Genomic DNA, 57,671 nt, shown 5'->3' with positions numbered 1-57,671 from the left:
AAAATATGAACAAGACTCGGATTACTCAGTGCCTTTGTGACAATGTCTGCCGTAACTGTCGAATCTTTGCCCCCTGAAAATGACAATACTATATTCTCTGCAGGATATTTAGAAGCTTCCTCTCTGATAAACTGATGAGCCTCGTCGATGATAGCCTGCAGATGATGACGATTGACTGTCAAAAAGTCTTGGATATGACGCTTAAAGGCTCCAGAATATTTTTCCTGAGCATGTTCCTGCAGAATTTTCCTTACCTGCTCAATATCGGCTGCTTCATAGTTCTTGGCTGTAATTACTTTGGAATGACCGTCAATGTAATAGCGGTTCTTATTCGCCCAGATAGATTTTTCAGCCAAGCTCAAGGGCTCAAATTTCAAGAGCAATTCCAACAGCAGTCGCTCTTCTGGAAAAACTGGGCGCAGGTCAGATGCCATATACTTCGTCTTTTGTCCGCAAATCGGGCATTCTGACTGACCGGACTGATTGACTCGACGGATAATCGGTACCTGGCAATGCTCGCACCAATAAATTTCTGTAGGAACATCCGTTTCTGTTTTTTGCCCGCAAATCGGGCATTCTTTTTCGTTTGTCTCTATCTCACAGTGTTTGCACCACATTTTATATGTTACCTTTTATTCTATACACAACAAAATTCGTTAATTACCTGTAAAAAAGGGCAAAAAGCCACATATTTTAAGCTTAACTCAAGATATACACTCTCATTATATAACGAATTACGTTATTTTGCAATAAAACGGCAATTATATTCTCATATATCGTCAGTTTTGTAACATTTAACGTTAGATTCTGTATAATGAAAAGCATGGAGGTGTGCAGGCTCATGTCTATCGACGACAACATCAGGAAAAGAAGAAAAGAACTAAAACTCACCCAAACCAAACTCGGTCAGCTGGTGCATAAGTCTTCGCAGGTAATTTCGAATTGGGAGAGAGGTTATACCACAGGCATTACAATTGAAGATTTAATCGCTTTAGCAGATCATTAAAAATATCCATTCTTTCCCTGATACCTCATGTAAAAGATGATAGCAATTCGTATCGAGAGGAACAGGCTTCCTTCGAAACGGATTATATAAATACAACCAAGGTTGCTGAAAACATCACGAATAAACGTTTGTTACAACTCATCAACGAATATCCTCATCTAGATGAAAAGTCAAAGCCATCATCGATGCCATCATTAATTTATCTAAAGATGATGCTCATTCACATATTTAAACAAAAAAGAAGCTCTATCCCTCGCATAAAGAATAGCGCTTCTTTTTATATACTATTATTATGTATTATTTTATTACTTGAATTCGACGAACTCATCGATGCGAGCGCCGCCCTTGATCATGGGTTCGACGAAGCTGCGCCAGACGTTGAGAACGATGACGCGCGGATGGTCGCGGTCTTCGAGGGCTTTCTTGAGGGCTTCGGCAAATTCATCCTGTGTGGAGACGGACTCCGCCTGGATGCCGAAACACTCGGCGTACTTGACGTAATCCATCGGGTAGTCGAGCTCGCAGGCAATGTAGCGCTCTTTGTACATGACCTTCTGGAGCTGGCGGATCATGCCGAGACTCCTGTTGTTGACGATCAGGGAGACGACGGGCAGATTCAGGCGAGCGATCGTGTAGAACTCATTGCCCGTCATCTTGATGCCGCCGTCACCGGCTACATGGATGACACGCCTGTCTTTGCCGTAGTAGAGCTGAGCGCCCATCGCGGCCGGCAGGCCGAATCCCATCGTGCCGAGGCCGCCGGAGGTCAGCCACGTCCGCGGCTCTTCGATGCGCAGGTGGAGCGCAGCCCACATCTGATGCTGCCCGACATCCGTCACAAAGGCGTACGGCTTGCCCTTCGTGCGCTGCATGACCTGATGCATCGCCCAAGGGACAGTCAGGCGGTTCTGGTGATAGTCGTAGGCATAGGAATCCTCCCACTTCTCGATCTGCTGCCACCAGTCCGTCAGGGCGGAATTCGGCTCATGCCGCATGAGCAGGGCAAGTATGGTCTTCATATCGCCGGCGAGGCCGAGCGAGTTGCCGACGTTCTTGTCGATCTCGGCCGGGTCGATGTCGATGTGGATGAACTTCGTGTTCTCCGTGTACTTGTCGAGATTGCCCGTCTGGCGGTCGCCGAAGCGGCTGCCGATAGCGATGACAAGGTCCGCCGCGGCAATCGCGTGATTGGCGGCCTTCTCGCCGTGCATGCCGGCAAAACCGAGTGACTGCGGGTGCGAGCGCGGTATCGCACCGAGGCCCATGAGCGTGTGCACGACGGGTAGATGATACTTCTCGACAAAGGCGATGACTTCTTTCGTCGCTCCGGCAGAGATGACGCCGCCGCCGACGATGGCCACGGGTTTCTTGGCCCGGACGATCTCGTCGGCCGCTTCTGCCGCGCAGATCAGGAAGTCAGCATCCGGCTTTCCATGATGCTCGGACTCCACGCCCTGCGGCGCGTAGTCGACATCCATCTGGAAGAGATCGCGCGGCACATCGACGAGCACAGGGCCGGGACGACCATGACGCGCGAGCGCGAATGCCTTGCGCACCGTCGGCACGAGCTGATCGGCCTTCTTGACCTTGAAGTTGTGCTTCGTGACAGGCATCGTAACGTCGAGGATGTCCGTCTCCTGGAACGCATCGCGCCCCAGGAGAGATGTGTCGACCTGCCCCGTGATGGCGACGACCGGAACGGAGTCCATGAAGGCCGTCGCGAGCCCCGTGACGAGATTCGTCGCACCAGGGCCCGATGTCGCGATGCAGACGCCGACCTTGCCCGATGCACGCGCGTAGCCGTCGGCCGCATGCGCGGCATTCTGCTCATGTGTCACGAGGATTTCCCGGATGTCCGGGTTCTCATAGAATGCGTCATAAAGCGGCAGGATCATGCCGCCCGGATAACCGAAAACCGTGTCGACTCCCTGCTCCTTGAGACAGAGAGCGACTGCCTGTGCTCCCTTCATCTGCCTTCCCCTTTCTGCTGATCATGCGGCCTACAATGAGATTTCTCCACTATGGCAAAAATCAGATGCGCTCACAGATGACGTTCGTAATCTCCTCGGTATTGGCCTTCTTGAAGCCTTCCTTCCAGAGGTCTGGCGTGCGGTAGCCATCAGCGAGAGCCTTGTCGACAGCTGCTTCGATGGCCTTGGCCGCCTCTTCTTCGTGCAGCGAGTAGCGCAGCAGCATGGCAGCCGAGAGGATTGTACCCATCGGGTTGGCAATGCCCTTGCCTGCGATGTCCGGTGCGCTGCCGTGGATTGGCTCATAGAGACTCGTGCTCGTGCCAATGGAGGCCGACGGCATCATGCCGATTGAGCCGCCGACGACGGCCGCCTCGTCGGAGAGGATGTCGCCGAAGAGGTTGCCCGTGACGATGACATCGAACTGTGTCGGACGGATGGCCAGCTGCATCGCGCAGTTGTCGACGTAGAGGTTGTTGAGCTCGACATCGGGGTACGACTCGGCGAGCTTGGCCACCGTGCGGCGCCAGAGGCGCGACGTCGCGAGGACATTGGCCTTGTCGACTGACGTGACCTTGCCGCGGCGCAGCTTGGCCGTCTCGAAGGCGAGCTTCGCGATACGGTCGACCTCGGGGACCGAGTAGTTCTCAAGGTCCCAGGCGCGCTCTGCACCATTGTGCTGCTCAGACTCGCATTTATCGCCAAAGTAGATGCCGCCGATGAGCTCGCGCACGATGACGAGGTCGACGCCCTTGACGAGTTCCGGCTTCAGCGGAGAGTACTCGACGAGCGCATCGGCCACCTTGACCGGGCGCAGGTTGGCATAGAGGCCGAGGTTCTTGCGCAGGCCGAGGATGGCCTTCTCGGGGCGCAAGGCCGGGTCGACATTGTCCCACTTGTCGCCGCCGACAGCGCCGAAGAGGACGCCGTCCGATGCCTTGCACGCCTCGATCGTATCCTCCGGCAGCGGCGTGCCGAACTTGTCGTAGGCCGTGCCGCCGGCATCCTTATAGGTGTAGGAAAGCCCAAGGCCAAACTTCTCGTCGACCTTCTTGAGGACTTCTACCGCAGAATCCGTGATTTCCTTGCCGATACCATCGCCCGGTATCACTGTGATCTTGTATGACATATGCTATTCCCTCTCTGCTCTATCCAAACGTCGTTGACTCTGTGCTCAGTCCTTCTGGCCCTTGATATAGTTGATGAGGCCGCCGGCCTGGGCAATATCCTGCACGAAGCCCGGAAGCGGGTGCGCATGGAAGACGTCGCCCGTCGTCAGGTCCTCGATCGTGCCGGTCGCCGTGTCGACGCGCAGCTGATCGCCGGCCTTGATCTTCTCGACGTCCTCGCCGATCTCCAGGAGCGGCAGGCCGATGTTGATGCCATTGCGGTAGAAGATGCGCGCGAAGCTCGCGGCGATAACGACCGGGACGCCCGATGCCTTGATGGCAACCGGCGCATGCTCGCGCGAGGAGCCGCAGCCAAAGTTGCGGCCGCCGACCATGATGTCGCCTTCCTTGACATTCGGTGCGAAGCTCTCATCGATGTCGACCATGCAGTGCTTGGCAAGCTCTTTCGGGTCAAACGTGTTGAGGTAACGGGCCGGGATGATGACATCTGTATCGATATTGTCGCCGTAGCGCCATACTTTGCCTTCTAATTTCATGTTATTTTACCTCCTCCGGTGTTGCGATGCGTCCTAAGATTGCACTCGCGGCTGCGACTTGCGGGCCGGCGAGGTAGACTTCACTGTCGACATGGCCCATGCGGCCACGGAAATTGCGGTTCGTCGTCGAGACGCAGCGCTCGCCGGCAGCCATGATGCCCATGTAGCCGCCGAGGCACGGGCCACAGGTCGGCGTCGAGACGGCACAGCCGGCATCGATGAAGGCATCGATGTAGCCGCGCTTCATCGACTCCTTGTAGATGGCAGGGCTGCCCGGGATGACGATGCAGCGCACGCGGTCTGCGACCTTGCGGCCCTTGAGGATGGACGCTGCGATCTCCATGTCCTCGAGGCGGCCATTCGTGCAGGAACCGATGATGACCTGGTCGATCTCGATGGGCTCCTCGATGTCCTCGACGCGCTTCGTATTGCCCGGCAGATGCGGGAAGGCAACGACCGGCTTGAGCTCGGAGAGGTTGATGTCGACTTCGCGGCAGTACTCGGCGTCCTCATCGGCTGCGACCGGCTCATACGGCTTCTTGACGCGGCCGTCGACATAGGCCTTCGTGATCTCGTCGAACGGGAAGATGCCGGCCTTGCCGCCTGCCTCGATGGCCATGTTGGAGATAGTCAGGCGGTCCGTCATCGTCAGCGCCTTGACGCCCGGGCCGGCGAATTCCAGGGACTTGTAGAGCGCGCCGTCAACGCCGATCATGCCGATAAGCGTCAGGATGACGTCCTTGCCGGTGATGTCAGCCGGCTTCTCGCCCGTCAGGTTGACCTTGATGGCCTCCGGCACCTTGAACCACGCCTTGCCCGTCGCCATGGCCGCGCCGAGGTCGGTCGAGCCGACGCCCGTCGAGAAGCCGTTGACAGCACCGTACGTGCACGTATGCGAATCGGCGCCGATCGTCAGCATGCCCGGTGCGACGATGCCCTTCTCCGGCAGGATGACGTGCTCGATGCCGACGCGGCCCTGCTCGAAGTAATTGACGATCTTGTACTTGCGCGCAAAGTCACGGACAATCTTCGCGAGCTCTGCCGACTTGATGTCCTTGGCCGGCTGGAAGTGATCCGGGACGAGCGCGATCTTCGTGTTGTCAAAGACAGGACGTCCGATCTCCTCGAACTTGGCGATGGACGGCGGTGCCGTAATATCGTTGGCGAGTACCATATCGAGCTCGCAGGTCACGAGCTGACCGGCTTTCACAGAATCGAGGCCGGCGTGTTTCGCGAGGATTTTCTCGCTCATAGTCATACCCATAGTATGCCCTCCTAATCTCTTACTATGCATAACGAGTATAGTCCTGTTATTTGGAAAAAACTTCCCCGACGCATGATTCGCCGGGGAAGCGTTAAATTCCTGTTCAGTTAACGGAGTGATCAGTCCTTGGAGAGATCTGCACCGTCTTTGAGCCACGGCATCATAGCGCGCAGTTCCTTGCCGACCTTCTCGATCGGATGCTCAGCATGCAGGCGGCGCTCCATGAGGAAGTTGACGCGGCCAGCAGCCTTGTTCTCAAGCAGCCAGTTGCGAGCGAACGTGCCGTCCTGGATCTCTTTGAGGACTTTCTTCATTTCCTTCTTCGTGTCTTCCGTGATGATGCGCGGGCCTACCATGTAGTCGCCGTACTCAGCCGTATCGGAGCAGGACTGACGCATCTTCGTGAAGCCGCCCTCGTAGCAGAGGTCAACGATGAGCTTCATCTCATGGAAGCACTCGAAGTATGCCATCTCCGGCGGATAACCTGCCTCAACGAGTACTTCGAAGCCCGTCTGCATCAGCTGGCAAACGCCGCCCATGAGGACAGCCTGCTCGCCGAAGAGGTCTTCCTCAGTCTCATCGCGGAACGTCGTCTGCAGTGCGCCGGCACGCAGAGCGCCGAGGCCCTTTGCATAAGCAAGAGCGAGGTCGAAGCACTTGCCCGTTGCATCCTGATGAACAGCGAAGACAACCGGTACGCCGGAACCTTCCGTGTACGTGCGGCGAACGAGATGGCCCGGGCCTTTCGGAGCGACCATGAATACATCAACATCTGCCGGCGGAACGATCTGCTGGTAATGGATGTTGAAGCCATGTGCGAAGACGAGAGCACTGCCCGGCTTGAGGTTCGGAGCGATTTCCGTCTTGTAGACGTCGGCCTGCTTCTCATCCGGAATCAGGACCGTCGTGATGTCAGCCTGCTTGACTGCTTCAGCGACCGTGTAGACCTTCAGGCCGTGCTCTTCAGCGACCTTCTTGGACTTGGAACCCTCATAGAGGCCGACGATGACGTTTGCACCGCTGTCCTTGAGGTTCAGGGCATGAGCATGGCCCTGGCTGCCATAGCCGATGATGGCAATCGTCTTGCCGTTCATGAGTTCCCAATTTGCATCCTGATCATAGTAAGTTTTTGCCATAATACTCTCTCTCCTCACAATGTTCATAGATTGTATGCTCTCCGCGCTCTAGCGCGATGAGGCCGGTGCGTATGACTTCTGCGATCCCATAAGGCTTCACGAGTCTCAGGAAAGCCGTGACTTTGTCGTCACTGCCCGTGATCTCGAAGACCAGCGTGTTGGATTCGACATCCACCACATGAGCCCGGAAGAGCTCTGCCATCTTCAAGACATCGAGCCGGTTGTCGTCATCCGCCTTGACCTTTATCAGCGTCATCCCGCGGCACACAGCATTCTTCTCGTCCAGGCGCTGCACCGCACGGACTACCGGCATCTTCTCGAGCTGCTTGATCATCTGCTCGATGAGGTTCTCATCACCGTGCACGACGACTGTGATGCGCGAGAAATCCGGTGTTTCCGTGACGCCCACCGACAGGCTGTCGATGTTGAACTCGCGTCTGGAAAACATGCTCACAACACGCACGAGGACACCAGTCTGATTCTCGACGAATACCGACAAGACGTGTTTCATGGACCCATCTCCTCTTAGAATTGCTGATACCATGCATATTATACCACGGCGCTCCAACAGATTCAAACTGTAATGCTGTAAACATGTATACATTATTACTCGATGTACACGATTTGTCAACACGTTCCTGTAACTTTTTTTCATTTCACTGAGATTTTTTTATATGATAATCCCCTTACAGCAGACATATTTCTGGTTTTATATTGTTCGATAATTATTTATATCCATTCTAAACGGATTTTCAATAAAAACATAAAGCAAAGGTCGGACAATCCAGCAGGAATGTCCACGTTCCTGTTGCAGACTGGTAGGGCATAGCCCTCCCTGTCAGTCTATGCTACAATGAAATGCACCAGGAATTAGCCCACCAGAAAGGACAGATGCCACGATGAGAAAACAACACACGCCGCTCCAGCTGCCGCACACCGATATCCTGCCCGAAATTGTCGAGCCGCTGCTGACTTGGTATCGCGGCCAGTCCACGCTGCGCTGCCTGCCATGGCGCGAAGAGGTCACGCCGTACCACACCTGGATTTCCGAGATCATGCTGCAACAGACGCGCGCCTCGGCCGTCATCCCGTACTACACGCGTTTCCTCGAAGTGCTGCCTGACATCGCGAGCCTCGCGCGCTGCGACGACGAGCTCCTCATGAAACTCTGGCAAGGGCTCGGCTACTACAGCCGCGCGCGCAATCTCAAGAAGGCTGCCTGCCAGATTGTTGAAGACTTCGGCGGACAGATGCCTGCCGACTTTGCAGCGCTCCTGGCGCTACCGGGCATCGGGCGCTACACCGCCAGCGCCATCGGCTCGATTGCCTTCGGCCTGCCGCTGCCAGCCGTCGACGGCAACATCCTGCGCGTTACCATGCGCGTCCTGCAGTGTGGTGAGGACATCGCGCAGCTGTCCGTCCGCCGTGCCGTCGAGGATTCGCTCGCCCCGCATTATCCGAGCGGAGACGATGCCGGCGCCCTCAATCAGGCCTTCATGGACCTCGGCGCGACCGTCTGCCTGCCGCACGGGGCTCCGCACTGCGCCCACTGCCCTCTCGGCCGCCTCTGCCTCGCACACGCGGCAGGCTCGGCGGAGCAGCTGCCCGTCAAGGTCAAGAAATCGAAGCGACGCGTCGAGCAAAAGACCGTGCTCGTCCTGCGCCAGGGCAGAGCGCTAGCCCTCATGAAACGCCCGGAGAAGGGGCTGCTTGCCGGCCTCTGGGAGCTGCCGAACCTTGCGGGGCACCTCACAGGAGAAGAGCTGCGCGAGTGGTTAGCGGCGCGTGGGCTATGCGCCTGCACGATCACGCGCCTGCCCGACGCCCGCCACATCTTCTCCCATGTCGAGTGGCGGATGCAGGGCTGGGAGATTGAGCTCTCGCCCTGCAGCAGCCGGGTCGCCGAGGAGAGCACCCCATTCATCTGGGCCTCGCCCAAAGAGCTCGCCGACACCTACAGCATCCCGTCTGCCTTCCAGTATTTCCTGCACCAGAAGTCCTGAATCACAAAAAAAGACGCCCGGAAAGGCGTCTTTTTTATTGGCATATCGCGCTTCGAGATTACGGCAAGATCTGCAGTGCAATGAAGATGAGAAGGCCGATACCCGAGCCGACGATGGAACCGTTCATGCGTATCCAGAGCAGGTCAGGCTCTACCTTATCGTAGACGAGGTGGTTGAGCTGCTCGTCCGTCAGGCGCTCGAGGACACTCTCGACGACGACGCCGACGAGCGTCTGCGCGTGGAGCGCCGAGCGCGCGATGAGATCGTAGAGGAAGCGGCCGACGGTATGGCGCAGCTCATCGTCCTGCTGCAGCAGTTGAAGGCCGCGGTCGTACTCTTCTTCAATGATGGTGGCCAGACGGCTGCGCAAGAGAGGCAGATGCTCTTCAACGGCATCCACCTGGCGCGCTGCATCGGCGTCGAGGTGCTCGCGCATGTGCGCTGCTGCCCGGCGCACGACCTCCTCGATGGGAAGGTCTGCCACCAGGCTGTCGCGCAGCTCATGGACGAGCTGATGGAAACCCGGCTCCGCATTGAGCACGACTGCTTTCTCGTAGAAGAGCTCCAGCATATCCCGTTGCAGCTGGGAGTCGCGCGTGCCAAGCTCGCGTAGCATCGCCACGAGCTGCTTCTGCATGATGCTTGCCGCTTCCTCCAGATTGACGAGGTCCATGGCCTCGGCCAGCCCTGTGAGGAAGAGCGCCAGCGTGCCCTTGGCCTTCTCCTTCTCGTACTGCTCGAGCATTGCTTCGATGGCCCGGGCCGTCTCCGGGCGCTCAGCGCGCACGCACAAGTAGGCGGAGATGTGCTCGAGGAAGTCCTTGTCGCGACCGCTCTGCTGCAACCAGCGCCCGATGCTCATGAAGAGCTCCTCCGGCTCCATCGTGCTCAGGTGCGTGCGGATGCGCCGCGCAAACTCAGCGGCCTTCTGCTCGCTGTCCTTCTTGAGCAGGAAGCCGCGCGCATAGTGGTAGAGATGGTGCGAGATTTTCGCGCGCGTGTCTGCCTCGCCGAGCCACTTCATGAGCATCGGCATGAGGTGCAGGCGCTCTAAGTGGCGGAATACCTTGCGCCGCGAGAAGAACTCCTTCTGGACCATCGTGACCGATGCCTTGATGAAGGACTGGCGGCGGCGCGGCAGGATGGCCGTGTGGTACGGGAAGCCGAGCGGCTTGCGGAAGAGCGCCGTGACGGCAAACCAGTCCGCGATGCCGCCGACAAGCGCTGCTTCCGCGCAGAAGAGGAAGCCCTCGACGAACACCGAATGCGGCAGCTGCAGGTGCACAAATAAGGCGAGCAGGAATACGAGAAACGCGAGGAAGAGCACGCGGTCTGCCTTGTTCCATGATTTCATAAGCCCCACATCCTTTCTGCCGCCCAGACGAGGAGATAGAGCCCCATGCCGACGAGCGAGCCGACAATCGAGCCGTTGATGCGGATCATCTGCAGGTCGTCCTGGACTTTCTCTTCCACGAAGGCGACGAGCGCATCGTCGCTGAACTCGTCGAGGCGCTCGTGGATGAGTCCCGGGATGAGCTCATGATGCTTTGTGAGCTCGCTCTCGATGAGGTCCTTGAGCATCTTGTCGAAGCGGCGCTGCCAGGCTTCCGAATGCACGAAGTCATCGATGCGCTGCTCGACAAAGGCGTTCAGGTGCGGCAGCCAGAAGGGCTCCTCCCCCTTGAGCACATTCTCGATCCAGGAGGCGATCATGCCCTCGATGTCCATCTGCGCGAGCCAGCGCTCTTTCCACTCCCCGAGCGCATGGCGCAACGATGCGTCGTTGCTGAAAGAGAGGACCATGCCTTCAAAGCCGGCCTTGAGGCGCGCATACCCCTCCGTCTGCTCGCTCAAGAGATCTTCGAGTCCCTTCTGCGCCTTCTCGTTGAAGATTGCGAGGAGCTCCTTGTCGTCGAGGCCGAGAGCCGACAGCACGAAAGCGCGCCCGGCTGACTCGCCTTCGTATTCCTTGCGCAGCACCTTGATGTTGTCGAACAGGACCTGCTGCATGGCCGGCGACTGCAGGACCTGCTCGCCGATGGTCAGGACGCTGTGCAGGATGCGCTTGGAATGCTGCTCTTCGCCAAGCGTGCGCACGAGCTCCAGCAGGACGTTCTCGAGTGCGAGTCCCCGCAGGCCCTCGCGCACAGCGGGAGCCAATTCCCTTGCCAGGGCCTCGCTGTCGAGGTCATTGACGACCTTGAGGACGACGGTATCGACGACCTCGATGACGCCCTCGCGGCCGCCGCGGTGCTCGAGGTAGTCGACGAGCAGTCCCGCCGTGTCCTGTTCGCGGATGACGCGCATGATGTTCTCGGTACTCAAGAGGTCATCGCTCGCGAACGTCACGATGGCGTCCATGATGCGCTTCCTGTTGCGGCGCAGGACATCCGTGCGGTACGAGATGCCCAGCGGCTTGCGGAAAAGCGCCGTGACGGCAAACCAATCCGCCAGGCCGCCGATCGTCGCGGCCAGGAAGCCGTGATGGAAGAGCCCCATCACGAAGCCGGAGCCCCCCGCCGCCATCGTGCCGAGGAAACCGGCCGCGCTGATGCCGAGTGCCAGATTCGCCTTATTTTTCTTCTGCAACCTTCACACCTCAGATTCTCGCGACGAGATCCTTGAGATACTTCTTGAACGGCGCGCCGAGGTCTTCGCGGCGCAGCGCGAATTCCACCGTCGCCTTGAGGAAGCCGAGCTTGTCGCCGAGGTCGTAGCGCTTGCCCTCAAAATCGTAAGCGTAGACGGCCTGCTGGCGCGCCAGTTCAAGGAGTGCATCCGTGAGCTGGATCTCGCCGCCCTTGCCGGGTGCCGTATGCTCCAGGATGCCAAAGATTTCCGGACGGATGATGTAGCGGCCGAGGACGGCCATGCGGCTCGGCGCCTCTTCGAGGCTCGGCTTCTCGATCATGTCGCGCACGCGCATGAGGCGCGGATCCTCCGTCGCATCGCCCGCGACGATGCCGTAGGACGAGACTTTGTCGTCGGGCACCATCTGGCAGCCGAGCACAGAGCCGCCCGTCTTGTCGTAAACATCGATGAGCTGGCGCAGCGCCGGCTTCGCGGGATTGTAGACGACATCGTCGCCCAAGAGCACGGCAAACGGCTCATCGCCCATGAAGGCCTTGGCACAGAGAATGGCGTCGCCGAGGCCGCGCATGTAGCGCTGGCGGATGTAGTGGATGCGGATGTTGGCCGTATCCTGCACCATCTTCAGGAGGTCGAGCTTGCCCTTCTTCTTGAGCTCTGCCTCGAGCGTCGGCGCCGAGTCAAAGTGGTCCTCGATGGCACGCTTGCCGTGGCCACTGACGATGAGTATCTCCTCGATGCCGCTCGCGAGCGCCTCCTCGACGATGTACTGGATGGTCGGCTTGTCGACAATCGGCAGCATCTCCTTCGGCGTCGCCTTCGTCGCCGGCAGGAAGCGCGTGCCGTAGCCGGCCGCCGGAATGACTGCTTTTCTGATTTTCTGCATGTTGAATTCCCCTAACATTTTACATTTTGCTTGTCGCTTGTAGACGGTGGCAGTTCCCCACCTGCCACGTACACGCATGTAATACGATAACAATATATTATTATACACGATGGCGGCCTTTTCCTGCCACAAGAAAAAAGCTGCCACAGCAATGTGACAGCTTTTGCTAGAAAAACGTGAGAATCTCGCTTATTTCTTGTGGAAGACCCACATGTAGGCGGCGAAGTCCGTGTCGATCTTCGGCACTTCGATGCCGCTGTACATGAGCTCGTCGCCAAAGAAGGACTCGCCCGCAAGGCTCAGGCTCTTATTCGCGGCACCGTCGTGCGAGAGGCCTTTAGCCGGGTAATAGGCGGCCACTTCGTACTCAGAGTCGGCATCGAGGTGCTCGAGCTTCAGCGTGCGCAGCTCCGTTGCCGGCGTCGCGAGCGTCTTGAAGTAAACAAGCACGACCTCCTGACCGTCTCTCGATACAAACTCCCAGGCCGTCTCGTTGCCCTTGCCCGCAAACGGCGTGAGCAGGCGGTAGAAACGGCCGAGCTGCATCGTCGGGCGGATCTTCTTGTAGAGCGCGATGTGGCTGCGGACCTCTGCCTTCTCCGCCTCGCTCATGCGCGTGATGTCCATCTCGTAGCCGTAGCAGCCCATCATCGCGGCGAAGGCGCGCGTCTGCATCGGCGTCACGCGGCCAACCTGATGGTTCGGCGTCACGGAGACATGGGCACCCATCGTGATGGGCGGGAAGACCATGCTCGTGCCACTCTGGATGGAGAGTCGGCAGATGGCATCTGTGTCATCGCTCGTCCAGGTCTGCGGCATGTAGTACAGGATGCCTGCATCGAAGCGGCCGCCACCGCCCGAGCAACTCTCGAACAGGATGTCCGGATGCGTCTGCGTGATGCGCTCGAGAATGTCGTAGAGGCCGAGCACGAAGCGCGTGCGCACCTCACCCTGGCGTTCTGGCGGCAATTTCCCCGAGAAGGCATCCGTCAGATGGCGGTTGAAGTCCCACTTGACGTAGTCAATCGGTGCCGTATCGAGGATCTTGCAGACGGAGTCGACGAGATAGTCGCGCACGTCCGCGCGCGAGAGGTCGAGCACGAGCTGATGGCGGCCGAAGCTCACCGGGTACGACGGCGCCCTGAGCACCCAGTCGGGATGGGCGCGGTAGAGGTCAGAGTCGACCGACACCATCTCCGGCTCAAACCAGAGGCCGAACTTGAGGCCGCGCTTGTGTGCGCTCTCTGCGACGCCCTGCAGGCCGCCCTTTAGTTTCTCCATGTTGACAACCCAGTCGCCGAGCGAGCTGTTGTCGTCCTCGCGCTTGCCGAACCAGCCGTCATCGAGCACCATGAGCTCGATGCCGAGGTCCTTGGCACAGGCGGCGAGGTTGTCCATCTTCGCATCGTCGAAGTCGAAGTACGTCGCCTCCCAGTTATTGACGAGGATTGGACGCACGGCGTCGCGGTACTTGCCGCGCACGATGTGATGGCGCACGATCTCGTGGAAGGACTGGCTCATGCCATTGAGTCCTTCTGTGCTGTAGACGAGGAGGGCCTCCGGCGTCTGGAAGGCTTCCCCCGGCTCCAGGTGCCAGCGGAACTCGAACGGGTTGATGCCACCGACGACGCGCGTCGTGCCGAACTGCTCTACTTCCGTCTTGAGCGAGAACTCACCACTCCATATGAGGCTGAAGCCGTAGACCTCGCCGCTCTCCTCGCCCGCGTCCTTGCGCACGAGCGCGAGGAACGGCGATGCCTGATGCGAGCTGGCGCCGCGGCGGCTCGCACTCTCCTCGATGCCGTGCATCAGTGGCACGCGCTCTGCCGTGCGCTCGGATGCATGACCGCCCCAGAGGTTCATGCGCTCAAAGTCGTGATCCGGGAAGTCGAGCGCAAAGCTCGCCGCATTGAGCAGGTCCAGAGGCTCCTCGCCGCTATTCTTCAGGCGCACGCTGCGCGCGATGGCGTCCGCGCCCGCAAATACCGTGTAGAGGAGCTCTGCCTCGAGATTGCCCTGCGAGTCCGCCAGCGTGATCTTGAGTGTCTCCGCCTCATCTTCTGCGGCATACGAAGCCGGAAGGCCTGGAAGGGCCGGCTTGCCCTTCACGATCTCATAGCCCTTGTAGAAAAGCTCCGTCGTCGTCGTGCCGTCCTGGAGACGCACCTCGTAGGCTGGGATGCGGTAGTCGACGTGGCCGTAGCTCGGATATTCCTGCGGCAGCACATCGAGCGAGAACGTGCGCTCATTCTCATAGGCAGCCGGCTGCGGCGAGAACGCGCGGTCGATCTCCTGGAACGGGCGGCTATCGCGGAAGGTCCGCAGCTTCCTGCCCCAGTAGCGATGCATGAGGTAGCGGCCGCGGACGACCTGCATGACATAGCTCATCTTCGCATTGCTCAGATGGAAGATGCCTGTCTTTTCATCAAACTGGATCATTGCTCATCCTATCCTTTCACTCAGATACCCTTAAAGTAGAAGGCAAAGTGCTTTGCCGTGTTCTTGACGGTGTATTCCGGCAGGACCGGAGCACCCCAGGTGTTGTCGCCGCCGACGCCGCACTGGCCGAGCGATGCGCGCAGGAAGGTGTGATGGACCTCCGGCAGATCGTAGGCATGGCGCGCGTTCTCGAGCTCGTGGGCGCTGTACGGCAGAGCCGATGCTTCAAACGGCTCCTCGTCCATGGCAAGGCGCACGCCGCGGCCGCGGTGATCCGTGACCTCAATCCAGCGGACGCCGCAGTGGTTGCCCGTCTCCTGCGGCAGCAGGTACGGCTCGACCTCATCCTTGGCCTGCGTCTCGAAGATGCCGAGCTTTGCGCCGCGCTGGCGGTCTGCGTAGTTGTCGAGCGGACCGTAACCGTAGAAGCGCACCTGGCCGTAGTCAGCAGGCATCGTGAAGATCATCGCGAAATCCGGGATTTCCGGCAGGCCCTCGACTGCGTCGTAGTCGAGCTCGACCTTGATAGAACCATCCGGGACGACCGTGTACGTCATGCGGCAGGACGAGAGCGGCTGTGTCGCCAGCTCATACGTGAAGCGGACGGAGATGGAGCTTGCCTCGTACTCCTTCTGGCCGAGCTGGCCAAACCAGTCGAACTCCTGCCAGTTACCCGCATCATCGAGCAGCTCTTTCTTGACGCAGCGGCGGTAGAGGCTCGCGAGCTTCCACTGCGCCGTCATGAAGTCGCGGCGGCTGCCGTAGTCGTTGTCGACCGGCGCACGCCAGAACGACGGCTTCGGAGCCTCCTCGATGAGCTCTACACCGTTGCACTTGTAGGACGTGAGGTTGCCCGAAGCGCCCGAGAACATGATCTCGAAACCCGTGCCGCGCACGCCGAGGTCGATGTCGCCGTGGACGATGTGCAGCGGTTTCTCTGGCTTCGTCTCAAGCTCCATGTTCGGCGTGTAGTGGAAGCGGCGCGCGCTCTTTACAAAGTCCGTCGCACAGACGGCGTCCTGCGGCTCCGGCACCTCGACCTCATCGACATGCCACGTGCCCTGGCCGAAGGCAATCTCAAAGCCCCTCTTGGCCCAGAGCATATCTTCCTTGAGGCGCAGCGACGCCGTGACCGTCTCCTCCCCCGCATTCGTCAGCGGCAGGTCCTCAAGAGAGACAGTACCCGACTCGCCCGGCAGGATGTGCGGCGCATCCGCCGTCGTTTCCCAGATGGTCTTGCCGTCGAGCATGAGCTCCAGATGCAGCTCATATGACGCCGTATCGGTGAACAGGCTCTTGTTGTGGATGGTGACCTGCTCAGCTGTGACATCGAGGTCGAAGTTCTGGTAGTTGAACTTGACATCCTGCATCTTCGTCGTCAGCTTGCGGTCAGCGAACAGGATGCCGTCGCCGCTGAAGTTGCCGTCATTCGGGCGGTCGCCGAAGTCACCGCCGTACGCGAGCGCATCCTTGCCATAGCGGTCCTTGTGCCAGATGGCCTGATCGACAAAGTCCCAGATGAAGCCGCCCTGGTAAAGCGGTTCCTCATCCGTGAGGTCCGTGTACTTGTGCATGCCGCCGATGCTGTTGCCCATCGCATGCGTGTACTCACAGCAGATGAACGGCTTGTCGCGGTGCTCGGCGAGGAACTTCTTAATGTCCGCGACCGTCGGGTACATCTGGCTCTCCATGTCGCTCGTGCCGTTATAGCGGCGGTCCCAGAAGATGTTCTCGTAGTGGACGAGGCGCGTCGGGTCAGCCTGGCGGAAGTACTCGCTCATCACGTAGAGGTCCTTGCCGCCGCAGGACTCGTTACCGCAGGACCAGATCAGGATGGCAGCGTGGTTCTTGTCGCGTTCAAGCATGGATTTCGCGCGGTCGAGGATGATATCCTGCCACTCCTCGTGGTCATTCGGCAGCGTCTCCTCGACGATGTCGCACTTGCCGTTGCGCATCCAGGAGCCGTGCGTCTCGAGGTTCGTCTCATCGATGACGTAAAGGCCGTAGCGGTCGCAGAGCTCGTAGATGTAGCTCGAGTTCGGGTAATGCGAGCAGCGCAGCGCATTGATGTTGTGCTGCTTCATGATGATGATGTCCTTCTCGATCTCCGCAGGATCTGCCGCGCGGCCGCTGTAGCAGTCAAACTCGTGGCGGTTCGTGCCCTTGAAGACGATGCGCTTGCCGTTGAGCTTCATGAGCCCATCGTCCATGCGGAACTCGCGGAAGCCGATGTTCTGCGGGATGACCTCGAGCAGGTGGCCTGCTTCATCCTCGACCGAGATGACGGCGCGGTAGAGATTCGGAGCTTCTGCGCTCCAGAGCTTGACGCCCGTGAGCTCCGCCTCGAAAGAGGACGTGAGTCCCTCGGCCTGCTGCTCTTCCTTGAGGCAGCACTCACCCGTCTCAGCATCGAAGAGCTCGATCTGCACCTTGTGTGCCTCGCCGCTGTTCCACTTCATGTCGAGGTGGAGCTTGCCGTCCTGGTAGCCATGAATTGGCGCTGCCGTGACGCGCAGGTCATCGAGGTGGATGGCCGGCTTCGTATAGAGGATGACCTCGCGGAAGATGCCCGAGAAGCGCCAGAAATCCTGGTCCTCGATCCAGCTGCCCGAGCTGAAGCGGAAGACCTGCAGCGCCAGGCGGTTCACGCCAGCCTTGAGATACGGCGTGAGGTCGAAATCGGACGGCGTAAACGAATCCTCACTGTAGCCGACGTACTGGCCGTTGAGGTAAACAGCGACAGCCGACTCGACGCCCTGCAGCGAGAGCACGGCATTGTCCCAGCCTTCTGGCAGGACGAAGTCCTTGACGTAGGAGCCGACAGGATTGTCGCGCTGGGGCACCTGTCCCGGATGGACGACCTCGTGGCCGTCCCACGGGTATGTCTGATTCGTGTACTGCGGCACGCCGTGGCCTTCCATCTGCCAGTGTGCCGGCACACGGATGGTCTCCCAGCCGCTGACATCGTAATCCGGCTGCTCGAAGCCCTGCGGACGCGCGGCGAGGTTGCGCGCGTAGTGGAACGACCAGATGCCGTTTAGGCTGCGGCGCAGCGAGGAGACGCCTTCCGCCATCTCCATCGCATCGGCGAAGGCCACGTGGTCGCTGTGGGCCGGCAGGCGGTTCTCTGCAAAGAACGTGGGGTCTGCAAGACGATCGACTGTAAACATCAGATATTTCCTCCTTTTTTCACGAAGAAAGGCCGCTGTATCAATCTGGTACAACGGCCCCCTCCTAAGGTCACATGTCATGCGATGGCATGGATGCCATCGACGACGCTGTTCATTTTTAACACATTATTTGCTGAGGTCTTCCCATTTCTCCTCGAGTTCGCGGACGATGCGCGCATGCTCTGCCTCCGTCAGCGTTACCTTTGCACGATAGATGAAGGAAGCGATGACCATGAGGACGATCGGAGCTGCGAACATGACGATCTGGAAATGGAAGAGCGCGTCCGGCTTGATGTCAGCAGCGGAAGCACCGCCCGTCATGCCGACCCAGACAGCAACGAGGCCGATGATGCCGCTCGAGACAGCACCAGCGAATTTATCGACGAGAGGACGTACGCAGAGGCAGACAGCTTCATCGCGATGGCCGATCTTGAGCTGGCCATACTCGACGGAGTCCGTAATCGTCATGAGGACGACGAGGAAGACGAGCGGCTGCGGCAGAGCGAAGAGGCCTGCGCCGATGAGTGCCATCGTGACATTCGTGCCGGAACCAGCATAGATGAGGAGCGCAACGAGCATGATGGCAATGGAAGCGAAGAAGAGCTTGCGGCGGCTGAACTTAGCCGTCAGAGCCGGGAACAGGGCAACAGCGATAAGGCCGATGACTGTGTTGATGACACCGAGGATGGAGAATTTCGTAGCATCACCGATGACGTAGATGAAGTAGTAGAGGTTGAAGTTGTTGACGATGTTGATGCCGATACCATAGACGAGGTAAGCGATAGCCGTCCACATGAGCTGATCGTTCTGCGTCAGGACCTTGAATACGTCTTTTGCAGAAGTCTCCGTCTTGTTCTCACGCAGTGCAGATTCCTGCTCGTGCGTGCCGAGGCCGAGGATGATGGCGCCGAGCGTTGCGATACCGCCGCCGACGCAGGCAAATGCGAACCAACCAGTCGGGTCACCAGCACCGCCGTTCTGGTTCAGTGAGAAGTAGAGGACAACCGGCATGACGATGACCGTGACGAGGTTGGCACCGAAGACGGAACCGATACGGGCAATCGTAGCCGTGATATCGCGTTCATGCGAATCGAAGGAAAGAGCCGGAATCATGGACCAGATAGCAACGTCTTTCGCGCTGTAGAAGATATCCATGATGAAGTATACGATGGCGAAGAGGATCAGGTAGAGCGTCGGATTCGTGACCGTCAGGCCGCCGAAGTCCGTGAACAGGAAAGCCAGCGTGATGGCTGCGACAAAGGCGCCGACGATGACCCATGGTTTGAAGCGGCCCCAACGCGTCTTCGTCTTATCGATCAAGTTGCCGATGAACGGATCGACGAAGAGCTCGAGGATACGGAGCACGAGGATAATCGTCGTGACAATGCCGATCATGTAAGCATCATGGCTCGGGTTGTCCGAGTGGAACAGGTTACTCGTGACAAAAATCATGAAGTAGGTACCGATCATGGCATAGAACACGTCATGACCGAACGTGCCGCACGCATAGCAGATGCGCTGCAGTAATTTGCTATTCATTATGAATGCCTCCCCTAATGAATCCCCAGTGATGATAGGTTATGCTTTGACCTTGTTGATGTAAGCGATGATGCCGTCGGCAACCTCTTCGAGCGAAGCGCCCTTGCTCGTGTTGACGACGAGGTCGTAGTTCGCGCCGTCGCCCCACGTGCGGCCCGTGTAGTAGTTGTAGTAGCGGGCGCGCTTCTCGTTCTCGCGGTTGAGCTCCTTGAGGCTCTTGCCTTCGTAGATCGTCTGGCCGCGCTTCTCGCGGAACTCATCATCTGCGCAGACGAAGATATCGAAGTGGTTGTCGTTGTTGCGCAGTGCGTAGTCAGCGCAGCGGCCGAGGAAGATGCACGAGCCATCCTCTGCAATCTTGCGGATGACGGCGGACTCGCTCATGAACATGCCCTGGCTCGATTCGCCCATGTGCGTACCGAACGAATGGAACGGGATGAAACTCATCGAGAGCGGCTTGACCGTGTTCTCCATCTCGAGCAGCTCGTCTTCGCTAAGGTCGTGGATGCCGAGCTTTGCCGCTGCCAGATGTACGAGCTGGCGATCGTAGAGCTTGATGCCGAGCTTCTCGGCGAGGATGCCGGCCAGCTCACGTCCGCCCGCGCCATACTGACGGCTGATCGTGATGACGAGATTCTCTTTCATAGTAGATTTCCCCTTTCAAAGTGTAAACGTTTTCTCTTTCGATAAGACAGCTTTCCCCAACAAGGGCAGGATCCGAAATGATTGAGATGAGTTCTCTTGATAACCTTGTTGTCTTTTCTTTCGCAAGTAGCAAACGTTTTCTTTTGTTTACAGTTAGTATTATACGCTATTAAATAATAAAAAGCAAGAGGATTTTCAGGGATTTTTACTTTTTTATCTGTTTTCTAAATTGTAGTTGCAATTCGTCGTTTTGGGGGCAAAATAAATATCCCCCGGCATAGCCGGGGGTTTTATATTTACGGCCTTATAAGGCCTCTGCTTACCAGCTGCGCTTAAAAGCGCTTGTCGGTCCGTCATACGCTTACTATTTCCGGCTACCCGTAAACGGGTCTGTCATATCCAGTACCAACTGTTCCGACATGTAATCTTCCTTCAGCTGGTTCTGAATGTATTCCGTTATTTTCTTTTCGTTCTTGCCTACCGTACTTACATAGTACCCTCGACACCAAAAGCTTCGATTTCTATATTTGTACTTCATATTCCCCCATTTCTCGTAAATCATCAAACTGCTCTTCCCCTTCAAAAAGCCCATAAAATTAGACACGCTAATCTTTGGCGGTACCTCAACTAAAATATGGATGTGGTCAGGACAGGCCTCGGCTTCTAACAAGTTCACCTGTTTCCACCGACACAGTTCCCTTAAGATTTGACCAATCTCGTACCGCTTCTGACCATAAAAGACCTTTCTTCTGTATTTAGGGGCAAATACAATATGATATTTACACTCCCATTTTGTATGTGATAAACTATGTACATCGTGATCTTTCATTACGATATACCTCCTTTGTCGTATTGGTTGCAGTTGACGGACCGCAACTTCATACTTCAAGGGAGGTTTATTAAATCCTTTAAAGACTCATCGCTAAAGCTTTATCGAGCCCCTGGTCTAACCAGGGGTTTTCTATATACAAAAAGGAGAGATAGGGTAAACGTATACCCTATCTCTCCTATCAAGAATGACAATTTATTTTGCCATGAGTTTGGCCACTTTATTGGCAAAATCGACCGGATTCTCCGGCAGGATGCCCTCGATCAGCAAGGCCTGCGTGTAAAGGAGATCGCAGTAATCCTTGAAGTCCTGGCTGTCTTTGCCTGCCTCGTGGATCTCCTTGAGGCGGCTGAAGAGCTCGTGATGCGGGTTGATCTCAAGGATGCGCTGTGCCTTGAACATCGGGTTCTTCATCTGAGAGAACGCCTGCTCCATCGCGAGCGACGGACCCGCTTCGTCAGCGACGAGGCAGACAGCGCTGGACTTGAGCCTCGAGGATACCTTGACGTCCTCGACCTTGTCGCCGAGCGCTTCCTTGATATCCTTCATGAGGTCGCTGTTGTCCTTCTGGATCTCCTCCGTCTCCTTCTTGACCTCCTGGCTCTCCGCATCGTCGAGGCCGAGGTCACCGCGGCTGATGGAGTGGAACGGCTTCTCCTCGTACTGGTGGATCGTCTCGATGGCGAATTCATCGACCGGGTCGAGCAGGTAGAGCACCTCGATGCCCTTGTCGCGCAGCGTCTCCATCTGCGGCAGCTGCTCGATTGTCTCCTTGTCCTTGGCCGTCGCGTAGTAGATCTTCTTCTGGCTCTCCGGCATGCGCTCGACGTATTCCTTGAGCGTGACGAGCTTGCCCTCCTTCGAGCTCAGGAAGAGGATGAGGTCCTTGAGCTTGTCGACCGTATCCGAGCCGCTGTAGATGCTGTTGTAGATGCCAATCTTGAGTGACTTGCCGTACTCGTTCCAGAATTTCTCGTACCACTCGCGGTCATTCTTGAGCTTGCGCGACAGCGTCTTGAGGATGTTCTTCTCGAGAGCACGGCCGATGGCCTTGAGCTCGCGGCTCTGCTGCAGGAGCTCACGCGAGATGTTCAGCGAGAGATCCGGCGAGTCGACAAGGCCCTTCATGAAGCGCAGGTAGTCCGGCAGCAGGTCCTTGCACTTGTCCATGATGAAGACATGGCGGCTGTAGAGCTGCAGGCCCGGCTCGTAGTCCGTCTGGTAGAGGTTGAACGGCGCATGCGCCGGGATGGCCAAGAGTGCCGTATACTCGACCGTTCCCTCTGCCTTCGTGTGGAAGACCTCCATCGGGTCCTCCCACTCGTGGAACTGGTGCTTGAAGAACTCGTTATACTCTTCCTTCTTGATCTCCGACTTGTTCTTCGTCCAGAGCGGCTGCATGGAGTTCAGCGTGCGCGTCTCGACCTTCTTGATCTTGTCGGCACCCTCGATCTCCTTGCCGTCCTTGTCCTTCGGTGTCTCCTCGAAGGTGAAGTCCATCTTGATCGGGTAGCGGACGTAGTCGCTGTACTTCTTGACGAGGCGCTCGAGCTCGTAGTTGTCCGTGAAGTCCTGCTCGGCTTCCTTGCCGCAGAACGCATCCTTGAGGTGCAGCGTGATGGCCGTGCCGCGCTCCGCCTTCTCGCACTCCTCAATGGTGTAGGAGCCGTCTGCATTCGACTCCCACTTCCAGGCCTGCTTCTCGCCTGCCTTGCGCGTCACGATCGTCACATGGTCCGCGACCATGAAGGCCGAGTAGAAGCCGACGCCGAACTGGCCGATCATCTCTTTGTCCGTCAGGTCCTTGTTCTCCTCTTTCGCCTTCTTGAGCTGCTCAAGGAAAGCCTTCGTGCCGGACTTCGCGATCGTGCCGATGTTCTCGATGAGCTCATCACGGTTCATGCCGATGCCGTTGTCGGCGATCGTCAGCGTGTGCTGCTCTGCATCCGGCGTCAGGAATATCTGGAAGGCCTCATCGCCTTCGAGCAGGCTGCGGTCTGTCAGGCTCTCGAAATGCGCTTTATCGATTGCATCCGATGCATTGGAGATGAGCTCGCGCAGGAAGATCTCGTGATTCGTGTAGATGGAATGAATCATGAGGTCGAGCAGCTGCTTTGTCTCCGCTTGGAATTCATGTGTTTCTTTTGCCATGGAAATCTGCCTCTCTTTATCTAGGATTGTTATATGCACAGATAGGTGTTAGCACTCATAGTCTCCGAGTGCTAACGTACAGGTATTAATATACACCATAAACAACAAAAAGTCAAAGATATTCCATAAAAAAAGAGCCACCGCTCTCGCAATGACTCCTGACAATCCACTCAGCAGGCAGCTGCCATCTTTGCACGATCAGCCTGGCGCATCCTCTGCACAAAGGAATCCGTCAAGTGGACTTCAAAGTCTTCCTTGACCTTGGCGAGTGCTGCATAATCGCTTTCCTGCATCTCCTGCTCCTCCCCGTCTGCCGTGAAGGCCTTGAACGAGGGAATCTCCTCGCTGCCCGTGAAGACGAGAACGCGGTCAGCACCGACGCCGAAGCGGCGATGTGCGAGCAGCCGGATGGCTGCTGCTCCCGGCATGAATCCCGTCGTGCCATCCATTACCATATATTCCTGTTTCTCTACCTGATAGATTCGAACGATCATCATACCGGTCACCCTTTCTTTCTTGCTTGCGATGGCTCTATTATAGCAGTCATCGATATGCAAGAAAATCACAAAATATGCTTTATATATTGCAAAAAGTGTCCTATGATAGAAGCAGGAGGTGTTTTGATGCAAACGTATCCCAAAAAGGGCTATCTGAGCAGCGACTTCCGCGTCTTCCACCTGCACGACAGGAAGCTGCGCGATATCCCCTTTCACTACCACGATTTCCATAAGATCATCCTGTTTCTCGGCGGCCATGTCGACTACATCATCGAGGGCAAGACATATCACCTGCGGCCAAACGACATTGTCTTTGTCACGGCTGGCGAGATCCATCGGCCGGTCTTCCTCGACGATGAAGCGGCATACGAGCGCATCGTCATCTACATCGCGCCGGACTTCCTGCGGCGCCTCGACACACGCGCGAAGCTCTCCCAGTGCTTCACGGAGGCCAGGGAACACGGCAGCGTCATGCATCAGCTGCCGAACCGCAGCCATGACCTGCTCTTCCACATGGACAAGCTCGAAAAAACAGCCCATGGCGAGGGTTTCGCCAATGGGCTGTACACAGAGATCCTCTTTATTGAATTCTTGATCCTGCTCAACCGCAGCCTCGGGGACCACGAGCTCAAGACCTTGGACGCCGTCTCATACGACCCCAAGATCCAGGAAGTGCTCACCTATATCAACGAGCATCTCGCGGACGACCTCTCGATCGCGGTGCTCGCGGGCCACGTCTTCCTGAGCCGCTATTACCTCATGAAGAAGTTCAAAGCCGATACAGGTTACAGCTTGCATGCCTACATCCGCAACAAGCGTCTGCTCTTCGCGCGCGACCAGCTCCGCACAGGAAAGTCCGTCACCGAGATCAGCCATCTTGCAGGCTTCCGCGATTACTCGACATTCTCACGAGCCTTCCATGCGCTCTTCCACTGCTCGCCCAAGGAATGGCGTGCCAGTCACGAGCCTGCCGGATATCACTCCGATGCTTTCTCCTCGCGGTCGAGCAGCTTCTGAACGGCGTCTTGCATGTGCGTGTCGGCGACCGTCTCGATCTGGCCAGCATCACACTTAGCGGCGAGCTGCGGCTCGATGGGGATGCGCGCGAGCACATCGAGGCCGTACGACTTCGCGATCTCTTCGATGTGGCTGTGGCCGAAAATCTCGTGGCGCTTGCCGCAGTCGGAGCACTCGAAGTAGCTCATGTTCTCGACGAGGCCGAGAATTGGCACCTTCATGCCCTCGGCCATCTTGACGGCCTTCTCGACGATCATCGAGACGAGCTCCTGCGGGCTCGTGACGATGATGATGCCATCGAGCTTGATGGACTGCATGACTGTCAGCGGCACATCGCCCGTTCCCGGCGGCATGTCAACAAACAGGTAATCGATGTCCTCCCAGATGAAGTCGTGCCAGAACTGCTTGACGACACCACTGATGATCGGGCCACGCCAGACGACGGGGTCCGTCGAGTTCTCGAGCAGGAGATTCATGCTGACGACCTCGATGCCGCCGGCCGTGCGCACCGGATAGGCACCAGCCTGGTTGCCGCGCACTTCGCCCTTCGTGCCGAACATCTTCGGGATGGACGGGCCCGTGATATCGGCATCGAGGATGCCCGTGTGCTTGCCCTTGCGGCTCATGGCCACCGACATCAGCCCTGTGACGAGCGATTTGCCGACGCCGCCCTTGCCGCTGACGACAGCGATGACGTGGCGGATTGTGCTGAGCTCGTTCGGCGCTTCGTGGAAGTCCTTCTTGCGTGTGTCCTGGCCACAGGTTGTCCCGCAGGAGCCGCAGTCATGGTTGCATGTTTCTGACATAGTGATACCTCCAGACTATATCGCTTAGTATTTCTCAATCCTATCATTGATAATGCAAAAACCCTCCCCGCAAGAGCGGGGAAGGTTTTATTTTTGTTGTTGGGGTTCTTGGATTATGCGCCCGTGTTTTCCGTCGTAGCTTCCGTCTCAACCGTCTCAACTGTCTCAGCTGATTCAGCGGACTCTTCTGGAGCAGCGACAGGAGCTTCTTCCACCGGCTTCGGGTCGTTATCGATGACCTTGAGGTTGCGATAACGGCTCATGCCCGTACCAGCCGGGATGAGCTTGCCGATGATGACGTTCTCCTTGAGGCCAATGAGCGGATCGACCTTGCCCTTGATGGCAGCATCCGTCAGGACACGCGTCGTCTCCTGGAATGATGCAGCCGAGAGGAAGGAATCCGTGGCCAGAGAAGCCTTCGTGATGCCGAGCAGGATCGGCTTGGCGACAGCCGGCTCGCCGTCCTCCTCGATGGCCTTGGTGTTGGCCGTCTCGAAGGCATTGATGTCGATGTACTCGCCCGGCAGGAAATCCGTCGTACCGGACTCCTCGATCTTCACCTTGTGGAGCATCTGGCGGACCATGACCTCGATGTGCTTGTCGTTGATCTCAACACCCTGGGATTTGTATACCTTCTGTACTTCGTACACGAGGTAGCGCTGCGTAGCCTGCAGGCCGCAGACGCGCAGAATGTCGTGCGGGTTGACCGAACCCTCAGTGAGCTTGTCACCCGGCATGAGGTGCATGCCCTGCTTGACGTGCATGCGTGCGCCGTACGGGATGGCATACTCGCGCGCCTGGCCCTCGCTCGGATGGATCGTGACCTTGCGCATGCCCTTGCCCGTATCCTCGACCTCGGCATCGCCTTCAATCTCTGCGATGATGGCGTGATGCTTCGGCTTGCGTGCCTCGAAGAGCTCTTCGACACGCGGAAGACCCTGGGTGATATCGTCACCAGCGACACCGCCGGAATGGAACGTACGCATCGTGAGCTGCGTGCCCGGCTCGCCGATGGACTGTGCGGCAATCGTACCGACAGCCTCGCCGATCTCGACCTCTGCCTGGTTGGCGAGGTCGCGGCCGTAGCACTTGACGCAGACGCCGAACTGCGATTTGCAGGTCAGGACGCTGCGGATGGAAACGCGGTCGCGCACCTTCTCGATGCGCTTTGCAAGGGCCTCGTCGACCATGTCGTTGATGGAAGCGATGCGTTCGCCCGTCTCCGGATCGTCGATGTTCTCGGCGAGGAAGCGGCCGACAATACGCTCTGCCAGCGACTCGATGATGCCGTCGCCTTCCTTGATGGCTTCGACTTCGATGCCGCGGACATTGTTGTTGCGGATGTGGATCTCCTTGGCATCGCTGTCCAGGATATCCTGGATGCTCTGCTGCGTGAGTTTCTCGCCCGCCTCAAAGACAACCGTGCCGTCGAGAGCGACGACGTCGTGCGTGACTTCCTTGCCATTCATCTCCTGGAAGATGGCCTGACGCGTCTTCTCACGCTCCTTCTCATCCGGTTCGCCGAGCGTGACGACTTCCGTGATCATCGCATTGGAGAGCGAAGCCTCCGATGCGAGCGAGGAGCCGCGGACCATGATCTCGTGGACATTCTTCTCGCCGATCGTCGTGAGTTTCTCTTCGTCGAGGATCGTGTCTCTCGGGAAGAGGACTTCCTTCGTCTCCGGATCGAGCACGTCGGCGCCGAGCAGACGGCCCATGAGGCTGTCGTTGAGCAGCTCGAGGGCATCGAATGTTGAGGCCGTCAGGCGTGCGCGCGCCTGGACGAGGTTCAGCGTCGAGACATCGCAGTCCTCTTCGCGGACGATGACATCCTGCGCGACATCGACGAGACGGCGCGTGAGGTAACCCGAGTCAGCCGTACGCAGTGCCGTATCGGCCAGACCCTTGCGGGCACCGTGCGAAGAAATGAAGTAATCGGATACCGACAGGCCCTCGCGGAAGTTTGCCGTGATCGGCAGGTCGATGATCTTACCAGACGGATCAGCCATGAGGCCGCGCATGCCGGCGAGCTGACGCATCTGCTGCTTGTTACCGCGGGCACCGGAGTCCGCCATCATGAAGATCGGGTTGAAGGCGTCCATGTTGTCCATCATGGCGTCTGCGACATCGTCCGTAGCCTTCGACCAGAGAGCGACGACCTTGTGGTAGCGCTCGTCCTCGGTGATAAGACCGCGATCGTACTGGCGCTCGACCTTGTTGACGATCTTCTGCGTATCGCCGATGATGACTTTCTTCTTCGGCGGCACGATGACGTCGGAGATGGCGACCGTCATGCCGGCGATGCAGGCATAATGGTAACCGAGGTTCTTGACGCCGTCGATGACTTCTGCCGTCTTCGTCGCGCCAAAGTGGTTATAGCAGTTGGCAACGAGTTTGCCAAGCTCTTTCTTGTTCATGAGGATGCCGAGCTTCCACTCGTCACTGCCCTTGTCCTGATGGTAGTAACGGAGCTCCGGCGGCAGGATCTCGTTGAAGATCATGCGGCCGAGAGATGTGCGCACGAGGCCATAGCCTTCGATGCGGCAGCGGATCTCCGCCTGCAGCTCGAGGTCGTGCTGCTGATAAGCGAGCAGTGCCTCAGCGATACCCGTGACGACCATGCCCTCGCCCTTGGCGCCTGGCTTGAGGATCGTCAGGTAGTAGGAACCGAGAACCATATCCTGCGTCGGGACGATGATTGGCTTGCCGTCCTTCGGTGCGAGGATGTGGTTGGCTGCGAGCATCAGGATGCGCGCCTCAGCCTGTGCCTCGGCCGACAGCGGCAGATGGATAGCCATCTGGTCACCATCGAAGTCGGCGTTGTAGGCCGTGCAGGCCAGCGGATGGAGCTTCAGTGCATGACCTTCCGTCAGGACCGGCTCAAAGGCCTGGATGCCGAGACGATGCAGCGTCGGAGCACGGTTCAGGAGAACCGGATGCTCCTTGATGACGTCCTCGAGGACATCCCAGACCTCTGGGCGTGCGCGCTCGACCATGCGCTTTGCACTCTTGATGTTGTGCGCAGCACCCGAAGCGACGAGCTTCTTCATGACAAACGGCTTGAAGAGCTCGAGTGCCATGACTTTCGGCAGGCCGCACTGATGCAGCTTGAGTTCCGGGCCGACGACGATAACGGAACGGCCCGAATAGTCGACGCGCTTGCCGAGCAGGTTCTGACGGAAGCGGCCCTGCTTGCCCTTGAGCATGTCCGAAAGGGACTTCAGGGGGCGGTTGCCCGGGCCCGTGACCGGACGGCCACGGCGGCCGTTATCGATCAGGGCGTCGACTGCTTCCTGCAGCATGCGCTTCTCGTTGCGCACGATGATGTCCGGCGCACCGAGGTCCAGGAGGCGCTTGAGGCGGTTGTTGCGGTTGATGACGCGGCGGTAGAGATCGTTGAGATCCGAGGTCGCGAAGCGGCCGCCATCGAGCTGTACCATCGGGCGCAGGTCCGGCGGGATGACCGGGACGACATCGAGGATCATCCAGGACGGCTTATTGCCCGACTTGCGGAATGCCTCAACGACTTCCAGGCGGCGGATGGCGCGGACCTTCTTCTGGCCGGAAGCCGTGCGGACTTCCTTGCGCAGGACTTCGCTCATGCGATCGAGGTCGAGTTCCTCGAGGAGCTCTTTGATGGCCTCAGCGCCCATGCCGACGCGGAAGGTATTGCCGTACTTCTCGAGCGCTTCATGGTAGTCCTTCTCAGAGAGCAGGCTCTTCTTCGTCAGATCCGTCTCGCCCGGATCGAGCACGATGTAGTAGGCAAAGTAGAGAACTTTCTCGAGGGCGCGTGGCGAGATATCGAGAATCAGGCCCATGCGGCTCGGGATGCCCTTGAAGTACCAGATATGGGAGACCGGAGCGGCGAGTTCGATATGGCCCATGCGCTCACGGCGGACTTTCGCCCGCGTCACCTCGACGCCGCAGCGATCGCAGATGATGCCCTTATAACGGATGCGCTTGTACTTGCCGCAATGACATTCCCAGTCACGCGTCGGTCCGAAAATGCGCTCGCAGAACAGGCCGTCACGCTCTGGCTTGAGCGTGCGGTAGTTGATCGTCTCCGGCTTCTTGACTTCGCCGTAGGACCACTCCCGGATCTTGTCCGGGGATGCAAGCCCGATGCGCATCGAATCAAAATTATTTACATCCAGCAAAGAGATGACACTCCCTTCTTATTTCTCATCTTCTCCATCATCGGACGGATCTACGATCGAACCGAGGCTGCCGATATCGGCGATGATGTCATCCGGCTTCTCGTCGTCGGACGGAGCACCCTCGTCGTAGTGGTCAGCGGCATCAGCCTTCGCAGCGGCGTCCTCGCCCTTCGTCGGGTCAACGCCTGCTACATCGAGATCGAGGTTCTTTGCTTTTTCGTTGATGTTCTCATCATCGTCATCGTCGTCCTGGATCGTGATTTCCTTAGCATCCTCGTTGAGGACCTTGATGTCAAGACCGATGGACTGGAGCTCTTTGATGAGGACCTTGAAGGATTCCGGAACGCCCGGCTCTGGGATATTCTCGCCCTTGACGATGGCCTCGTACGCCTTGACACGGCCGACGACATCGTCAGACTTGACCGTCAGGATCTCCTGCAGCGTGTAAGCGGCGCCGTATGCCTCGAGTGCCCAGACCTCCATCTCGCCGAAGCGCTGGCCGCCGAACTGTGCTTTACCACCGAGCGGCTGCTGCGTGACGAGGGAGTACGGGCCTGTGGAACGAGCGTGGATCTTATCGTCGACGAGGTGATGCAGCTTGAGGAAGTACGTGCAGCCGACGGTTACGCGGTTCTCAAACGGCTCACCCGTGCGGCCATCGTAGAGGACGGTCTTGCCGTCGACCGGCAGGCCAGCAGCCTTGATGGTGCCGAATACCTCTTCATCGCTCGCACCGTCGAAGACAGGCGTCGCGATGTGCAGGCCAGCGACATCCGGCTTCGGCATGCCGAGGCGGTCGACGTCGTAGCCGAGGTCGCGCAGGCGCTGCTCGATCGTCGGATTGTGCTCCTTGATCTGCTTGCCGATCTCGAGGACAGCACGGCCGAGGTGTGCCTCGAGGATCTGACCGATATTCATGCGGGACGGGACGCCCAGCGGGTTCAGGACGATGTCGACCGGCGTGCCGTCCGGCAGGAACGGCATGTCTTCCTGGCGCATGATGCGCGAGACGACACCCTTGTTGCCGTGACGGCCTGCCATCTTATCGCCGACCGAGATCTTGCGCTTCTGGGCGATGTAGACGCGGACGAGGCGGTTGACGCCTGGCGGCAGCTCATCGTTGTTCTCGCGGCTGAAGATCTTGACGTCGACGATCTTGCCCTGCTCGCCGTGCGGGACGCGCAGCGACGTGTCGCGGACCTCGCGTGCCTTCTCGCCGAAGATGGCACGCAGCAGGCGCTCCTCTGCCGTGAGCTCCGTCTCGCCTTTCGGCGTGACCTTGCCGACGAGGATATCGCCAGGACGGACGTCGGCACCGATCGAGATAATGCCTTCTTCATCGAGGTCCTTGAGGGCTTCTTCAGCGACATTCGGGATGTCGCGCGTGATCTCCTCAGGGCCGAGTTTCGTATCACGCGCATCGCACTCGTATTCCTCGATGTGGATGGACGTGTAGATATCGCGCTTGACGAGGTTCTCGGAGAGCAGGACAGCATCCTCGTAGTTGTAGCCTTCCCAAGGCATGTACGCAACGATGATGTTGTAGCCGAGTGCAAGTTCGCCGTGGTCCGTTGCCGGGCCGTCAGCGATTGGTTGTTTCTCCTCTACTTCGTCGCCTTTATAGACAATCGGGACCTGGTTGATGCAGGTGCCCTGGTTGGAACGCAGGAATTTCTGCAGTTTGTAGTGGTCGAGTTCACCACTCTCCGTGCGGACGTCGATGTAATCCGCCGTGACTTCCTCGACGACGCCGGCGCGCTTAGCGAGTACCATGACGCCCGAGTCGCAGGCAGCCTTGTACTCCATGCCCGTGCCGACGAGCGGAGCCTGCGTGCGCAGAAGAGGAACGGCCTGGCGCTGCATGTTCGCACCCATGAGGGCACGGTTCGCATCGTCGTTCTCGAGGAATGGGATCATCGTCGTCGCGATCGAGAAGACCTGGCGCGGGCTGACGTCCATGTAGTCGACCGTCTCTCGCGTGTGCAGGCCCGTCTCTTCGTTGAAACGCGCCGTGACGCGCTCGTTGACGAACCACTCGTTCTCGTCGAGCGGCTCGTTGGCCTGTGCGATGACGAGCTCGTCCTCTTCATCGGCCGTCAGGTAGCGGACTTCGTCCGTCACGCGGTGGTTCTCCTTGTCGACGCGGCGGTACGGCGTCTCCATGAAGCCGAACTGGTTGACGCGCGCATACGTGGCCAGAGAACCGATGAGGCCGATATTCGGGCCTTCTGGGGACTCGACTGGGCACATGCGGCCGTAGTGGGAGTTGTGGACATCGCGGACTTCGAAGCCTGCGCGCTCACGGGAAAGACCGCCCGGGCCGAGAGCCGAGAGACGGCGCTTATGCGTGAGCTCGGACAGCGGGTTGTGCTGGTCCATGAACTGCGAGAGCTGGGAGGAACCAAAGAATTCCTTGACAGCAGCAACGACAGGACGGATGTTGATGAGTGCCTGCGGCGTGATGACATCGACATCCTGGATCGTCATGCGTTCGCGGACGACGCGCTCCATGCGTGAGAGGCCGATGCGGAACTGATTCTGCAGCAGTTCACCGACGGCGCGGACGCGGCGGTTACCGAGGTGGTCGATATCATCCGTCGTGCCGAAGCCATCCATGAGGTTGAGCAGATAGCTGATCGAAGCGAGGATATCGTTCTTCGTGATCGTGCGGTCGTGGATGTCAAGCGTCGGCGAGCAGAGCAGGCGGACCTTCGTGCCATCCTTCTTGAGCAGGAACAGCGTGATGAGGTTGCCCTCACCGAAGAGCTGCTTCTCGCGCTCGACATCGACAGCATCGAGCATGTCTTCCGTGACGACTTCGCCCTGCGGGATGACGATCTCGCCCGTCTCGTGGTCGACAATCGGCTCTGCGAGGACCTTGCCGAGGATGCGGCGCTTCCAGCCGAGCTTCTTCGTCAGCTTGTAGCGGCCGACCGTAGCGAGGTCGTAGCGCTTCGGATCGAAGAACAGCGAATTGAGGAGCTGCGTCGCATTGTCCTCATTCGCCGGCTCGCCCGGACGCAGGCGCTTGTAGATCTCGATGACAGCCTTGCCCTGCGACTTGACATCCTCGCCATCACGCTCGATCGTGTTGAGCATGCGAGGATCGTCGCCGAAGAGCTCGATGATCTTCTCATCCGTATCGAAACCGAGTGCGCGGATGAAATACGTTACGGGCATCTTGCGCGTGCGGTCGATGCGGACGGATACGACGTCATTCGTATCCGTCTCGAGCTCGATCCACGCACCACGGTTCGGGATCACCGTTGCATTGTAGAGGTGCTTGCCGGTCGGATCGATCTCCTCGCCGTAGTAGGCGCCCGGAGAGCGAACGAGCTGGCTGACGATGACACGCTCTGCACCATTGATGATGAACGTACCCGTATCGGTCATAAGCGGGAAATCGCCCATGAAGACTTCCTGCTCTTTGATTTCGCCTGTCTCGCGATTGATGAGGCGGACATTCACCCGAAGAGGTGCTGCCAGCGTCACATCGCGTTCCTTGCACTCGTCGAGATCGTACTTCGGCTCGCCGAGCGAGAAGCTCTCGAAGGACAAGACCAGATTTCCGGAGAAATCCTGGATTGGTGAGATATCATGGAAAATCTCCTGCAGTCCTTTATCGAGGAACCACTGGTAACTGTTCCGCTGAATGTCCAGCAGATGCGGCATCTCCATGACCTCTTTGATTCTGGCATAGCTATACCTGGTTCGTTTGCCCACCGGCACAGGATTAAACATTAAATCCTTCACCCCTTAGCCTGATTTTACTAGAATGTTTTTTGAAAGATAGAGAAATAACACAAATAGATGCGGAATCATAGAACAAGAAAAAAACAAGGTCAGCTTATTTTTTTGCACCTTGCTTCCGTTCCTTTCCACATACGCATAGTTATCCCTATTCAATTTCCTGTAGTTTAACACTATACCATAGCTTGACTTGACTGTCAAGTCAGGTGCATAAAAAAAAAGACCGTCCTTGCGGACGGTCCCATATTCAGCAAACTGAATTACTTCAGCTCAACCGTAGCGCCAGCCTCTTCGAGCTTAGCCTTGAGGGCATCAGCATCAGCCTTGGAGACGTTCTCCTTGACCGGAGCCGGAGCGCCATCAACGAGAGCCTTAGCTTCCTTCAGGCCGAGGCCCGTAGCTTCACGGACAGCCTTGATGACGTTGATCTTCTTGTCGCCAACAGCGGAGAGAACGACCGTGAACTCAGTCTTCTCTTCAGCAGCAGCGCCAGCAGCAGCGCCAGCAGCAGCAACTGCAACCGGAGCAGCAGCGCTAACGCCGAACTTGTCTTCCATAGCCTTTACGAGCTCGGACAGCTCGAGGACAGTCATGTTTTCAATGGCTTCCATGATTTCTTCTTTAGTCATTTGATTTTCCTCCAATGTTTTGTTATTTTCGATTTGAATTCTTCGTGTTTATTTCTTAACCCCTCAGGCGGCCTGAGCCTCCTGAATGGAATTAAGCGGACTCTTTCTGCGAGCGGATTGCGTCAAGCACATAGACCGCATTGCGGATAACGCCCTGCAGAACGTTGACCGTGTTGGAAATCGGTGCGTTCATGCTGCCAAGCAGCTTGGCAATGAGTTCCTCGCGGGACGGCAGAGCTGCGAGAGCTTTGACCTCGTCGACACCGATGACCTTGCCTTCGACCATACCGACTTTGACCGTCAGTACCTCAGCATCCTCGAGCTTGTTCTTCTTGATGAAGCCGCAGATGACCTTTGCCGGAGCAACAGCATCCTCCGTGGAGAATGCGAAAGCCGTCGTGCCCTCGAGGTGCTCTTCGATGCCTTCGATACCTGCCTCTTTGGCAGCGATGCGGAGCATCGTGTTCTTTACGACATGATAGGAAACGCCAGCCTCGCGGAGTTCGCGACGTAGTTCCGTATCCTGTGCAACCGTAAGACCCTTGTAGCTCGTGAGCACGACGCCCTTAGCGGACTCGAGCTGCTCCTTGAGCTGAGCGACAACAGCCTGTTTAGCGGAAGTAACACCCATTCTATTACACCTCCTGTCTTCTTGGATTTTAAAACAGATCAAAAAACCTCCGGCTGTCCGCCGGAGGTCACATTTTCTAAGTTAGGTGACTCCGGCCTCGGCAGGCGACATGATCGTCGTTAGATGATGAAATATCAAACCTGCTGTCTACAGCCTTCGATATGCGATTGGAGACCGGAGTCTCGCCTGATCCTCAGAGCGGCTTAGAGCTGAACCGGTACGCCCGGGCCCATCGTGGCGCTAACCGTGATGGAGCGGATGTACTGGCCCTTTGCAGCAGCCGGCTTAACGCGGATCAGTGTATCAATCAGGGCCTGGAAGTTCTGCTGAAGCTTCTCAGCGTCGAAAGATGCCTTGCCAATCGGGCAATGGACATTACCGGCCTTATCGGTGCGGTATTCGACTTTACCTGCTTTAATCTCGCTGATTGCCTTCGTGAGATCCATCGTTACCGTACCGAGTTTCGGGTTCGGCATGAGGCCGCGAGGGCCGAGGATCTTACCGAGACGACCAACCGTACCCATCATATCCGGCGTAGCAACAGCGACATCGAAGTCGAGCCAGCCACCCTGGATCTTCTGGACGATTTCATCGGAGCCAACGAAGTCTGCACCTGCAGCCTCTGCCTCCTTGACTTTCTCGCCTTTTGCAAAGACGAGGACGCGCTTGGATTTACCCGTGCCATGCGGCAGGACCATAGCGCCGCGGACCTGCTGATCAGCATACTTCGGATCAACGCCGAGGCGGACGTGCAGCTCGATCGTCTCATCGAACTTCTTCGTAGCCGTCTTCTTGACGAGTTCCATTGCTTCAGCGGCCGTGTAAAGCTTGCCAGCCTCTACGAGCTTGGCAGCTTCCTGATATTTCTTACCAGCTTTAGCCATTTGTGTTGTTCTCCTTTTTGTGGTTATAACGGTATTGCCTCCCACAGGAGGAAGGGATCAGGATCAGTCTACGATCTCGATGCCCATGCTGCGAGCCGTACCCTCAATCATGCGGGTAGCAGCCTCGATATCGCCAGCGTTCAGATCTTTCATCTTGCTCTCAGCGATTTCCTGTGCTTTTGCACGCGGCAGCTTTGCTACTTTGTTCTTGTTCGGCTCACCAGAAGCCTTCTCAAGACCAGCGGCCTTCTTCAGAAGGACAGCAGCCGGCGGAGTCTTCGTGATGAACGTGAAGGATCTATCCTCAAAAACCGTGATCACGACCGGGATCGTAAGACCAGCCTGTGCCTTGGTTCTCTCGTTGAACTCCTTGCAGAAGCCCATGATGTTGACGCCAGCCTGGCCCAGTGCAGGACCTACCGGAGGAGCCGGATTAGCTTTGCCAGCCATAACCTGAAGCTTTACAATCTTAGAAACTTTCTTAGCCATTGTTTGTTTCACCTCCTAAAAATGATGGAATGATGGTTCCGCTCAAAGCGTTTCGACCTGATCGAAACCAAGCTCAATCGGCGTCTCTTCGACGATGACCTTGAGGCGCGCTTTTTCCGTATCGATCTCGGAAACCGTGCCCGTGTAGTTCTCGAAGACACCCGAGTTGATGCGAACGACATCCCCGACTGCAACATTGAGTTCAGGTTTGTGTTCCTCTTCTTCTCCCATGGATTTCAGAATACGTTTTGCCTCAGCATCGGTAAGCGGTATCGGATGCTTCTCAGAACCGACGAAACCAGTAACACCGGTGGTGTTGCGCACAACGTACCAGGAATGTTCATCGACGATCATGTCGACGAGGACATATCCAGGGAAGACCTTACGTGGGACGACCTTTTTCTTGCCGTCCTTGATCTCGACCTCATCTTCAACCGGTACGACCACATTGAAGATCATGTTGCCCATGTTGGCCGTGTGGATCAGGCGCTCAAGATTGGCCTTGACCTTATTCTCATAGCCCGAATACGTGTGGATGACGTACCAGGCTCTGCCAGGGTTATCCTGACGGAGATCCATCTCGTCTTTTTCTGCCATGCTTATCTCACCCAGCTCACCTTAAAATGATGTGGAACAATCTCGCGAAGAACGTATCGCAGATCCAGATCAGGGCGCATACGACAGCAACAGCAATGCCGACAACAGCCGTATAATTGACGAGCTCCTTCTTAGTGGACCAGGACACTTTTTTCATCTCTGCGACTACTTCGTCCAGGAACTTCTTCACAATCACTTCACATCCCCGTTCGTACTGACAACGCGTCCTTACTTCGTTTCCTTATGCACCGTGTGCTTCTTGCAGAACTTGCAGTACTTATTGAACTCCAGACGATCCGGGTTGTTCTTCTTATTCTTGTTCGTGCGGTAGTTGCGGCTGTGGCACTCCGTGCACTCCAACGTGATATTGTTGCGCATCCTTTATTACACCCCTTACGTTGCGAAAGTTGACTTTTTCATAATGTCACTAATACAATTTAGCACAGTTGGCAGGCGCTGTCAACACAAAATCCTTGACAAAAAGAAATCTTTTTGCCCGGACCTGTCAAAGCAGCTGCCTGCCAGATGGCATAAATAAAACCCCTGTATCAGGGGTTCAGTTGATGAATTGGTGGCGGCACAGAGATTTGAACTCCGGACACTGCGGGTATGAACCGCATGCTCTAGCCAACTGAGCTATGCCGCCATGTATGAATGGAGCTGATAACCAGGATTGAACTGGTGACCTTATCCTTACCAAGGATACGCTCTACCGACTGAGCTATATCAGCGACCTCACATTTGGTTGCGGGGACAGGACTTGAACCTGTGACCTTCGGGTTATGAGCCCGACGAGCTACCGACTGCTCCACCCCGCGATGAATCTATATCTATGATTTTGCGGATTATCATATTGGTTGCGGGAACAGGACTTGAACCTGTGACCTTCGGGTTATGAGCCCGACGAGCTACCGACTGCTCCATCCCGCGATATCATGCCTGCCGTACTACTTCCGGCTGACAAGATATAATTATAGAGCCTTTCTCCCCTATTGTCAACACCTAAAAACAAAAAAATCGCCAGATCGCAAAAAAAATCAGGGCAGGTCCATGCCTGCCCTGTCCATTATATATGGAAGAGATGCGTCACGCTTTCTTTTCCTCTGCCTTGCCAGCCTGCGCTGCCTCTGGTTCCTCCCCAGTCTCGAAGAGGTATGCATAGCGCTCCTTGAATGCCTTGGGGTCCATGCGGTACGCATTGGCAAGGCCCGGATCGTCGAGGTCCTCCTTCTCCATGCGCATCATCGAGCCGCGCGCGATGCGGTACTGGACGGACTTGATGTTGACCTTGCGCACGCGCGTCTTGCCCGTGGCCGGATCCTTGATGTCCTCGAAGCGCATCGGCACAGCTTCGTTGTTCTGGATAGAGATCAGTGCACCGCTGTCACCGCGCATGAGGAAGCGGACGGCCGAGTAGCCGAGCGAGCGCGCGTAGTCGATATCGTAAGCAATCGGCGCCGTGCAGCGCAGCTCGTAGCCGATCTCCTTATCGATGATGGAGATCTTGATGCCGATCTTCTTGACCTCAGCGAGCACTGCCTGCTTGAGGATCTCACCGAAGTCGAGCTCGCTGTAGCGGATATGGCCGTGCTCATCCGTCACGACCTCGCCGAGCTTCTTGAAGTCTTCCGGCGCAATCTTCTCGATGACACCTTCAGCGATGACAGCGACGCCGTAGTTCTTGCCCGTCAGGTAGCGCTTGACGATGGAGCCCGTGACGATGTCGACGAGCTGCTGCAGCGGAATCTTCTTCTGCGGGAACTCCTCCGGGATGATCGTGATGGCAGCACCGGCGCTGCGGCCCATGCCAAGTGCCAGGTGACCGGCCGTGCGGCCCATGGCGATCGTGAAGTACCAGCGGTTGTTCGTCGTGCGCGCATCTTCCATGAGGTTCTCGATCTCCGTCGTCGCGAAAGCGCGGGCCGTCTCAAAGCCGAAAGTCGGCACGCCTTCCGGAAGCGGCAGGTCGTTGTCGATGGTCTTCGGCACGTGGACGACATTGATCGTGCGGCCCATCTTGCGCGCCTCTTCCGAGACGGCTGCCGAGCTGTAGGCCGTGTCATCGCCGCCGATCGTCACGAGGTGCGTGACACCGAGCTCCGTCAGCGTCTCCACGACCGTGCGCAGGTCGGACTCTTTCTTTGTCGGGTTGAAGCGGCTCATCTTGAGGATGCAGCCGCCCGCCATGTGGATGTGGCTGATGTCCTTCGGCTCGAGGCGGACGTAATTCTTCTCGCCGCGCGCAAGTCTCGAGAAACCATCGTAGATGCCGAGTACATCCCAGCCATGGCGCGTCGCCTCATTCGTGATACCCGAGATGACGCTGTTGATGCCAGGAGCGGGGCCGCCGCCGCAGACGATTGCGATAACATTCTTGATGCCGATCATGGAAATTCCCCCTTAGGTTTGTTGGTACGTTCGGTACTCAAATTTGATTACAGTACATTTATTCGTCTTTTTTCTCCATATTCCTGCTTGCATCTTATTGTTTTTCAAAGTTTTTGAAAATTTTTTGTCAAAAAACAGCCGCTTCCCCAGCGGATTGAGGAAGTGGCTGCTCCTATTGCCCTTTCTTATCTGTGGCCGGAACGCCCCGGCTTGGCGCGATGGCCGAGATTCGACTTCGTGCCGCGTGCCTTCTGGCGGCGGCTGCGGTCATTGCGCCCCTTGTGCGAGGCCCCCTTGCGGTTGGCATACTTCGACAGCGGCTTGCGCTGTGCCTTCTTCTCCTCACGCTTCTCGCGAATCTCCTTGAGGATCTGCTCCTGCTTCTCCTTGTGGCGGCGTCCGCGCTCCGAGCGCTGCTTGCGTATCCTGTCCTTGATGCCGCTCTCGATGCGGCGCAACAAGTCATACTGGCGCGCGTTGACGAAGGTGATGGCCTTGCCGCGCTCGCCCGCGCGGCCCGTGCGGCCGATGCGGTGGATGTAACTCTCGGCATCATGCGGGATATCGTAGTTGAAGACATGCGTCACGCCCTCAATGTCGAGGCCGCGCGCCGCGATGTCCGTCGCACAGAGGATCTGGAGCTCGGCCTTGCGGAAGCGCTTGAGTACGAGCGTGCGCTGGACCTGCGAGAGGTCACCGTGCAGCTCATCGACGAGGTAGCCGCGCGCGGCGAGCGCCATCGTGACCATGTGCGCGCGCTGCTTCGTGTGGCAGAAGACCATCGCAAGATACGGCTGCTCCTGATTGATGATCTCGCAGAGCTTGTCGATCTTCGTCTCCTCGCGCGTGTCGATGATGACCTGGTCGATGGCGTCGAGCGTCACATGCTCCGACTTGATCTCAAGGTTCTGGGGCGCGTTCATGTAGCGCGCCGAGAGTGCCTTGACGCGGTCCGGCATTGTCGCCGAGAACAGCATGAGCTGGCGGTCGCCTGCCGTTGCCTGCAGCAGCGTCTCGACGTCCTCGATGAAGCCAAGGCGCATCATCTCATCGGCCTCGTCGAGGACGACCTTGTTGACCTGCGAGAGGTCGATTGTCTGGCGGCGCAGATGGTCCAAAAGGCGTCCCGGCGTGCCGATGATGAGCTGCGGATGGCGGCGAAGCTTCTGCTTCTGCCTCTCGATGTCCTGCCCGCCGAAGATGACGAGCGAAGAGATGTCGGCCGCAGCCGCGAGCGACTGCGCGACCTTGGCGATCTGAATGGCCAGCTCGCGCGTCGGCGTGATGACGAGTGCCTGCGTGACGGCTGCCTGCGGCTTGATCTTCTCGATGATCGGCAGCAGGAAGGCTAGCGTCTTGCCCGTGCCCGTCTGCGCCTTGACGATGCAGTCGTTTCCTGCACGCACGAGTGGCATGGCCTTCTCCTGCACCGGCGTCGCCTCCTTGATGCCGTGATTGCGCAGGACATCGCAGAGAGAGGCGCGGATGCCGAGTTCCTGGAATGTTGTCATGTATCTATCCTCTCATTCTTTCTGATCGTACTGCATCAGGACGAGAGGACTTCCGTCCCCGTCTCCGTGATGAGCACCGTATTCTCCCACTGTGCGGAAAGCTTGCCGTCCTTCGTGCGGACCGTCCAGCCGTCTCCCTTGTCGACGACGACCTTGTAAGAACCTTCATTGATCATCGGCTCGACCGTCAGGATCATGCCCGGCACGAGCAGCATGCCCGTGTCCTTCTCCCCGACGTGCGGCACGAACGGCTCGAGGTGGAAGTCCTTGCCGACGCCGTGACCGCCGAGGTCCGTGACGACGGAGTAGCCGTTCTCATGCGCATGCGCCGCGCAGGCTGCGCCAATGTCGCCGAGGAAGTGCCAGGGGCGGATGGCCTTGATGCCGAGCTCCATGCACTCCTTCGTGACGCGCACGAGTTTCTCTGCTTCCGGCGAAGCCTTGCCGACGATGTACATGCGCGAGGCATCCGCGTAGTAGCCGTTGAGGATCGTCGTGATGTCGATATTCAGGATATCGCCCTCCTTGAGGATCGTCTTCTTCGACGGGATGCCGTGGCAGACGACCTCGTTGATCGAGATGCAGACGTTCTTCGGATAGCCCTCGTAGTTGAGGCAGGCCGGGATACCGCCGCGCTCGCGGATGTAGTCAGCCGCAGCCTGGTCGAGCGATGCCGTATCGACGCCCGGGCGGACGAGTTCCGTCATGAGGTCGAGTGCGCCGTCATTGATGACGCCAGCGGCGCGCACGCCGGCAATGTCCTTCTCGTTGTTGATGACCTTCTTCGGCGGGCGCACCTGGCCGCGGAAGATGTCGAATTTCATCTCCGAGATGCGCTCATCAAAGTCTTCGTGGCATTTCTTGTACTTCTTGCCGCTGCCACACCAGCATAAATCATTTCTCATCATCTGGATGAATACTCCTTTATACTATATATCATGGATATCATGGATATTCTGAGGGATGGACGGCCTTATGCCGCCAATTCCTGTGCATGTTACACCTATATCATTATAAGCCGATTTGACGATTTGTAAAACCTTTTCTGCTCAGCTGAACCTCACCGGGCTTCCTTGACCTCATTTCCCGCTTGTTATATACTAAACGATATGTATGGAGATGGGCCCTTTGTCCATCCCGGATCGTACTGCCAAGTGTACTGTATGAATGAAAAGGATGTGTCTCGATGACTACCTGGATCAAACGAATCCTGCTGGCTCTGCTGATAATCTTCCTGGCGATATTCGCGCTCTGCGCCTACCGCATGCACTCGGTCACCCGTGCCGTACCAGTGCTCAACTACCATCAGATCAATGACCGCGACGAGAACTCGCTGACTGTCCACACGGACGAGTTCGACGAGCAGATGAAGTACCTCTCCGACAACGGCTACCACGCTATCACACCGGAGGAGATGATGGACGCCTGGGAAAACGGCACGCCGCTGCCCGAGAAGCCTGTCATCCTGACGTTCGATGACGGCTACGTCGACAACTACAAGAACGCCTACCCGATCCTCGAGAAGTACAACCTCAAGGGGACGATCTTCCTGATCTCGGACTTCGTCGGCACCTACCCCAACTACATGACCTGGGCACAGGTCGACGAGATGCAGCAGAGCGGCCTCATCGACTTCGAGAGCCACACGCTCTCGCATCCAGAGCTCGACAAGATCCCGTCTGACCAGGTACAGCACCAGCTCACGGACTCCAAGAAAGCCCTTGAATGGCGCCTGAATAAACCCATCAAATTCATCGCCTATCCGTGCGGCTCTTACGACAAAGAGCTCGAGCGCATGACGAAGGAAGCAGGCTACCGCGCCGCCTTCACCGTCCATTACGGCCTGGCCAACCCGGACGAGAACCCCTACATCCTCGACCGCGTGCCAATCTTCGGTTGCAATTCACATCAGTTCCTGCGCTTCCGCCTGCGCCTCGAATACGCGCCGATCTTCGCGCCGCTCGACGCACTGAGCCGCGACCTCGTCAAGAACGGCCATACGCTCCTCGCACGCTTCGTCCCAACACCATGACCCATGACATGCAAGTGACAATCCGATAAGATAAAAACAGCTCCAAGAGCCATGAGGCTCCTGGAGCTGTTTTCATGTAAGGGGGATGGCTTATGCCTCTTCTTCCTCCTTGACGCGGGGGAGCGTCTTAAAAGTGAAGTCTGTCCCGTCATAGCCGATCTCAACGGTATCGCCCTCGCGGACATCGCCGCGGATGATCTGCTTCGACAGGGAAGTCTCGACCGTATGCGTCAACAGGCGGCGCAGCGGGCGGGCACCGAAATTCGGATTGAAGCCCTTGTCGGCAAGTGCCGTGAGCGCCTCATCCGTCCACTTGAGCGAGATCTTGATCTGCTTCTCAAGGCGGTCGCTGAGACTCTTGAGCATGATGGCCGCGATATTCTTGACCTGCTCCTTCTGGAGCGCCTTGAAGACGATGATATCGTCGACACGATTGAGGAATTCCGGACGGAAGTAGTCCTTGAGGATTTCCTTGACCGCGCCCTTCGCCTCATCGTAGCTCTTGTTGAGGATCTCGTGCGAGCCGAGGTTCGACGTCATGATGATGACCGTGTTCTTGAAGTTGACCACACGGCCCTTGCCATCCGTCAAGCGGCCATCGTCGAGGATCTGCAACAGTACATTGAAGACGTCGCGATGCGCTTTCTCGATCTCATCGAGCAGGATGACGCTGTACGGGCGACGGCGAACCGCTTCCGTGAGCTGGCCGCCCTCATCGTAGCCGACGTATCCCGGAGGCGCGCCGATGAGGCGCGATACGCTGTGCTTCTCCATGTACTCCGACATATCGATGCGGATCATGCTGCGCTCATCGTCGAAGAGTGCCTCCGCCAGCGTTTTCGCGAGCTCTGTCTTGCCGACGCCCGTCGGGCCGAGGAAGATGAACGAGCCGATTGGGCGGTTCGGGTCCTTGATGCCGGCACGTGCGCGCAGGATGGCTTCGCTGACAGCCTTGACGGCTTCGTCCTGTCCGACGACGCGCGCGTGCAGGACATCTTCGAGGTGCAGCAGCTTCTCGCGCTCGCCCGTCAGCATTTTCGTCACGGGGATGCCCGTCCAGCGGCTGACGACCTGCGCGATATCCTCTTCGCCGACCTCTTCCTTGAGCAGGCGGCTGTCCTTCGATTTGGCCGCGATGATGGCCTCCTCATCCTTGAGCTTCTTCTGGAGCTCGGGCAGCTTGCCGTATTTGAGTTCCGACATGCGGTTGAGGTCGTAGGCGCGCTCAGCGGCCTCCATCTCGCTGTTCACGCCGTCAATCTCTTTCTTGATGGCGCGGACGCGCAGGATGGCATTCTTCTCAGCCTCCCACTGCGATCTGAGCTCTTTCTCCTCTTTCTGGAGTTTTTCTTTCTCCTTCGTGATCTTCTCGAGCTTCTCCTCGGAGGCTTCATCCGTCTCCTTCTTCAAGGCCTGCTCCTCGATCTCGAGCTGCATGATCTTGCGGCGGATCTCATCGAGCGGCTGCGGCATGGATTCAATCTCCGTACGCAGCTTTGCGGCCGCCTCATCGACGAGGTCGATGGCCTTATCCGGCAGGAAGCGGTCCGAGATGTAGCGATCCGAGAGCGTTGCCGCTGCAACGAGAGCTGCATCGCGGATGCGCACGCCGTGATGGACCTCATAGCGCTCCTTGAGGCCGCGCAGGATAGAGATCGTGTCCTCGACGCTCGGCTCGCCGACCATGACCGGCTGGAAGCGACGCTCGAGGGCCGTATCCTTCTCGATGTACTTGCGGTACTCGTTGAGCGTCGTCGCACCGATGCAGCGGAGTTCACCGCGGGCCAGCATCGGCTTCAAGAGGTTGCCGGCATCCATTGCGCCTTCCGTCGCGCCAGCGCCGACGACCGTGTGGAGCTCATCGATGAAGAGCAGGATCTGGCCGTCCGACTTCGCGATCTCATTGAGGACGCTCTTGAGGCGTTCCTCGAACTCACCGCGGTATTTCGCACCGGCAATCAGGGAGCCCATGTCGAGTGAGAAGAGCGTCTTGTTCTTCAGCGACTCCGGCACATCGCCCGCCACGATGCGGCGCGCGAGTCCCTCGACGATAGCCGTCTTGCCGACGCCCGGTTCACCAATGAGCACCGGGTTGTTCTTCGTGCGGCGTGACAGGATCTCGATCGTGCGGCGGATCTCCTCGTCACGGCCGATGACCGGATCGAGCTTGCCGGCACGCGCCGCAGCCGTGAGGTCGCGCCCGAACTTCTCGAGGGACTTATAGCCCTCTTCCGGGTTGTCCGTCGTGACATTCTGCTTGCGGTTCTTGCGGATGGACGCCTGGATTGCGGATTTCGTCAGGTGGAACTGGCGGCAGATGTCCTGCACCTCGCTGCTGCCGTCCGTTGCGAGAGCCAGCAGCAGATGCTCCGTCGAGACGTAGTCATCCTTCATGGACTTAGCGTATTCCTCGGCGCGGCCGAGCACGCGCACCATGTCCATGCCCATGCCAAGGCGGTCCGTACCCTTGACGCTCGGAATCTTCGCGAGCTCCTGCTCCAGTCTTGCCTTGAGCATCGGCATATCCGTCTGGCATTCCTCAAAGATTGTCGCGAGCAGTCCCTCCGGCTCTTTGGCCAGAGCCAGCAGCACGTGCGCTGACGTAATCTCCTGATGGTATTTCATGGCTGCGATCTGCTGAGCGGACTGCAGGGCCGCCAGCGTCTTCGCTGTATATTTTTCTTGTCCCATAATCATATCCTCCATAATCGCTCTTATTGTCATCATTATTCTGAAACTTGCTTGTTTCTATATCCTATTATAGCGGATAAAGTCAAAAAGTCAAATACTTTTTCTGACTTTTTGACTTTATTTTTAAAAATTTTTTCCGGCATAAAAAAAGTCCGAGACAAACGTCTCAGACCATAGGCTTACCGCCCTGCCAGGGAACAAAATCGCGATACGAGATGTGGAACTGCATGAGGATCTTGCCGACGATGTGCTGGATCTGCTTCTCGACCGTGTCCGCACCGTTGTAGAACGTCAGCACCGGCGGCACGACAATGCAGCCATAATCTGCAGCCTCCTTGATATTGCGCAGATGGATGCGGCTCATCGGCATCTCGCGCGGCACGATGACGACCTTGCGCCCCTCCTTGAGGCAGACATCGGCCGCCCGCAGCAGCAGGTCATCCGTGTAGCCGCTGACGATGCCGGCCACCGTCTTCATGCTGCAGGGGATGATGATCATGCCGTTCGTCTCATAGGAGCCGCTCGATATCGAGGCCGCCATATTGCGGTTGTCGTGGACGACATCGGCCAGCGCGCGGACCTCCTCGAGGGAGTGTTCCGTCTCATAGGGAAAGGTCACGGCCGCCCCCTCCGTGATGATCAGATGCGTCTCCACCTCCGGCAGCTCATGGAGAGCCTTGAGGAGGTACCACCCCATGATGACACCACTGGCTCCCGAAATCCCGACAATCAATCGCAAGATATATCCCTCTCTTCTCTGCTGTACGTTACTCATCCCATCCATTTTATCATAGGGGCTCTGCAAAAAAAAGATGAATGCCGCAAGCGGCACCCATCTCATCTATCTCATCTATTCTACAATAGAGTCACGAACGCGGTGCAGACTGCCAGGTCTTCACGAGCTCACGCGCAGCAGCGGCCGGGTCGTCGGCCCCAGCCACGGCACTGACAACGAAAAAGCCGTCGACGCCCGTCTTGCGCAGGGCGGGCAGATCGCGTGCCTTGACGCCGCCGCCGACCACGACGGGCACGGGGCTGATGCGGTGGAGTTCCGTCAGCTCCGCGAAACTTCTCGTGATGACATGGCCCTCAGCATCGCGACCGCAGTCCTTCTTCGTCGGCGTCTCATGGAGAGGTCCCGCGCCGAAGTAATCGATAGCGCTTGTGTCAGCATGGCGCACGTAGTCGAGCAGTTCATTCGTGCGCGCCGACAGGCCGATAACGGCCTCCTCTCCGAGGTACTTGCGGCAGACAGCTGCCGGGATGTCACTCTGACCGACGTGGATGCCGTCAACCTTGATGCCCGCCTCGCGCGCCGCCAGTGCGACATCGAGCCTGTCGTTGACGAGCAGGACGACTTCATCTGACTTGCCGAGTTCCCGCAGGACATCCGCCGCCTCGCGGCAGAGTGCGATGAGTTCCCTCGCCGAGGCCGTCTTTGAGCGGATCTGCAGGCAGGTGAATCCGTTCGCCACCGCTGCCCGGATGACATCTGCCACCGGCCGTCCGAGCGTATTCTCGGGACCTACGACGAGGTAGGCCGATATATCGAAATTCTTGCGCATGTTCATGAAACTTCTCCTCAGGTCAATCAGATCAATGCAAATGGATTTTCCGCAATCGCGCCCGGCTTTGCGCGATAGAGCGCATCGAGGAAGGCCGCGCGGAAGCTGCCGGGGCCCTTGGCCTCCCTCTGCGCCCGGGTGCCCGCCAGATTGTAGGCCTGGACAGCCGTCAGCGCCGCGATGAACGGTGAGGCCTCAGCCAGGTAGACAGCCGTGACGCCGCCGAGCGAGCAGCCAGCGCCCGTGATCTTCGTGAAGAGCGGTGAGCCGCCCTCACTGCGGACTGTCACCGTGCCGTCCGTGACGAGGTCCCACTCGCCCGAGACAGCCACAGCACCGTCGATGAAAGAAGCCAGTGCCTCGGCGGCCGGGCGCGCAGCCCCGACGCTGTCCGTCGCATCGACGCCGCGCACGCCGCCCTTAGCCGCTCCTGTATCGAGCCCCCAGAGATTTGCGAGCGCGATGATCTCCGATGCATTGCCGCGCACGACAGCAGGCGGCATGGCGCGGAAGCAGCGCAAGAGTTCCGTGCGCAAGCTGCCGATGCCGATGGCCACCGGGTCGAGTACCCAGCGGCGGCGATGCTCATGGAGCGCCCGGACGGTGCGCGGCAGCGTCTCCGCGTAGAATGGCATGACCGTGCCCAAGTTGATGTAGAAGGATTCGCCGGCGGCTGCCACGCCTTCGCCCTCATCGGGCAGATAGACCATGGCGGCAGAGCCACCCGCCGCCAGCTGCGCATTGGCCACGAGCTCCATCGTCACAGAGTTCGTGATGGACGGTACGAAGGGGCAGTCCTCCTTCGTGCGGCGCACCGTCGCTGCGATTTCCCGCTGTATGCTCTCACAATCCAAATCCAATCCCCCTAACCTTTATCAAGCCAATATCATTTTCCCATCGGCAGGTCCGTCGCCTTGGCATTCGCCAGGATATCGGCCGGTACCTGCACATCCTCGAGCGTATTGAAATCGCGTCCCTGCAGGTGGAAGTCTACCGTACTCTCGCGGATGTCCTTTAGCAGCTGCTCGCGCTCCGAGCGCGGCATGTCACGGCGCTTCACGATGATGGATGCGGCCTTGCGGATGGGCTCCGTGAGATTGGCGTGGACATCCGTCAGCAGCTTCTTCTCCGTGTCGATCGTGACTGTGTAGCTGAAATCCGGCAGGCTGCGGCAGATCTCCGCCAGCGTCTTCTGCATCACTTCATCCTTAGCCGTCGGCACGATCTGATCAGCAAGCAGCTTCCCGAACGCCTTACCGTCGACCGTCACGAGATACGTCTGGTTGGCGCCTTCCTGTACGCCGAACGATACATCCTTGGCGATGTCCATGAAGCCGTCGGAGAAGGCAGCGGACCAGAAGTCATTGACCTTCTTGTCGGCCGGTTTGCGCGGCGTGACGGATTTCTGCCATTCGCCGTGGCCGAGCTTGCAGTAGAATGCTGTAGCCTTCTCCGTCTCGCGGATGTAGTAGGCCAGCTCGCGCTCAAAGGCCGGCGCGCCCGGCAGCGTGACCGTGATGCGCATCGTGCCCTTCGCCCGCGCGTACGGCTCCGAGACAAATGTGATGTCGCTCGTCAGCCCTGTGCTGCCCTTCGGCGTCGAAGCCGCGAGATTGAAGTCATACGTGCCGTTCTTGACCTCTGCCAGCTGGTCGAAGTCCTGGTCGAGCGAGCTCCTCGCATCGATCGTGACGACTTCTTGTGCTGCAACGGCCCCCTTCGCCTCATCCTTGCCTGCCTCTTTGTCGGCAGCAGCCTCTGCTTTTTCCGCTATAGCTTTTCCGTCTGCAGCATTAGCCGCCTGCGGTGCAGCCGCTTCAGTCGTCACGGCTGCCGCCGCAGCAGGATGCTCTGCGGCTTGTGCCGCCTCTGCGCTTGTCATCCCATACGGTGCCAGGGTCATGGTCAGCCCCAGCAGGATGGCGGTCATCTTCTTCTTGCTGCTTGTGGCACGCATCGTGCCGTTCATGAAATGGAACTTCATCGAATTCCCTCCTCTATTCCCGCATGTCGCATGCGCCTGCGAACTGCTGCGTTTCGTTTTCGATACTCTACACTATTCTCTGAGATACGAGAAAAATCCTTCTCGAAAGAAGGATTTCCCGATTTCTCTTTGATTTTATTGCTCGTATCCCTTGAGATGGTTGAGGAAGTTCTGCATCATCGTCCGTCCCGACGGAGTCAGGATGGACTCTGGATGGAACTGGATGCCCTCGATGTCTTTCTCCTTGTGTCGCACGCCCATGATCGTGCCGTCGGCGAGCTCACTCGTGACCTCGAGGCAATCGGGCAGCGTCGCGCGGTCGATGATCAGGGAGTGATAGCGGCCGACCTCGACGTCCTGCGGCAGTCCCTCATAGAGGCCGCGACCGTTGTGGCGGATGCGCGAGACTTTGCCGTGGACGATCTCGCCCGCGCGCACGACCTTGCCGCCGAAGACCTCGCCGATGGCCTGGTGGCCGAGGCAGATGCCGAGAATCGGCACCCTGCCGCCAAGTTCGCGGATGACATCCTCGCTGATGCCCGCCTCCTCCGGGACGCCAGGCCCCGGCGAGATGACGATGCCCGCGTACTGTTTCGCCTCGATCTCGGCCACTGTCGTCTGGTCATGGCGGATGACCTCGACGTCCGCGCCAAGCTCCGCCAACAGCTGGTAGACGTTGTAGGTAAAGGAGTCGTAATTATCTAAAAGCAACAGCATCGTTCTCGACCTCCTCTACGACTTCAAACAGGGCTTTCGACTTCTGCAAGATCTCCTGATATTCTTTTTCCGGCACGGAATCGGCCACGATGCCGGCGCCGGACTGAATGACGGCCGTGTCATCGTTCTCGATGCGCATCGTGCGCAGCGTGATGCACATGTCCATGTTGCCGCAGAAGTCCATGTAGCCGACGGTTCCCGAATACGAATTGCGCTTGACCGGCTCGAGCTCGTTGATGACTTCCATCGCACGGAGCTTCGGCGCACCGCTGACAGTGCCGGCGGGGAAGGTCGCGCGCAGCACATCCATCGGCGTGTAGCCTTTCTTGAGCTTGCCAACGACTTCCGAGACCATGTGCATGACATGGCTGAAGTACTCGACCTGGCGCAATTTTGTCACGCGGACCGTGCCCGGCTCACTGATGCGGCCGATGTCGTTGCGCGCGAGGTCGACGAGCATCGAGTGCTCGGCGCATTCCTTCGTGTCGCCCTTGAGGTCCTTGGCGAGAGCCGCATCCTCAGCATCATCGCGGCCGCGGCGGCGCGTGCCGGCAATCGGGTACGTGTAGACCGCATCGCCTGCGACCTTGACGAGCATCTCCGGCGAAGCGCCGACGAGCTTGACCGGGCCGAAGTTGAAGTAGAACATGTAGGGCGACGGATTGACCTGGCGCAGGCGGCGGTAGAAGTGGAAGCACGGCTTCGTGATCTTCTCGCGGAACTGGCGCGAGGGCACGACCTGGAAGATATCGCCCGCGAAGATGTGCTCCTTGGCCTTGTGGATGGCCTGCAGGAAGTCCTCCGGCGCCTTGCCGAATTTCTTGAGGAAGTCGACCTTCTCGCGGCGCTTGGCCGTCTCACCAGCCTGCGGCGCGAGCGGTGCCGAGAGGCGTGCCTCGACCTTCGCGATCTTCTCGACGACGGCATCGTACGCCTCATCGGCATCGCGCCCCTTCGTATCGGCCAGGCAGATGAGGCGGGCGCTGTTGTGCAGCGCATCGTAGACGACGAGGACACGGCAGATCATGAACTGCCCCAGGAGCTCCTCTTCGCCGAGTTCCATGCCGCGCACGCGGTCAAATGTCGCAACGATATCGTAATTGAGATAGCCGACCATGCCGCCGTTCGCCAGAGGCAATGATGCGTCTTCGACAGCCGGCTTGAATTTCTTCATATACGCCTTGATGGTCTCGACCGGCTCGCCTTCGATGCACTTCATCAAGCCGTTCTCGTTGATCATGAGCTTGTCCTTGAAGACCTGCAGGCGGACAAACGGCTCTGCACCGATGAAGGAAAAGCGGCCGAACTGCTGGTGCGTCGTGTCGACGGATTCCAGGATGAAGCCCTTCTTCTCGCCGACCAGCTTATAATAAACGGAGACAGGCGTGTCGAGATCCATGTTGATCTCCTTGGCGACAGCGATGAGATTCGTCTCCGCTGCCAGCTTGCAGAACGCCTCCCGCGATGGTTTGAGTTCCATGATGATTGCTCCTCTCATGTCACACATAGGATATCCGATAATATGGCAGTCAGGCATCCTTGTCGTACGCCGCATCGAGGGCCTCGCGCATGGCGCTGATCAGCGCCATGGCCTCTGCAAAGCGTCCGTCCATGAGGCGCTTGACGACAGCACTGCCGACGATGACGGCATCGCTCTTTGCCGCAGCCTCGACAGCAGCTTCCGGCGAGCCGATGCCGAAGCCGACAGCCAGCGGCGTGTCCGTGAATTTGCGCGCTTTCGCGCAGACCGCGCCGATCGTCGAGTAGTCGATTTTCTTGACGCCCGTGACGCCGTTGTTCGAGACGCAGTAGATGAAGCCCGTCGCGCCCTTGCACGTCTCTGCCATGCGCGCTTCCGTCGTACCCGGCGTGATGAATTCGGCCAGATGGAAGTCGTGGGCCGCGCAGATCTTCCGCATCTCGCCCGATTCCTCATGCGGCACATCCGGCACGATGATGCCGTCCATGCCAGCCGCCTTGAAGTCCGTGACGAACTTCTCGAAGCCGTAGTGGTACATGTTGTTGATGTAGCCCATGCCGATCAGCGGGATTTCCGAGAACTTGCGGATCTCGCGCACGATCTCGAGTTCCTTCTTGAGGGTCATGCCATTCTTCAGCGCGCAGACTGAAGCCGACTGGATGACCGGGCCGTCTGCCATGGGGTCAGAGAAGGGCAGGCCGAGCTCGATGACGTCAGCACCGGCCTTCTCCGCCTCGCGAACAGCCCGAAGCGTCGTCTCCACGTCTGGCGCACCAGCCGTGATATAGATGAAAATCCCCTTTTTGCCGGCTGCCTTGAGTTCAGCCATCTTTTTATCCAAACGCGTGCTCATCAGTCAATATCCTCCCCAAGAACCTTTGCTACCATCTGTACATCCTTGTCGCCGCGACCCGAGAGCGTGACGACGACCGACTCGTCCGGATGCGTCTGCGGCATGAGCTTATCGAGATAAGCAAGCGCATGCGAGCTTTCCATCGCCGGGATGATGCCCTCGACCTTCGAAAGGCGTTGGAAGGCATCCAATGCTTCTTTGTCCGTAACCGAGACGTACTTGACGATTCCTTCATCTTTATAATAGGAATGTTCTGGTCCGACACCCGGGTAGTCGAGTCCGGCCGAGATGGAATACGCCTCGACGACCTGGCCGTCCGGATCCTGCAGCAGATAGCTGAAAGCGCCGTGCAGGATGCCCGGTTCGCCGGCTCCCGACAAGGTCTTGGCATTGTCCGTCGGCGCCTCTCCGCGGCCGCCCGCCTCGACGCCGAACTTCTTGACCGACGGGTCATTGCGGAAGTCGTAGAACGTGCCGATGGCATTGCTGCCGCCGCCGACGCAGGCCAGGAGATAGTCCGGCAAACCGCCGATCTTCTCGATGGCCTGCTCGCGGATCTCCTCGCCGATGACCTTCTGGAAGTCGCGCACAATGGTCGGATACGGATGCGGGCCGACGGCCGAACCTATGATGTAGTGCGTGTCCGTGATGTTCGTCGCCCAGTAGCGGATGGCCTCACTCGTCGCATCCTTGAGCGTGCCCGTGCCAGAAGACACCGGGATAACCTTTGCGCCGAGCAGCTTCATGCGGAAAACATTGAGCTTCTGGCGCTCGACATCGAGTGCCCCCATGAAGACATGGCACTCCATGCCGAAGAGCGCGGCGACCGTCGCCGAAGCGACGCCGTGCTGACCAGCGCCCGTCTCCGCGACGATGCGCTTCTTGCCCATGCGCTTCGCGAGCAATGCCTGCCCGAGAGCATTGTTGATCTTGTGGGCGCCCGTGTGCAGGAGATCCTCGCGCTTGAGGAAGATCTTCGCGCGGCCGTAATACTTCGTGAGCTTGTCGGCGTAGTAGAGGTTCGTCGGACGGCCTGCGTACTCGCGCAGGTACATCTTGAACTCATCCTGGAAATCCGGATCGTCCTTGTACTTGGCATAAGCCGCCTCGAGCTCATTGAGCGCCGGCATGACAATTTCCGGCACGTACTGTCCACCAAATTTACCAAATCTGCCCTTCGTGTTCATCTCTGTACTTCCTTTCTCATTCTATCTCGCATGTCCTGTGGGAATCAGTCCATATCGTGCTATTCTGCATTCGCTGCACCAGCAGCGGCCATCAGGCGCGTCTGCGCGGCGATATCGTCTGCCCGGACGAGGCCCTCGCCGATGAGGATGCCATCGCAGCCCGCAGCGCGCAGCCGCCTTGCATCCTCACCCGTGAAGATGCCGCTCTCACTGATCAGCGTGCGCTTCTTGTCGGCATATGGCAGCAGCTCCATCGTCTGCTCGATTGATGTCGTGAACGAGACAAGGTTGCGGTTGTTGATGCCGATGAATTCCGCCGGCGTCGCGAGCGCCGCCTCCATGTCGCGGCGGTCGTGGACTTCGACGAGCGCGTCCATGCCGAGGCTCCACGCCGTGTAGAGGAACTTCTTGAGCGTCTCTGGCGTCAGTATGCGCGCGATCAGCAGCACGGCATTCGCACCGAGCATCCTGGCCTCGTAGATCTGGTACGCGTCGATGATGAAATCCTTGCGCAGGAGCGGCAGGATGACCTCCGCGCGGACTTTGCGGAAATCCTCATTGCAGCCGAGGAAATGCGGATCCGTGTGCACGGAGAGCATGCTCGCGCCATTGTCCTCGTAGATGCGCGCGAGCTCCGTGACAGAGTAGCGGCGGCAGAGCCTCCCCTTTGCGGGGCTCTGGAGCTTGCACTCCGCGATGAGGTTCCATTCGCGCTCGCGGAAGCGGTGCGCCATCTCGAAGTTCCCGCAGACGAGCGCCCGCTTCACCTCATCGAGTGGCATCTGCCGCTTAGCATCGGTTACGATGTCCTTCTTCTTCTCGACAATCTCTGCTAATATATCCCGCACGTCAATTCCTCCCATTGATCTTGTCTATCTGCGCCATAAAGGCGGCAATGCGCTCTGCTGACTTCTCACGATGGACTTCCAGGCTGCCTGAGACATCGACGGCAAACGGATGGAAAATCGCGTTGACCTCGCCGACATTTGCCTCGCTGATGCCGCCCGCAATGAGCACGGGTTTCCGGATTGCAGCGACTTCACGCTGCGCCCGCTGCCAGTCGAAGCGCGTTCCCGTGCCGCCGGCCGTGCCCTCCTGGTAGGCATCGACGAGGATCATCGCGGCAGGGAACGCATTGGCTGCCTCAGCCGTGAATCCGTCGCCGTAGCGGTAAGCCTTGATGACGGGCCGCTCGATGCGCCCGGCGTACGACGCATCTTCATGGCCGTGCAGCTGGACCAAGTCCAAGTGGCACAGCCTTGCGACATCATTGACGACGCCCGGCTCCTCATCGACGAAGACGCCGACCGCCTTGACATGCGGCACAGCCTCGCGAATGCGGGCGGCCTGCTGCGGGTCGATGAAGCGATGGCTGCCGCGCCAGAAGATGAAGCCGATAAAATCCGCCCCCGCCTGTTCCGCCGCGCGGGCCGCCTCCATCGTCTTCATGCCACACAATTTCGCCTTGAGCATCATTCCATCCCTCACGATCTTTTGTCCACTTTAAAAAGCACCTGCAAAAAAATCAATCAAAAAGCCCCGCCGAGCGCATTGCTCAGCGGGGCGAAAATTCTTCGCGGTACCACCCGTTTCAAATGGTATAGCCATTCCTCATTTCCGGTACGGGAAATCCTTCCGATACCGTAGCCCTTTAACGGTGGCAACCGTCCCAGCCTACTCTTTTCTCCCTTCACGGAGAAAATTTCGGTGAGCTCTCGCAGGACCATTCACATAGCATATCGCGCCGTACCTTACACCAATCGACGGCTCGCTGTCGGGATAGTGGCTGTGCTACTATTTCCTGTTCGATGATTTTGTGTAACACTGTTAACTTGTTGATGGCTATTATATTACTCGACTTTACATGTGATGTCAAGCCCTGTGCAGAAATTTTTCTATCACAGGTATCACAGGCAGCACGGTCATCAGTCATCCATCATGGAATCGTCCATCATCGGCCCCGGGCCGTGATGCCAGCCCATGCTGCGCGGGCCGGGGCCGCGGAATTTCTGCAAGGCACGGCGGTCCACGCCGAGCTGCTCGGCGACATCGCTCCAGCGGTTGTTGATCTTCTTGAGGTCGAGCACCGACTGGATGTCCTTGTCCGCCGCCTTGGCGAGTGCCGCTGCCCAAGAGATATCCCATGGCTCATAGCCATCCTTCAGGAGGTTCATGGCCGTCGTCTCATCGACATTACCGTCCTGGCTCAGGTCCTTGGCCGTCATCTCGCAGCGCACCGATGCCACCTTCTCACGCGTCACGCCAAGCGACCTGCCGATCGTGCGCCAGTCCTTGTCATCCGTCTTGAGAGCCAGCACATCCTCGAAGGATTTGCCGCTGATCTTGGCCAACATAGCCGCCTGACCGATGTCGCGGAAATCCTTATTGTCGTCCAGCGCACTCTTGACCTGCTTCTCGTCCACGCCGAACGACGCAGCAATGTGCTTAGCTACCTCATCCGTCGTCATCCGCGGCGGCTGGCCATCTGGCCGCTCTCCCTGCGTCATGCAGTAGCGCGGCTGCATAGCCGCCTTGTCCTGTGACTGTGCCGAGAGCACGCCAAAGCCGCCCGCCGTCAGCACCAGGCCAGCCACGATGCCGGCCACGATTTTACGCTGTTTCCATATCATAATTCATCAACGCCTTTCTGTCAGCTGATTCTTTCCTTCTTGATACTTACACTATAGCGAAAGGCATTTAAGTTGACTTTAGCAAGGAATTAGAAATCGATTGAATTTGCAAAACGCGCGATTCTCGCAAGTTTATTTCAAAAAAACAAGGAAAAAACGCACAAGATGTCGTATAATAATAAATGCAGGTTATTATGGGAAAGAGGTGACTAGGATGACGGAACAGGAAATCGAGAAGCTCGTCCAGGACAAGCTCAACGAGGCGTACAAGGAAAACGAGCCGCCGAAGAAGTTCTTCCTCACGGAGAACGGCCGCGGCGTCGTTGACGGCGGTGACATGTACAACGCAGTCGTCGAGGATGTCCTTCGCATCGTGCAGAAAGCCATGACGGAAACGCTCAAGGCTGCACTCAAGAAATAAGGCATGAAAAAAATCCGGCAGGACGAACCCCCTGCCGGATTTTTTATAAGGTCAGATGCCCCGCGACTGAACGACAAGAAACAAGAAAGGAAGATATATGGAGCTACAAGAACAGCAAGCACGAGCCATTGTACACGAAATCAATACCGTCCTGCCTCAGAAAATCAACTTGATGAACAAAGAGGGCATCATTATTGCCAGCACCGATCCCGAGCGCGTCCAATCCTTCCACGGCGGTGCAGCCCGCATCATACAGGACAATCTCGACGAACTCCGCATCCACCGCTATGATGAATACCCCGGGGCGCGCCCCGGAACGAATTTCATGCTGCAAGTCGAGGGCGAGCCGATCGGCGTCTTAGGAATCACCGGCGTCTACGAAACCATCCTGCCTCTGGCAAATGTCATCCGGAAGATGACCGAACTCCTTGTGCACGAACAGGAATACCAGAAAGCACAGAGCCATCTGGAATACCAGCAGCAGCTCTTCCTGCGCGAACTCCTGGAACACAGCGAAACATTCCTGTCTAAAGAACAGGTGGAGCGCGCCAGTCTCTTGAACATCGACCTCAGCATACCGCGCCGCATTGTCGTAGCCGATTTCGTGGAGTCGCCCGAGCCGCATCGGGTCACAGACATCGCCTCGCAGCTGAAAATAGAAGCACAGCGCCTGGATGCTGCATGCTGCGTCCTCACCAACAACCAGATGATCGTGTTCCTGACCGGTATGCGCTCAGAGCCGCAGCTCTATGCGTTTGCCGACAAACTGCTGAAGTACGCGCAAGCGCGCGGTGTAGATCTCTGCTTCGGGATGGATTCTCCTGCCGTCGATAATACAAAACTCCGCCAGGCATTCGAGCAGGCACGCAAGGCACTCTGCTCCTGTCACCGAAAGGGCACCGTACACATCAAGGGATACGATGAGATCAATATGGAAATCTTTGCCGACCTCATTCCGCTCGCGGCAAAGCGAGAATATGTCAAAAAGATCTTTCATGGGTATTCGACAATGGAACTGGCTGATGCCATCCATACGCTCGAGTGTTTCTTTGAACACGATGGCTCCATCACGAAGACGGCTGCCGCTCTCTACATCCACAAAAACACTTTGCAGCAGCATCTGAAAAAAATAGCGCTGCGAACCGGATACGACCCGCGATCACTGCGCTCCAGCGCTGTCTTCTATGTCGTCCTTTACTTCTATCAGGACATTCACCTGACGGGCTTTTGCAAAGCATAAGTACTTAAATTATTTGAATAAACTGCTTTTCAATGGTACAAAGTCTATAATTATAGTAAAATACATGGTACCTGTACCATATATACCCACTCTTCCACATGATATACTATAGATGCAATTCATCACTCCATATGCAAGAAACGATTGCATTTTCATCGAAGGGGGTCATCTTATGACAGGCATACCACTTTTAATCACATTTTTCCTGGCAATCGTGCT

The 57,671-nt window shown here is 57.8% G+C and carries 49 protein-coding genes, 4 tRNA genes and 1 other annotated feature (2 of these 54 only partly in view); of the genes, 7 read left to right on the top strand and 46 right to left on the bottom strand.

The annotated features are described in order from the left end of the window. A protein-coding gene (locus QDI87_RS11045; protein WP_235269430.1) for a phosphoadenosine phosphosulfate reductase family protein crosses the window boundary here: on the bottom strand, positions 1–617 show its beginning. The gene continues 1,099 nt to the left of window position 1, outside the view; 617 of the gene's 1,716 nt are visible here — the first part of the coding sequence; it begins with the start codon at positions 615–617; its stop codon lies off the left edge, out of view. Between the two features lie 224 nt (positions 618–841). Between QDI87_RS11045 and QDI87_RS11040 the strand changes: the two genes are divergently transcribed. Next, positions 842–1,006 (top strand): helix-turn-helix domain-containing protein, encoded by a 165-nt coding sequence (locus tag QDI87_RS11040; protein ID WP_235269429.1) that lies wholly within the window; start codon positions 842–844, stop codon positions 1,004–1,006. 305 nt (positions 1,007–1,311) lie between these two features. On the opposite strand, the gene ilvB is transcribed toward QDI87_RS11040, so the two are convergent. The 6 genes from ilvB to ilvN all read right to left on the bottom strand — a co-directional run bounded on the left by ilvB (position 1,312) and on the right by ilvN (position 7,553). Continuing rightward, complete coding sequence (ilvB, locus tag QDI87_RS11035; RefSeq protein WP_270528158.1) at positions 1,312–2,976, bottom strand: biosynthetic-type acetolactate synthase large subunit; 1,665 nt, start codon at positions 2,974–2,976, stop codon at positions 1,312–1,314. A gap of 61 nt (positions 2,977–3,037) precedes the next feature. Next, positions 3,038–4,105, bottom strand: a complete 1,068-nt coding sequence (gene leuB / locus QDI87_RS11030) for a 3-isopropylmalate dehydrogenase (protein WP_278743316.1) — start codon at positions 4,103–4,105, stop codon at positions 3,038–3,040. A gap of 45 nt (positions 4,106–4,150) precedes the next feature. Continuing rightward, positions 4,151–4,642, bottom strand: a complete 492-nt coding sequence (locus QDI87_RS11025; RefSeq protein WP_255240802.1) for a 3-isopropylmalate dehydratase small subunit — start codon at positions 4,640–4,642, stop codon at positions 4,151–4,153. A gap of 1 nt (position 4,643) precedes the next feature. After that, entirely contained in the window at positions 4,644–5,906 is a 1,263-nt protein-coding gene (gene leuC / locus QDI87_RS11020) for a 3-isopropylmalate dehydratase large subunit (RefSeq protein WP_278743315.1), read from the bottom strand. 119 nt (positions 5,907–6,025) lie between these two features. Further along, on the bottom strand, positions 6,026–7,042 hold the full coding sequence (gene ilvC, locus QDI87_RS11015; RefSeq protein WP_036377422.1) for a ketol-acid reductoisomerase: 1,017 nt from the start codon (positions 7,040–7,042) through the stop codon (positions 6,026–6,028). Then, entirely contained in the window at positions 7,023–7,553 is a 531-nt protein-coding gene (gene ilvN, locus QDI87_RS11010; RefSeq protein ID WP_036377419.1) for an acetolactate synthase small subunit, read from the bottom strand. Before ilvN ends, ilvC begins: the two co-directional genes overlap by 20 nt. Positions 7,554–7,941: 388 nt before the next feature. Here ilvN and QDI87_RS11005 point away from each other — a divergent pair, with 388 nt between their 5' ends. Further along, the gene (locus QDI87_RS11005) at positions 7,942–9,045 is read left to right on the top strand and encodes an A/G-specific adenine glycosylase (RefSeq protein ID WP_278743312.1); all 1,104 of its coding nucleotides are present in this window, start codon (positions 7,942–7,944) and stop codon (positions 9,043–9,045) included. 58 nt (positions 9,046–9,103) lie between these two features. Here QDI87_RS11005 and QDI87_RS11000 read toward each other — a convergent pair whose 3' ends face one another. From QDI87_RS11000 to QDI87_RS10955, 10 genes are all read right to left on the bottom strand, one after another. Next, the gene (locus QDI87_RS11000; RefSeq protein WP_278743311.1) at positions 9,104–10,399 is read right to left on the bottom strand and encodes a DUF445 domain-containing protein; all 1,296 of its coding nucleotides are present in this window, start codon (positions 10,397–10,399) and stop codon (positions 9,104–9,106) included. Next, positions 10,396–11,634 carry a DUF445 domain-containing protein gene (locus tag QDI87_RS10995; protein WP_278743310.1) on the bottom strand — a complete coding sequence of 413 codons (1,239 nt, stop codon included), beginning with the start codon at positions 11,632–11,634 and terminating at the stop codon, positions 10,396–10,398. Before QDI87_RS10995 ends, QDI87_RS11000 begins: the two co-directional genes overlap by 4 nt. A gap of 10 nt (positions 11,635–11,644) precedes the next feature. After that, the gene (galU, locus tag QDI87_RS10990) at positions 11,645–12,520 is read right to left on the bottom strand and encodes a UTP--glucose-1-phosphate uridylyltransferase GalU (RefSeq protein ID WP_278743309.1); all 876 of its coding nucleotides are present in this window, start codon (positions 12,518–12,520) and stop codon (positions 11,645–11,647) included. Between the two features lie 189 nt (positions 12,521–12,709). Continuing rightward, positions 12,710–14,959: an alpha-galactosidase gene (locus QDI87_RS10985; RefSeq protein WP_278743308.1), complete on the bottom strand. Its 2,250-nt coding sequence runs from the start codon at positions 14,957–14,959 to the stop codon at positions 12,710–12,712. 20 nt (positions 14,960–14,979) lie between these two features. After that, positions 14,980–18,129, bottom strand: a complete 3,150-nt coding sequence (locus tag QDI87_RS10980) for a glycoside hydrolase family 2 TIM barrel-domain containing protein (RefSeq protein WP_278743307.1) — start codon at positions 18,127–18,129, stop codon at positions 14,980–14,982. A gap of 126 nt (positions 18,130–18,255) precedes the next feature. Then, on the bottom strand, positions 18,256–19,668 hold the full coding sequence (locus tag QDI87_RS10975; RefSeq protein ID WP_036377403.1) for a glycoside-pentoside-hexuronide (GPH):cation symporter: 1,413 nt from the start codon (positions 19,666–19,668) through the stop codon (positions 18,256–18,258). 39 nt (positions 19,669–19,707) lie between these two features. After that, entirely contained in the window at positions 19,708–20,313 is a 606-nt protein-coding gene (locus QDI87_RS10970; protein ID WP_036377401.1) for an AAA family ATPase, read from the bottom strand. 364 nt (positions 20,314–20,677) lie between these two features. Beyond that, the gene (tnpA, locus tag QDI87_RS10965) at positions 20,678–21,142 is read right to left on the bottom strand and encodes an IS200/IS605 family transposase (RefSeq protein ID WP_055161056.1); all 465 of its coding nucleotides are present in this window, start codon (positions 21,140–21,142) and stop codon (positions 20,678–20,680) included. A gap of 195 nt (positions 21,143–21,337) precedes the next feature. Then, the gene (htpG, locus tag QDI87_RS10960; RefSeq protein WP_036377397.1) at positions 21,338–23,293 is read right to left on the bottom strand and encodes a molecular chaperone HtpG; all 1,956 of its coding nucleotides are present in this window, start codon (positions 23,291–23,293) and stop codon (positions 21,338–21,340) included. A 170-nt stretch (positions 23,294–23,463) separates the two neighbouring features. Continuing rightward, positions 23,464–23,790: a diaminopimelate epimerase gene (locus tag QDI87_RS10955; protein WP_255240792.1), complete on the bottom strand. Its 327-nt coding sequence runs from the start codon at positions 23,788–23,790 to the stop codon at positions 23,464–23,466. Between the two features lie 126 nt (positions 23,791–23,916). Here QDI87_RS10955 and QDI87_RS10950 point away from each other — a divergent pair, with 126 nt between their 5' ends. Continuing rightward, complete coding sequence (locus QDI87_RS10950) at positions 23,917–24,807, top strand: helix-turn-helix transcriptional regulator (protein ID WP_070099891.1); 891 nt, start codon at positions 23,917–23,919, stop codon at positions 24,805–24,807. Here the strand turns inward: QDI87_RS10950 and QDI87_RS10945 are convergent. From QDI87_RS10945 to map, 17 genes are all read right to left on the bottom strand, one after another. Continuing rightward, positions 24,768–25,613: an Mrp/NBP35 family ATP-binding protein gene (locus tag QDI87_RS10945; protein WP_278743306.1), complete on the bottom strand. Its 846-nt coding sequence runs from the start codon at positions 25,611–25,613 to the stop codon at positions 24,768–24,770. The genes QDI87_RS10950 and QDI87_RS10945 overlap by 40 nt on opposite strands. 113 nt (positions 25,614–25,726) lie before the next feature. Next, on the bottom strand, positions 25,727–29,773 hold the full coding sequence (rpoC, locus tag QDI87_RS10940; protein ID WP_278743305.1) for a DNA-directed RNA polymerase subunit beta': 4,047 nt from the start codon (positions 29,771–29,773) through the stop codon (positions 25,727–25,729). An 18-nt stretch (positions 29,774–29,791) separates the two neighbouring features. Continuing rightward, on the bottom strand, positions 29,792–33,514 hold the full coding sequence (gene rpoB / locus QDI87_RS10935; RefSeq protein WP_226868208.1) for a DNA-directed RNA polymerase subunit beta: 3,723 nt from the start codon (positions 33,512–33,514) through the stop codon (positions 29,792–29,794). A 269-nt stretch (positions 33,515–33,783) separates the two neighbouring features. Then, on the bottom strand, positions 33,784–34,152 hold the full coding sequence (gene rplL / locus QDI87_RS10930; RefSeq protein WP_036377387.1) for a 50S ribosomal protein L7/L12: 369 nt from the start codon (positions 34,150–34,152) through the stop codon (positions 33,784–33,786). 91 nt (positions 34,153–34,243) lie between these two features. Then, positions 34,244–34,783, bottom strand: a complete 540-nt coding sequence (rplJ, locus tag QDI87_RS10925) for a 50S ribosomal protein L10 (protein ID WP_005839126.1) — start codon at positions 34,781–34,783, stop codon at positions 34,244–34,246. 203 nt (positions 34,784–34,986) lie between these two features. Continuing rightward, positions 34,987–35,667, bottom strand: a complete 681-nt coding sequence (gene rplA / locus QDI87_RS10920) for a 50S ribosomal protein L1 (RefSeq protein WP_036377385.1) — start codon at positions 35,665–35,667, stop codon at positions 34,987–34,989. 63 nt (positions 35,668–35,730) lie between these two features. Then, positions 35,731–36,156 (bottom strand): 50S ribosomal protein L11, encoded by a 426-nt coding sequence (gene rplK, locus QDI87_RS10915; RefSeq protein WP_005839123.1) that lies wholly within the window; start codon positions 36,154–36,156, stop codon positions 35,731–35,733. A 42-nt stretch (positions 36,157–36,198) separates the two neighbouring features. Continuing rightward, complete coding sequence (nusG, locus tag QDI87_RS10910) at positions 36,199–36,753, bottom strand: transcription termination/antitermination protein NusG (RefSeq protein WP_036377383.1); 555 nt, start codon at positions 36,751–36,753, stop codon at positions 36,199–36,201. A 16-nt stretch (positions 36,754–36,769) separates the two neighbouring features. After that, complete coding sequence (secE, locus tag QDI87_RS10905) at positions 36,770–36,949, bottom strand: preprotein translocase subunit SecE (protein WP_036377380.1); 180 nt, start codon at positions 36,947–36,949, stop codon at positions 36,770–36,772. Between the two features lie 32 nt (positions 36,950–36,981). Beyond that, positions 36,982–37,131 carry a 50S ribosomal protein L33 gene (rpmG, locus tag QDI87_RS10900; protein ID WP_005839118.1) on the bottom strand — a complete coding sequence of 50 codons (150 nt, stop codon included), beginning with the start codon at positions 37,129–37,131 and terminating at the stop codon, positions 36,982–36,984. A 191-nt stretch (positions 37,132–37,322) separates the two neighbouring features. Next, positions 37,323–37,399: transfer RNA gene (locus tag QDI87_RS10895), tRNA-Met, on the bottom strand. Between the two features lie 9 nt (positions 37,400–37,408). Beyond that, positions 37,409–37,484 (bottom strand) — tRNA-Thr (locus tag QDI87_RS10890). Positions 37,485–37,495: 11 nt separating this feature from the next. Next, a tRNA-Met gene (locus tag QDI87_RS10885) sits at positions 37,496–37,571 on the bottom strand. A 36-nt stretch (positions 37,572–37,607) separates the two neighbouring features. Then, positions 37,608–37,683, bottom strand: a tRNA-Met gene (locus QDI87_RS10880). A 156-nt stretch (positions 37,684–37,839) separates the two neighbouring features. Then, entirely contained in the window at positions 37,840–39,141 is a 1,302-nt protein-coding gene (gene pfp, locus QDI87_RS10875; RefSeq protein ID WP_036377375.1) for a diphosphate--fructose-6-phosphate 1-phosphotransferase, read from the bottom strand. 185 nt (positions 39,142–39,326) lie between these two features. After that, positions 39,327–40,652: a DEAD/DEAH box helicase gene (locus QDI87_RS10870; protein WP_278743303.1), complete on the bottom strand. Its 1,326-nt coding sequence runs from the start codon at positions 40,650–40,652 to the stop codon at positions 39,327–39,329. A 35-nt stretch (positions 40,653–40,687) separates the two neighbouring features. Next, on the bottom strand, positions 40,688–41,560 hold the full coding sequence (gene map / locus QDI87_RS10865; RefSeq protein WP_036377369.1) for a type I methionyl aminopeptidase: 873 nt from the start codon (positions 41,558–41,560) through the stop codon (positions 40,688–40,690). A 278-nt stretch (positions 41,561–41,838) separates the two neighbouring features. Between map and QDI87_RS10860 the strand changes: the two genes are divergently transcribed. Further along, positions 41,839–42,684: a polysaccharide deacetylase family protein gene (locus QDI87_RS10860; RefSeq protein ID WP_278743302.1), complete on the top strand. Its 846-nt coding sequence runs from the start codon at positions 41,839–41,841 to the stop codon at positions 42,682–42,684. Between the two features lie 90 nt (positions 42,685–42,774). Here QDI87_RS10860 and clpB read toward each other — a convergent pair whose 3' ends face one another. The 12 genes from clpB to QDI87_RS10800 form a co-directional block, all read right to left on the bottom strand. Next, the gene (gene clpB / locus QDI87_RS10855) at positions 42,775–45,375 is read right to left on the bottom strand and encodes an ATP-dependent chaperone ClpB (RefSeq protein WP_278743301.1); all 2,601 of its coding nucleotides are present in this window, start codon (positions 45,373–45,375) and stop codon (positions 42,775–42,777) included. A gap of 166 nt (positions 45,376–45,541) precedes the next feature. Continuing rightward, positions 45,542–46,150 carry a UbiX family flavin prenyltransferase gene (locus QDI87_RS10850; protein ID WP_278743299.1) on the bottom strand — a complete coding sequence of 203 codons (609 nt, stop codon included), beginning with the start codon at positions 46,148–46,150 and terminating at the stop codon, positions 45,542–45,544. Between the two features lie 91 nt (positions 46,151–46,241). Continuing rightward, positions 46,242–46,946, bottom strand: coding sequence for a thiamine phosphate synthase (locus tag QDI87_RS10845; protein ID WP_278743296.1), 705 nt, complete (start codon positions 46,944–46,946; stop codon positions 46,242–46,244). A gap of 20 nt (positions 46,947–46,966) precedes the next feature. After that, entirely contained in the window at positions 46,967–47,794 is an 828-nt protein-coding gene (locus tag QDI87_RS10840; RefSeq protein WP_036377361.1) for a hydroxyethylthiazole kinase, read from the bottom strand. Between the two features lie 32 nt (positions 47,795–47,826). After that, entirely contained in the window at positions 47,827–48,924 is a 1,098-nt protein-coding gene (locus tag QDI87_RS10835) for a hypothetical protein (protein ID WP_270528130.1), read from the bottom strand. A gap of 135 nt (positions 48,925–49,059) precedes the next feature. After that, the gene (locus QDI87_RS10830; protein ID WP_255240782.1) at positions 49,060–49,641 is read right to left on the bottom strand and encodes an anthranilate synthase component II; all 582 of its coding nucleotides are present in this window, start codon (positions 49,639–49,641) and stop codon (positions 49,060–49,062) included. Then, positions 49,622–51,121 (bottom strand): anthranilate synthase component I, encoded by a 1,500-nt coding sequence (gene trpE / locus QDI87_RS10825; protein WP_278743293.1) that lies wholly within the window; start codon positions 51,119–51,121, stop codon positions 49,622–49,624. The genes QDI87_RS10830 and trpE overlap by 20 nt, the downstream gene beginning before the upstream one ends. A gap of 49 nt (positions 51,122–51,170) precedes the next feature. Then, positions 51,171–51,974, bottom strand: a complete 804-nt coding sequence (gene trpA / locus QDI87_RS10820) for a tryptophan synthase subunit alpha (protein WP_278743291.1) — start codon at positions 51,972–51,974, stop codon at positions 51,171–51,173. Next, positions 51,974–53,161 carry a tryptophan synthase subunit beta gene (trpB, locus tag QDI87_RS10815; protein WP_278743290.1) on the bottom strand — a complete coding sequence of 396 codons (1,188 nt, stop codon included), beginning with the start codon at positions 53,159–53,161 and terminating at the stop codon, positions 51,974–51,976. The genes trpA and trpB overlap by 1 nt, the downstream gene beginning before the upstream one ends. Before the next feature lie 59 nt (positions 53,162–53,220). Beyond that, entirely contained in the window at positions 53,221–54,009 is a 789-nt protein-coding gene (gene trpC, locus QDI87_RS10810) for an indole-3-glycerol phosphate synthase TrpC (RefSeq protein ID WP_278743289.1), read from the bottom strand. Between the two features lies 1 nt (position 54,010). Next, the gene (locus QDI87_RS10805) at positions 54,011–54,634 is read right to left on the bottom strand and encodes a phosphoribosylanthranilate isomerase (RefSeq protein ID WP_423791167.1); all 624 of its coding nucleotides are present in this window, start codon (positions 54,632–54,634) and stop codon (positions 54,011–54,013) included. An 83-nt stretch (positions 54,635–54,717) separates the two neighbouring features. Beyond that, positions 54,718–54,979: a binding site (T-box leader), on the bottom strand. Between the two features lie 107 nt (positions 54,980–55,086). After that, a complete protein-coding gene (locus QDI87_RS10800) occupies positions 55,087–55,791 on the bottom strand; it encodes a Tat pathway signal sequence domain protein (RefSeq protein WP_278743285.1) in 705 nt (234 codons plus the stop codon). A gap of 214 nt (positions 55,792–56,005) precedes the next feature. Here QDI87_RS10800 and QDI87_RS10795 point away from each other — a divergent pair, with 214 nt between their 5' ends. The 3 genes from QDI87_RS10795 to QDI87_RS10785 form a co-directional block, all read left to right on the top strand. After that, positions 56,006–56,212: a hypothetical protein gene (locus QDI87_RS10795; protein ID WP_036377341.1), complete on the top strand. Its 207-nt coding sequence runs from the start codon at positions 56,006–56,008 to the stop codon at positions 56,210–56,212. 97 nt (positions 56,213–56,309) lie between these two features. Next, complete coding sequence (locus QDI87_RS10790; protein WP_072003586.1) at positions 56,310–57,452, top strand: CdaR family transcriptional regulator; 1,143 nt, start codon at positions 56,310–56,312, stop codon at positions 57,450–57,452. Positions 57,453–57,624: 172 nt separating this feature from the next. Further along, a protein-coding gene (locus QDI87_RS10785; protein WP_341460093.1) for a GntP family permease crosses the window boundary here: on the top strand, positions 57,625–57,671 show its beginning. 1,402 nt of this gene lie beyond the right edge of the window; 47 of the gene's 1,449 nt are visible here — the first part of the coding sequence; its start codon is at positions 57,625–57,627; its stop codon lies off the right edge, out of view.

This window comes from Mitsuokella jalaludinii (genome assembly GCF_928722185.1).
Taxonomy (GTDB): Bacteria; Bacillota; Negativicutes; order Selenomonadales; family Selenomonadaceae; genus Mitsuokella; species Mitsuokella jalaludinii.
The sequence above is the reverse complement of the archived record's forward strand: the minus strand, read 5'-3'. Positions and strand labels throughout refer to the sequence as shown.

What these genes read in the sequence shown, in the direction of transcription:
- QDI87_RS11040 (WP_235269429.1), top strand. Translation starts at nt 842, where the DNA reads ATGTCTATCGACGACAACATCAGGAAAAGAAGAAAAGAACTAAAACTC.
- ilvB (WP_270528158.1), bottom strand. Translation starts at nt 2,976, where the DNA reads ATGAAGGGAGCACAGGCAGTCGCTCTCTGTCTCAAGGAGCAGGGAGTC.
- leuB (WP_278743316.1), bottom strand. Translation starts at nt 4,105, where the DNA reads ATGTCATACAAGATCACAGTGATACCGGGCGATGGTATCGGCAAGGAA.
- QDI87_RS11025 (WP_255240802.1), bottom strand. Translation starts at nt 4,642, where the DNA reads ATGAAATTAGAAGGCAAAGTATGGCGCTACGGCGACAATATCGATACA.
- leuC (WP_278743315.1), bottom strand. Translation starts at nt 5,906, where the DNA reads ATGGGTATGACTATGAGCGAGAAAATCCTCGCGAAACACGCCGGCCTC.
- ilvC (WP_036377422.1), bottom strand. Translation starts at nt 7,042, where the DNA reads ATGGCAAAAACTTACTATGATCAGGATGCAAATTGGGAACTCATGAAC.
- ilvN (WP_036377419.1), bottom strand. Translation starts at nt 7,553, where the DNA reads ATGAAACACGTCTTGTCGGTATTCGTCGAGAATCAGACTGGTGTCCTC.
- QDI87_RS11005 (WP_278743312.1), top strand. Translation starts at nt 7,942, where the DNA reads ATGAGAAAACAACACACGCCGCTCCAGCTGCCGCACACCGATATCCTG.
- QDI87_RS11000 (WP_278743311.1), bottom strand. Translation starts at nt 10,399, where the DNA reads ATGAAATCATGGAACAAGGCAGACCGCGTGCTCTTCCTCGCGTTTCTC.
- galU (WP_278743309.1), bottom strand. Translation starts at nt 12,520, where the DNA reads ATGCAGAAAATCAGAAAAGCAGTCATTCCGGCGGCCGGCTACGGCACG.
- QDI87_RS10985 (WP_278743308.1), bottom strand. Translation starts at nt 14,959, where the DNA reads ATGATCCAGTTTGATGAAAAGACAGGCATCTTCCATCTGAGCAATGCG.
- QDI87_RS10980 (WP_278743307.1), bottom strand. Translation starts at nt 18,129, where the DNA reads ATGTTTACAGTCGATCGTCTTGCAGACCCCACGTTCTTTGCAGAGAAC.
- QDI87_RS10975 (WP_036377403.1), bottom strand. Translation starts at nt 19,668, where the DNA reads ATGAATAGCAAATTACTGCAGCGCATCTGCTATGCGTGCGGCACGTTC.
- QDI87_RS10970 (WP_036377401.1), bottom strand. Translation starts at nt 20,313, where the DNA reads ATGAAAGAGAATCTCGTCATCACGATCAGCCGTCAGTATGGCGCGGGC.
- tnpA (WP_055161056.1), bottom strand. Translation starts at nt 21,142, where the DNA reads ATGAAAGATCACGATGTACATAGTTTATCACATACAAAATGGGAGTGT.
- htpG (WP_036377397.1), bottom strand. Translation starts at nt 23,293, where the DNA reads ATGGCAAAAGAAACACATGAATTCCAAGCGGAGACAAAGCAGCTGCTC.
- QDI87_RS10955 (WP_255240792.1), bottom strand. Translation starts at nt 23,790, where the DNA reads ATGATGATCGTTCGAATCTATCAGGTAGAGAAACAGGAATATATGGTA.
- QDI87_RS10950 (WP_070099891.1), top strand. Translation starts at nt 23,917, where the DNA reads ATGCAAACGTATCCCAAAAAGGGCTATCTGAGCAGCGACTTCCGCGTC.
- QDI87_RS10945 (WP_278743306.1), bottom strand. Translation starts at nt 25,613, where the DNA reads ATGTCAGAAACATGCAACCATGACTGCGGCTCCTGCGGGACAACCTGT.
- rpoB (WP_226868208.1), bottom strand. Translation starts at nt 33,514, where the DNA reads ATGTTTAATCCTGTGCCGGTGGGCAAACGAACCAGGTATAGCTATGCC.
- rplL (WP_036377387.1), bottom strand. Translation starts at nt 34,152, where the DNA reads ATGACTAAAGAAGAAATCATGGAAGCCATTGAAAACATGACTGTCCTC.
- rplJ (WP_005839126.1), bottom strand. Translation starts at nt 34,783, where the DNA reads ATGGGTGTTACTTCCGCTAAACAGGCTGTTGTCGCTCAGCTCAAGGAG.
- rplA (WP_036377385.1), bottom strand. Translation starts at nt 35,667, where the DNA reads ATGGCTAAAGCTGGTAAGAAATATCAGGAAGCTGCCAAGCTCGTAGAG.
- rplK (WP_005839123.1), bottom strand. Translation starts at nt 36,156, where the DNA reads ATGGCTAAGAAAGTTTCTAAGATTGTAAAGCTTCAGGTTATGGCTGGC.
- nusG (WP_036377383.1), bottom strand. Translation starts at nt 36,753, where the DNA reads ATGGCAGAAAAAGACGAGATGGATCTCCGTCAGGATAACCCTGGCAGA.
- rpmG (WP_005839118.1), bottom strand. Translation starts at nt 37,131, where the DNA reads ATGCGCAACAATATCACGTTGGAGTGCACGGAGTGCCACAGCCGCAAC.
- pfp (WP_036377375.1), bottom strand. Translation starts at nt 39,141, where the DNA reads ATGATCGGCATCAAGAATGTTATCGCAATCGTCTGCGGCGGCGGCCCC.
- QDI87_RS10870 (WP_278743303.1), bottom strand. Translation starts at nt 40,652, where the DNA reads ATGACAACATTCCAGGAACTCGGCATCCGCGCCTCTCTCTGCGATGTC.
- map (WP_036377369.1), bottom strand. Translation starts at nt 41,560, where the DNA reads ATGATGAGAAATGATTTATGCTGGTGTGGCAGCGGCAAGAAGTACAAG.
- QDI87_RS10860 (WP_278743302.1), top strand. Translation starts at nt 41,839, where the DNA reads ATGACTACCTGGATCAAACGAATCCTGCTGGCTCTGCTGATAATCTTC.
- clpB (WP_278743301.1), bottom strand. Translation starts at nt 45,375, where the DNA reads ATGGGACAAGAAAAATATACAGCGAAGACGCTGGCGGCCCTGCAGTCC.
- QDI87_RS10850 (WP_278743299.1), bottom strand. Translation starts at nt 46,150, where the DNA reads ATGAGTAACGTACAGCAGAGAAGAGAGGGATATATCTTGCGATTGATT.
- QDI87_RS10845 (WP_278743296.1), bottom strand. Translation starts at nt 46,946, where the DNA reads ATGAACATGCGCAAGAATTTCGATATATCGGCCTACCTCGTCGTAGGT.
- QDI87_RS10835 (WP_270528130.1), bottom strand. Translation starts at nt 48,924, where the DNA reads ATGAAGTTCCATTTCATGAACGGCACGATGCGTGCCACAAGCAGCAAG.
- QDI87_RS10830 (WP_255240782.1), bottom strand. Translation starts at nt 49,641, where the DNA reads ATGCTGTTGCTTTTAGATAATTACGACTCCTTTACCTACAACGTCTAC.
- trpE (WP_278743293.1), bottom strand. Translation starts at nt 51,121, where the DNA reads ATGGAACTCAAACCATCGCGGGAGGCGTTCTGCAAGCTGGCAGCGGAG.
- trpA (WP_278743291.1), bottom strand. Translation starts at nt 51,974, where the DNA reads ATGAGCACGCGTTTGGATAAAAAGATGGCTGAACTCAAGGCAGCCGGC.
- trpB (WP_278743290.1), bottom strand. Translation starts at nt 53,161, where the DNA reads ATGAACACGAAGGGCAGATTTGGTAAATTTGGTGGACAGTACGTGCCG.
- QDI87_RS10805 (WP_423791167.1), bottom strand. Translation starts at nt 54,634, where the DNA reads ATGCTCAAGGCGAAATTGTGTGGCATGAAGACGATGGAGGCGGCCCGC.
- QDI87_RS10800 (WP_278743285.1), bottom strand. Translation starts at nt 55,791, where the DNA reads ATGATATGGAAACAGCGTAAAATCGTGGCCGGCATCGTGGCTGGCCTG.
- QDI87_RS10795 (WP_036377341.1), top strand. Translation starts at nt 56,006, where the DNA reads ATGACGGAACAGGAAATCGAGAAGCTCGTCCAGGACAAGCTCAACGAG.
- QDI87_RS10790 (WP_072003586.1), top strand. Translation starts at nt 56,310, where the DNA reads ATGGAGCTACAAGAACAGCAAGCACGAGCCATTGTACACGAAATCAAT.